This is a genomic window from Rubrilithobacter danxiaensis, assembly GCF_047272945.1.
Lineage (GTDB): Bacteria > Bacteroidota > Bacteroidia > Sphingobacteriales > Sphingobacteriaceae > Rubrolithibacter > Rubrolithibacter danxiaensis.
Genome location: NZ_JBKOPS010000010.1, coordinates 56477 through 114147, shown reverse-complemented (window position 1 = coordinate 114147; position 57671 = coordinate 56477). Strand labels below are relative to the sequence as shown.

General features: G+C 38.9%; 53 protein-coding genes and 3 tRNA genes (2 of these 56 running past the window's edge). 34 read left to right on the top strand and 22 right to left on the bottom strand.

Annotated elements, in window-relative coordinates; all coding sequences use genetic code 11:
* The 4 genes from accC to ACLCDL_RS13865 form a co-directional block, all read left to right on the top strand.
* Positions 1–324, top strand: partial view of an acetyl-CoA carboxylase biotin carboxylase subunit gene (gene accC / locus ACLCDL_RS13880; protein WP_423148943.1) — the 3' end only. It extends 1026 nt beyond the left edge of the window; only the last 324 of its 1350 coding nucleotides appear in the window; the start codon falls outside the window, past its left edge; it ends in the stop codon at positions 322–324.
* A 74-nt stretch (positions 325–398) separates the two neighbouring features.
* A complete protein-coding gene (tatC, locus tag ACLCDL_RS13875; RefSeq protein WP_423148942.1) occupies positions 399–1280 on the top strand; it encodes a twin-arginine translocase subunit TatC in 882 nt (293 codons plus the stop codon).
* A gap of 35 nt (positions 1281–1315) precedes the next feature.
* Positions 1316–1750, top strand: a complete 435-nt coding sequence (gene rpiB, locus ACLCDL_RS13870) for a ribose 5-phosphate isomerase B (RefSeq protein WP_423148941.1) — start codon at positions 1316–1318, stop codon at positions 1748–1750.
* A 9-nt stretch (positions 1751–1759) separates the two neighbouring features.
* Entirely contained in the window at positions 1760–3340 is a 1581-nt protein-coding gene (locus ACLCDL_RS13865) for a M28 family peptidase (protein ID WP_423148940.1), read from the top strand.
* 147 nt (positions 3341–3487) lie between these two features.
* Here ACLCDL_RS13865 and ACLCDL_RS13860 read toward each other — a convergent pair whose 3' ends face one another.
* Positions 3488–3964, bottom strand: a complete 477-nt coding sequence (locus ACLCDL_RS13860; RefSeq protein WP_423148939.1) for a hypothetical protein — start codon at positions 3962–3964, stop codon at positions 3488–3490.
* Positions 3965–4138: 174 nt separating this feature from the next.
* Between ACLCDL_RS13860 and ACLCDL_RS13855 the strand changes: the two genes are divergently transcribed.
* Together ACLCDL_RS13855 and ACLCDL_RS13850 are read left to right on the top strand one after the other, a co-directional pair.
* On the top strand, positions 4139–4609 hold the full coding sequence (locus ACLCDL_RS13855) for an FKBP-type peptidyl-prolyl cis-trans isomerase (RefSeq protein ID WP_423148938.1): 471 nt from the start codon (positions 4139–4141) through the stop codon (positions 4607–4609).
* Positions 4610–4622: 13 nt separating this feature from the next.
* Positions 4623–5534, top strand: a complete 912-nt coding sequence (locus ACLCDL_RS13850; protein ID WP_423148937.1) for an FKBP-type peptidyl-prolyl cis-trans isomerase — start codon at positions 4623–4625, stop codon at positions 5532–5534.
* A gap of 49 nt (positions 5535–5583) precedes the next feature.
* Here ACLCDL_RS13850 and ACLCDL_RS13845 read toward each other — a convergent pair whose 3' ends face one another.
* Both ACLCDL_RS13845 and ACLCDL_RS13840 read right to left on the bottom strand, forming a co-directional pair.
* Positions 5584–6897 (bottom strand): cryptochrome/photolyase family protein, encoded by a 1314-nt coding sequence (locus ACLCDL_RS13845; protein WP_423148936.1) that lies wholly within the window; start codon positions 6895–6897, stop codon positions 5584–5586.
* A complete protein-coding gene (locus ACLCDL_RS13840) occupies positions 6875–7801 on the bottom strand; it encodes a TIGR01777 family oxidoreductase (protein WP_423148934.1) in 927 nt (308 codons plus the stop codon). The genes ACLCDL_RS13845 and ACLCDL_RS13840 overlap by 23 nt, the downstream gene beginning before the upstream one ends.
* A gap of 36 nt (positions 7802–7837) precedes the next feature.
* Between ACLCDL_RS13840 and ACLCDL_RS13835 the strand changes: the two genes are divergently transcribed.
* Positions 7838–8164 carry a (2Fe-2S) ferredoxin domain-containing protein gene (locus ACLCDL_RS13835; RefSeq protein ID WP_423148933.1) on the top strand — a complete coding sequence of 109 codons (327 nt, stop codon included), beginning with the start codon at positions 7838–7840 and terminating at the stop codon, positions 8162–8164.
* On the opposite strand, the gene ACLCDL_RS13830 is transcribed toward ACLCDL_RS13835, so the two are convergent.
* Positions 8154–8582, bottom strand: coding sequence for a CBS domain-containing protein (locus tag ACLCDL_RS13830; RefSeq protein ID WP_423148932.1), 429 nt, complete (start codon positions 8580–8582; stop codon positions 8154–8156). The two genes, ACLCDL_RS13835 and ACLCDL_RS13830, sit on opposite strands and share 11 nt — an antisense overlap.
* A 189-nt stretch (positions 8583–8771) precedes the next feature.
* Here ACLCDL_RS13830 and ACLCDL_RS13825 point away from each other — a divergent pair, with 189 nt between their 5' ends.
* From ACLCDL_RS13825 to odhB, 3 genes are all read left to right on the top strand, one after another.
* The gene (locus ACLCDL_RS13825) at positions 8772–10190 is read left to right on the top strand and encodes a DASH family cryptochrome (protein ID WP_423148931.1); all 1419 of its coding nucleotides are present in this window, start codon (positions 8772–8774) and stop codon (positions 10188–10190) included.
* 160 nt (positions 10191–10350) lie between these two features.
* Entirely contained in the window at positions 10351–13143 is a 2793-nt protein-coding gene (locus ACLCDL_RS13820; protein WP_423148929.1) for a 2-oxoglutarate dehydrogenase E1 component, read from the top strand.
* 17 nt (positions 13144–13160) lie between these two features.
* Entirely contained in the window at positions 13161–14705 is a 1545-nt protein-coding gene (odhB, locus tag ACLCDL_RS13815) for a 2-oxoglutarate dehydrogenase complex dihydrolipoyllysine-residue succinyltransferase (RefSeq protein WP_423148928.1), read from the top strand.
* Between the two features lie 75 nt (positions 14706–14780).
* On the opposite strand, the gene ACLCDL_RS13810 is transcribed toward odhB, so the two are convergent.
* Complete coding sequence (locus ACLCDL_RS13810) at positions 14781–15512, bottom strand: head GIN domain-containing protein (RefSeq protein ID WP_423148927.1); 732 nt, start codon at positions 15510–15512, stop codon at positions 14781–14783.
* Positions 15513–15573: 61 nt separating this feature from the next.
* Positions 15574–17220, bottom strand: coding sequence for a M1 family metallopeptidase (locus tag ACLCDL_RS13805; protein ID WP_423148926.1), 1647 nt, complete (start codon positions 17218–17220; stop codon positions 15574–15576).
* A 96-nt stretch (positions 17221–17316) separates the two neighbouring features.
* Here ACLCDL_RS13805 and lpdA point away from each other — a divergent pair, with 96 nt between their 5' ends.
* Complete coding sequence (gene lpdA / locus ACLCDL_RS13800) at positions 17317–18717, top strand: dihydrolipoyl dehydrogenase (RefSeq protein WP_423148925.1); 1401 nt, start codon at positions 17317–17319, stop codon at positions 18715–18717.
* A gap of 88 nt (positions 18718–18805) precedes the next feature.
* On the opposite strand, the gene ACLCDL_RS13795 is transcribed toward lpdA, so the two are convergent.
* Both ACLCDL_RS13795 and ACLCDL_RS13790 read right to left on the bottom strand, forming a co-directional pair.
* Entirely contained in the window at positions 18806–19099 is a 294-nt protein-coding gene (locus tag ACLCDL_RS13795; RefSeq protein ID WP_423148924.1) for a chaperone modulator CbpM, read from the bottom strand.
* A 3-nt stretch (positions 19100–19102) separates the two neighbouring features.
* Positions 19103–19999 (bottom strand): DnaJ C-terminal domain-containing protein, encoded by an 897-nt coding sequence (locus tag ACLCDL_RS13790; RefSeq protein ID WP_423148922.1) that lies wholly within the window; start codon positions 19997–19999, stop codon positions 19103–19105.
* Positions 20000–20174: 175 nt separating this feature from the next.
* Between ACLCDL_RS13790 and murB the strand changes: the two genes are divergently transcribed.
* Both murB and ACLCDL_RS13780 read left to right on the top strand, forming a co-directional pair.
* Complete coding sequence (gene murB / locus ACLCDL_RS13785; protein ID WP_423148921.1) at positions 20175–21191, top strand: UDP-N-acetylmuramate dehydrogenase; 1017 nt, start codon at positions 20175–20177, stop codon at positions 21189–21191.
* 177 nt (positions 21192–21368) lie between these two features.
* Entirely contained in the window at positions 21369–21908 is a 540-nt protein-coding gene (locus ACLCDL_RS13780) for a sigma-70 family RNA polymerase sigma factor (RefSeq protein WP_423148972.1), read from the top strand.
* 210 nt (positions 21909–22118) lie between these two features.
* Here ACLCDL_RS13780 and ACLCDL_RS13775 read toward each other — a convergent pair whose 3' ends face one another.
* The gene (locus ACLCDL_RS13775; RefSeq protein WP_423148920.1) at positions 22119–23603 is read right to left on the bottom strand and encodes a phytoene desaturase family protein; all 1485 of its coding nucleotides are present in this window, start codon (positions 23601–23603) and stop codon (positions 22119–22121) included.
* A 74-nt stretch (positions 23604–23677) separates the two neighbouring features.
* Between ACLCDL_RS13775 and ACLCDL_RS13770 the strand changes: the two genes are divergently transcribed.
* From ACLCDL_RS13770 to ACLCDL_RS13755, 4 genes are read left to right on the top strand one after another with little or no spacing between them, the layout of a single operon-like run.
* A complete protein-coding gene (locus ACLCDL_RS13770; RefSeq protein ID WP_423148919.1) occupies positions 23678–24514 on the top strand; it encodes a phytoene/squalene synthase family protein in 837 nt (278 codons plus the stop codon).
* Positions 24511–25032 carry a hypothetical protein gene (locus ACLCDL_RS13765; RefSeq protein ID WP_423148918.1) on the top strand — a complete coding sequence of 174 codons (522 nt, stop codon included), beginning with the start codon at positions 24511–24513 and terminating at the stop codon, positions 25030–25032. Before ACLCDL_RS13770 ends, ACLCDL_RS13765 begins: the two co-directional genes overlap by 4 nt.
* Entirely contained in the window at positions 25032–25715 is a 684-nt protein-coding gene (locus ACLCDL_RS13760) for a lycopene cyclase domain-containing protein (protein ID WP_423148917.1), read from the top strand. The genes ACLCDL_RS13765 and ACLCDL_RS13760 overlap by 1 nt, the downstream gene beginning before the upstream one ends.
* Positions 25715–25948 (top strand): cytochrome b5 domain-containing protein, encoded by a 234-nt coding sequence (locus ACLCDL_RS13755; RefSeq protein ID WP_423148971.1) that lies wholly within the window; start codon positions 25715–25717, stop codon positions 25946–25948. Before ACLCDL_RS13760 ends, ACLCDL_RS13755 begins: the two co-directional genes overlap by 1 nt.
* Positions 25949–25988: 40 nt before the next feature.
* Here the strand turns inward: ACLCDL_RS13755 and ACLCDL_RS13750 are convergent, their stop codons facing one another.
* Positions 25989–26909, bottom strand: coding sequence for a PfkB family carbohydrate kinase (locus tag ACLCDL_RS13750; RefSeq protein ID WP_423148916.1), 921 nt, complete (start codon positions 26907–26909; stop codon positions 25989–25991).
* Between the two features lie 83 nt (positions 26910–26992).
* On the opposite strand from ACLCDL_RS13750, the gene ACLCDL_RS13745 reads away from it, so the two are divergent.
* The 4 genes from ACLCDL_RS13745 to ACLCDL_RS13730 all read left to right on the top strand — a co-directional run bounded on the left by ACLCDL_RS13745 (position 26993) and on the right by ACLCDL_RS13730 (position 28923).
* A tRNA-Asn gene (locus ACLCDL_RS13745) sits at positions 26993–27066 on the top strand.
* Positions 27067–27087: 21 nt separating this feature from the next.
* Positions 27088–27161 (top strand) — tRNA-Asn (locus ACLCDL_RS13740).
* A 38-nt stretch (positions 27162–27199) separates the two neighbouring features.
* Entirely contained in the window at positions 27200–27487 is a 288-nt protein-coding gene (locus ACLCDL_RS13735) for a GIY-YIG nuclease family protein (RefSeq protein ID WP_423148914.1), read from the top strand.
* A gap of 224 nt (positions 27488–27711) precedes the next feature.
* A complete protein-coding gene (locus tag ACLCDL_RS13730; protein WP_423148913.1) occupies positions 27712–28923 on the top strand; it encodes a PAS domain-containing protein in 1212 nt (403 codons plus the stop codon).
* Between the two features lie 2 nt (positions 28924–28925).
* On the opposite strand, the gene ACLCDL_RS13725 is transcribed toward ACLCDL_RS13730, so the two are convergent.
* The 8 genes from ACLCDL_RS13725 to ACLCDL_RS13690 form a co-directional block, all read right to left on the bottom strand.
* A complete protein-coding gene (locus tag ACLCDL_RS13725; RefSeq protein ID WP_423148911.1) occupies positions 28926–29309 on the bottom strand; it encodes a response regulator in 384 nt (127 codons plus the stop codon).
* Positions 29310–29426: 117 nt separating this feature from the next.
* Positions 29427–29621 (bottom strand): hypothetical protein, encoded by a 195-nt coding sequence (locus tag ACLCDL_RS13720; RefSeq protein WP_423148910.1) that lies wholly within the window; start codon positions 29619–29621, stop codon positions 29427–29429.
* Between the two features lie 147 nt (positions 29622–29768).
* Positions 29769–30611 carry a sterol desaturase family protein gene (locus ACLCDL_RS13715; RefSeq protein WP_423148909.1) on the bottom strand — a complete coding sequence of 281 codons (843 nt, stop codon included), beginning with the start codon at positions 30609–30611 and terminating at the stop codon, positions 29769–29771.
* A gap of 5 nt (positions 30612–30616) precedes the next feature.
* Positions 30617–31684: an NAD(P)H-dependent oxidoreductase gene (locus ACLCDL_RS13710; RefSeq protein ID WP_423148908.1), complete on the bottom strand. Its 1068-nt coding sequence runs from the start codon at positions 31682–31684 to the stop codon at positions 30617–30619.
* A 2-nt stretch (positions 31685–31686) separates the two neighbouring features.
* Positions 31687–32385, bottom strand: a complete 699-nt coding sequence (locus ACLCDL_RS13705; protein ID WP_423148907.1) for a TIGR04283 family arsenosugar biosynthesis glycosyltransferase — start codon at positions 32383–32385, stop codon at positions 31687–31689.
* Positions 32382–33368 carry a TIGR04282 family arsenosugar biosynthesis glycosyltransferase gene (locus ACLCDL_RS13700; RefSeq protein ID WP_423148906.1) on the bottom strand — a complete coding sequence of 329 codons (987 nt, stop codon included), beginning with the start codon at positions 33366–33368 and terminating at the stop codon, positions 32382–32384. The genes ACLCDL_RS13705 and ACLCDL_RS13700 overlap by 4 nt, the downstream gene beginning before the upstream one ends.
* A 3-nt stretch (positions 33369–33371) precedes the next feature.
* Entirely contained in the window at positions 33372–34406 is a 1035-nt protein-coding gene (gene arsS / locus ACLCDL_RS13695; RefSeq protein WP_423148905.1) for an arsenosugar biosynthesis radical SAM (seleno)protein ArsS, read from the bottom strand.
* Positions 34406–34738 carry an arsenosugar biosynthesis-associated peroxidase-like protein gene (locus ACLCDL_RS13690; protein WP_423148904.1) on the bottom strand — a complete coding sequence of 111 codons (333 nt, stop codon included), beginning with the start codon at positions 34736–34738 and terminating at the stop codon, positions 34406–34408. The genes arsS and ACLCDL_RS13690 overlap by 1 nt, the downstream gene beginning before the upstream one ends.
* A 195-nt stretch (positions 34739–34933) precedes the next feature.
* Between ACLCDL_RS13690 and ACLCDL_RS13685 the strand changes: the two genes are divergently transcribed.
* Positions 34934–35887, top strand: coding sequence for an acetyl-CoA carboxylase carboxyltransferase subunit alpha (locus ACLCDL_RS13685; protein ID WP_423148903.1), 954 nt, complete (start codon positions 34934–34936; stop codon positions 35885–35887).
* A 65-nt stretch (positions 35888–35952) separates the two neighbouring features.
* Here ACLCDL_RS13685 and ACLCDL_RS13680 read toward each other — a convergent pair whose 3' ends face one another.
* Positions 35953–38976, bottom strand: coding sequence for a glycosyltransferase family 117 protein (locus ACLCDL_RS13680; RefSeq protein WP_423148902.1), 3024 nt, complete (start codon positions 38974–38976; stop codon positions 35953–35955).
* 198 nt (positions 38977–39174) lie between these two features.
* Here ACLCDL_RS13680 and ACLCDL_RS13675 point away from each other — a divergent pair.
* The 3 genes from ACLCDL_RS13675 (at position 39175) to ACLCDL_RS13665 (ending at position 40938) form a co-directional block, all read left to right on the top strand.
* Positions 39175–39245, top strand: a tRNA-Gln gene (locus tag ACLCDL_RS13675).
* Between the two features lie 66 nt (positions 39246–39311).
* Positions 39312–40259 (top strand): ribose-phosphate pyrophosphokinase, encoded by a 948-nt coding sequence (locus ACLCDL_RS13670; protein WP_423148901.1) that lies wholly within the window; start codon positions 39312–39314, stop codon positions 40257–40259.
* 97 nt (positions 40260–40356) lie between these two features.
* Positions 40357–40938, top strand: a complete 582-nt coding sequence (locus tag ACLCDL_RS13665; RefSeq protein WP_423148900.1) for a 50S ribosomal protein L25/general stress protein Ctc — start codon at positions 40357–40359, stop codon at positions 40936–40938.
* Between the two features lie 55 nt (positions 40939–40993).
* Here the strand turns inward: ACLCDL_RS13665 and ACLCDL_RS13660 are convergent, their stop codons facing one another.
* Positions 40994–41758 carry a TlpA family protein disulfide reductase gene (locus ACLCDL_RS13660; RefSeq protein WP_423148899.1) on the bottom strand — a complete coding sequence of 255 codons (765 nt, stop codon included), beginning with the start codon at positions 41756–41758 and terminating at the stop codon, positions 40994–40996.
* A 16-nt stretch (positions 41759–41774) separates the two neighbouring features.
* Positions 41775–42143 (bottom strand): hypothetical protein, encoded by a 369-nt coding sequence (locus ACLCDL_RS13655; protein WP_423148898.1) that lies wholly within the window; start codon positions 42141–42143, stop codon positions 41775–41777.
* 74 nt (positions 42144–42217) lie between these two features.
* Here ACLCDL_RS13655 and pth point away from each other — a divergent pair, with 74 nt between their 5' ends.
* The 8 genes from pth (at position 42218) to ACLCDL_RS13615 (ending at position 54994) form a co-directional block, all read left to right on the top strand.
* Positions 42218–42778, top strand: coding sequence for an aminoacyl-tRNA hydrolase (gene pth, locus ACLCDL_RS13650; protein WP_423148897.1), 561 nt, complete (start codon positions 42218–42220; stop codon positions 42776–42778).
* A gap of 139 nt (positions 42779–42917) precedes the next feature.
* On the top strand, positions 42918–45356 hold the full coding sequence (locus ACLCDL_RS13645) for an outer membrane beta-barrel protein (RefSeq protein ID WP_423148896.1): 2439 nt from the start codon (positions 42918–42920) through the stop codon (positions 45354–45356).
* Between the two features lie 5 nt (positions 45357–45361).
* The gene (locus ACLCDL_RS13640) at positions 45362–45706 is read left to right on the top strand and encodes an ArsC family reductase (protein WP_423148894.1); all 345 of its coding nucleotides are present in this window, start codon (positions 45362–45364) and stop codon (positions 45704–45706) included.
* Between the two features lie 91 nt (positions 45707–45797).
* Positions 45798–47786, top strand: a complete 1989-nt coding sequence (locus ACLCDL_RS13635; RefSeq protein WP_423148893.1) for a M1 family metallopeptidase — start codon at positions 45798–45800, stop codon at positions 47784–47786.
* Between the two features lie 245 nt (positions 47787–48031).
* Positions 48032–48601 carry an RNA polymerase sigma factor gene (locus ACLCDL_RS13630; RefSeq protein ID WP_423148892.1) on the top strand — a complete coding sequence of 190 codons (570 nt, stop codon included), beginning with the start codon at positions 48032–48034 and terminating at the stop codon, positions 48599–48601.
* Positions 48602–48724: 123 nt separating this feature from the next.
* On the top strand, positions 48725–49831 hold the full coding sequence (locus ACLCDL_RS13625) for a FecR family protein (protein ID WP_423148891.1): 1107 nt from the start codon (positions 48725–48727) through the stop codon (positions 49829–49831).
* 185 nt (positions 49832–50016) lie between these two features.
* The gene (locus tag ACLCDL_RS13620; protein WP_423148890.1) at positions 50017–53283 is read left to right on the top strand and encodes a SusC/RagA family TonB-linked outer membrane protein; all 3267 of its coding nucleotides are present in this window, start codon (positions 50017–50019) and stop codon (positions 53281–53283) included.
* A gap of 22 nt (positions 53284–53305) precedes the next feature.
* Complete coding sequence (locus ACLCDL_RS13615) at positions 53306–54994, top strand: RagB/SusD family nutrient uptake outer membrane protein (RefSeq protein WP_423148889.1); 1689 nt, start codon at positions 53306–53308, stop codon at positions 54992–54994.
* Between the two features lie 57 nt (positions 54995–55051).
* Here the strand turns inward: ACLCDL_RS13615 and ACLCDL_RS13610 are convergent, their stop codons facing one another.
* Complete coding sequence (locus ACLCDL_RS13610; protein ID WP_423148888.1) at positions 55052–57514, bottom strand: helix-turn-helix domain-containing protein; 2463 nt, start codon at positions 57512–57514, stop codon at positions 55052–55054.
* A gap of 127 nt (positions 57515–57641) precedes the next feature.
* Here ACLCDL_RS13610 and ACLCDL_RS13605 point away from each other — a divergent pair, with 127 nt between their 5' ends.
* Positions 57642–57671: the 5' end (the start) of a Uma2 family endonuclease gene (locus ACLCDL_RS13605; RefSeq protein WP_423148887.1), read on the top strand. 591 nt of this gene lie beyond the right edge of the window; 30 of the gene's 621 nt are visible here — the first part of the coding sequence; its start codon is at positions 57642–57644; its stop codon lies beyond the right edge, outside the window.

Below are 57671 nucleotides of genomic sequence, written 5' to 3'. Positions count from 1 at the left end.
TTTAATGGTTTCAGGCCTGCACCCGGCAGAATTACGCATTTTCATTCACCAGGTGGCCACGGCGTGCGGGTGGATACACATGTGTATGCAGGTTACCAGATCCCCCCGAATTACGATTCCATGATTGCAAAACTTATATGTACCGCTCAAACCAGGGAAGAAGCAATTTCAACAATGGAGCGTGCTTTAAGCGAGTTTGTTATTGAAGGGGTAAAAACTACCATACCGTTTCATATCCGGTTGATGAAGGATCCGAATTTCAGAGCAGGAAATTTTACAACGAAGTTTATGGAAAGTTTTGATTTAAATGAATATAAAGCGTAATTCAAAATCCGGTAAAAATTAAAATACGTATACCATTCTGATGTACAGAATGGTATTTTTGTTTTCTTGTAAAAATGAGTGATAGTAAAAGAAAAAATCTTTTCCAGACTATAAAGGATAAAGGGAAAAATTACGAATCTGAGATGTCTTTTTTTGATCATCTCGAAGTTTTAAGATGGCATTTGATAAGAGCATCTATTGCTGTTGTTATTTTTACCAGCCTTGCTTTTGCCTATTACGACGAGCTTTTTGATGGTATTATCATGGGGCCCAAAAAAGCCAGTTTCTGGACGTACAGAATGATGTGCATTATCGGTGAGAAGTTCCATCTTGGTCCTGACTTCTGCATTTCAAAAGATATTCCTTTCAATATTATTAATACCGAAATGGCAGGGCAATTTACTTTGCAGCTAAACTCTTCATTAATTATCGGAATTGTGCTCGGAGGCCCGTATCTTTTATATGAAGTATGGCGATTTGTAAAACCCGGGCTTAATGAAAAAGAAAAAACTTCGGCCAGTGGTTTTGTTTTTTATGCAACTCTCCTTTTTATTTTAGGGGTATTATTTGGCTATTACATTATTGCACCGCTTTCTATTAATTTCCTAGCTAATTATAAAATAAGCAGCATCATTGATAATCAGATCACAATTGATTCATACCTGTCTTCAGTTGCTACGTTAACTTTAGGATCAGGAATTGTATTCGAACTTCCTATTTTGATTTTTATTTTATCGAAGATGGGAATTATGACGCCCAAGTTTATGCGTTCGTCTCGCAGGTATGCTGCGGTAATTATTCTGGTAATTGCAGCAATAGTTACTCCAACACCGGACATGCTGACAATGCTCACTGTAAGTTTCCCGTTGTTTCTTCTTTATGAAATAAGTATAATTATTTCGGCACGGGTTGAAAGGAAGCGGAAAAAGGCAGAAATTGCTTTTTACAAGGAGTAAATAATAAATACAATATATAATAGTTTGAATTTACAATGGCAGATAAATTAAAAATAGCGATTGGAGGTGATCATGCAGGGTTTGGGTACAAACAACAACTTACCGACTTTCTGCAAGATTATGAGGTTAAAGATTATGGCACCTACAGTTCAGACTCTGTAGACTATCCTGATTTTGCACATCCTGTGGCCAGTGCAGTTGAAAGCGGTGAAGCTGACCTTGGAATATTAATTTGCGGAAGTGCAAATGGGGTGGCAATTACAGCTAACAAACACCAGGGAATACGTGCGGCTATCTGCTGGCAGGAAGAACTTGCAGAATTAGCCCGTTCTCATAACAATGCAAATGTTCTATGTATTCCGGCAAGATTTATTTCAATTGAATTGGCAAAAGCCATTACCTCAAAATTTTTAAATACAACCTTTGAAGGCGGACGCCATGCAACAAGGGTTAATAAAATATCCTGTTAAATATTCATTATGCGTAAAATTTCATTATTAACGATAGGAATAGGCCTGTCATTACAGGTTCTTGGTCAGAATCCTGTTGCAGAAAAATATGCTAAGTTCATTGATACTGTTGATGCAAGAAAACACTTGTCCATACTGGCTTCAGATGAATTTGAAGGGAGAGAAACCGGAACTCCCGGAGCTGAAAAGGCAGCTAATTATATTGCGGGAGAATTTAAGAAACTCGGGCTGAAAGCACCCGTTAACGGAAGTTACTTTCAGCAGGTGCCTCTTATAGAAACTAAATTTGAGGTCTCTTCCTTCCTGGTTAACAGCCAAGCTTTTGAGAACGGAAAGGATTTTTATTTTTCGGGTACTCCGCAATCTCAAACTATAAAAACGAATGAACTTGTTTTTATTGGGTATGGGATTAGCAGCGAAAACTACGATGATTTGAAAGGTACTGATGTCACCGGAAAAATAGTATTGCTGATCAATAAAGGCGAGCCGGTTAAAGATGGAGTATCAGCAGTAACTAAGTCGAGTGAAACGTCGGACTGGAGCAGGAGCAAGGCCAAACGTATTCAATCACTGCTTTCAAAAAACCCAGCTGCAATTCTTGCTGTAAGTCCAGATGTAGACCCTTTACTTAAAAAGTATCCGGGTTATTTTACTGAAGGACGTTTATCCTTAAAAAAGGAATCTTCTGAAACAGAGAAAGCGAAAACTCCCATTATAAATATTACTCCTGAGGTTGCAGACAAGCTGCTGCAAAGCACAGGAAAAAGCTATGAATCTCTTAAAGCAGCTATTGACAACAGCGGAAAACCGGCCACTCAGGTTGTTAAAGCCGACTTCAGCACTTCTTTTGGCTTACAAAATCGCGATGTTACAGCCGTAAACGTATTGGGTTATCTAGAAGGAAAGGATTTGAAGAACGAACTTGTTGTTGTTTCAGCACATTATGATCACATCGGGTTAACCAACGAAGGTACGGATAAAGTAAATAACGGTGCTGATGATGATGGTTCAGGTACAACCGGCATACTTGAAATTGCAAGAGCATTTTCTAAGGCTAAAGCCGAAGGAAAAGGTCCGCGACGCAGTATTTTATTTTTAGGAAATGTAGGGGAAGAAAAAGGACTTTTAGGCTCGGAATGGTATTCAGAGCACCCGGTATTCCCTTTGGAAAATACAATTACCAATTTGAATATTGATATGATTGGAAGGGTAGATTCCGTTCACCAGTCTAATCCGAACTATTGCTATCTCATCGGTTCTGATAAACTAAGTACAGATCTTCATAAAATAAGTGAAAAGGCAAATGCTACTTACACTAAGCTCGATTTGGATTATAAGTATAATGACCCGAATGATCCGGAGCGGATTTACTACCGTTCAGATCATTATAATTTTGCAAAACATAATATTCCTATTATTTTTTACTTTAACGGAGTTCATGAGGATTACCATAAACCAAGCGATGAAATAAGTAAAATAAGATTTGATTTGCTTGTAAAAAGGGCAAGACTGGTATTTTATACCTGCTGGGATTTGGTAAACAGGGATAAACGGCCTGTGGTTGACAAGAAAACTGATATGGCAGAATAAAATAAAAAGAGCGGATTTTCATCCGCTCTTTTTATTTTATAGTTATGTGATTGATAAAGCTGTTGGCCTCAATGGACTTTTTTAAATAGTCCTGACCATAGTATATTTTAATAATACGTAAGAGATTATAATACCCCCCGGCAGATATTAAAAAGTAAAACGAATGGAGAGGCCTATCCCGTTAGCGTCAAATTCTGTATTGGGTGTCACTTCAATAGCTGGTTTCCAGTCTAAGGCAAGGTTAATTGGCGCACCGTCAAATTTATAATCAAGGCCCAGTACACCGTCCACACTTACCAGGAAATCACTCTCATTGGTAGGTTTATATTCCACACTTCCAAGGGTGCCGCCACCACCGTAATACCAACGTAAGCCGGGTGCATTGTTTATCGGGTTATGTATTTCATATAAGCCTGTAAAGCGGAAGTAAGAATAGTCTTTTTTAGATTGAAAGTTAAGTATAAAATCCAGAGCAGCGTTATCGCTGGTAAATGTTTTAAATGTTATGCCGTTTGCTGCTCCTAATCGGCCCCCTAATGCATATTTATAGGTTTGAGCTTTTAATTCAAGCGAAGTTGAGATCAGCAGAAAGACTGCGAAAAAGGCAAATGTTAATTTTTTCATGATTTGATTATTAGTTTTATACTAATGCCCAAAAGATACAAAGCATTAATAAGATTGTTTGATTTACGACGACAAAATTATTTCTTTATGGAAAATAAAAAATGATTATTTGTTAAATTATGTTAAGACTTAGTTTTTGAGATTTAAAAGGATAAATTTGCGGTGATTATGAAAATGATGAAGAAATTACTGCCAATGGTGCTGGTGCTGTTTACGATTATATCCTGTAAAGAAAATTCGAATGATTCGTATGATTTTGCCAAGCAAGCACAGATTGATGATAAGCTGATAACAGAATTTCTTACAAAAAATAATCTTACAGCTCAAAAACATCAAAGTGGCTTGTATTATATTGTTTCTAATCCGGGAACCGGAAATGTTCAATATGCTGCAAATACCACTGTTACTGTTAAATATGCACTGCGGTTATTGAACGGAACTACAATTCCCCAAACTACCGAACCGATTTCATTTCAACTTGGAGGAGTAATCGCCGGATGGCAATACGGCGTTCCTTTAATACAAAAGGGAGGCAAAATTCGCCTGATTATTCCTTCCGGTCTTGCCTATGGCCCGCGGGCCCAGAACGGGATTCCGGCTAATTCCGTTTTAGATTTTGATATTGAACTACTTGACGTAAAATAATTATAACATACACATGAAATTTTTTCTTCTTAAAGCTGTATTGTTTGTTGCTTTTATTCCTTTACTATTTTCTGCCTGCGAAAAAGAATACACAGGTATCGAACAGGTAGACGAACAGAACATTCAGGAATATATTAAAAAAAATAGTCTCGGCGAATTTAAAACCGACTCTTCCGGCATTTATTATAAAATTATTGCTCCCGGAAATGGCGATACGGTACATAATACAGATAAAGTGTACTTTACATATACTATCAAAACGTTTAACGGTGAGTACAATTCGTCTGATGAGTATATTAATCGTTACGCCGGTTACCTGGGCTATGTAAGTCCTCAAACTAATCTTCCCGAAGCTTTCAGATTTGCAATAGGCAATTTTCTGAAACAGGAAGGCGGAACTATCCGGGTTATTATTCCCTCTCGGCTTGCATTCGGCAGAAATGAAACAAAAATAAACGGAAGTACTATTCCTTCTAATTCATCTCTTGATTGTACGGTAACGTTATTGAAAAAAAATAATCTGCAACAATACGAAGATTCTTTAATAACTCAGTACATGCAAAAAAACAGTCTTACAGGTTACACCAAAACTGCCTCCGGCTTATATTATAAAATTGCAGATATAGGAACCGGCAGCCCCATAACAATAGATTCAACAGTAAGTGCTGCATATACCGGAAGACTGTTAAACGGAACAGTTTTTGAAACCGTAACAGAATCTTCTCCGGGAACATTCGATTTAAATGATCCGGGCTTAAGAAAAGGTTGGAAAGAAACAATTCCTTTAATAAAAGGGGGAGGAAGTATCCGGATTATTTTCCCTTCAAGCTTAGGCTATGGTCTGGCAGGATACGGTACATCAATTCCTCCGTTTTCACCTTTAGATTTCGATATCAAGGTAACGGATGTGAAACAGAACGACTAATAAGTAACAACATAGCTTAATAAAAAAGTAAAGAAGGCATAGGCCTTCTTTACTTTTTTACAGCCGATGCAAAAACTTTCAGTGCTCGCTCACGGGCAAACTGATGATCAACAATAGGAGCGGGATAGCTGAAAGGATCATCATATTCCGGAATCCATCTTTTGATGTACTTTAGGTCGGGATCAAATTTCTTCGTTTGTAAAGACGGATTGAAAATACGAAAATAGGGGACAGCATCATTGCCGCAACCTGCAGCCCATTGCCAGCCTCCTACGTTACTGGCCTGTTCATAGTCAATCAGTTTTCTTGCAAAATAAGCTTCACCCCATCGCCAGTCAATTAATAAATGCTTTGTAAGGAAACTGGCTGTGATCATACGAACGCGATTGTGCATCCAGCCTGTTTTATTTAACTGGCGCATTCCTGCATCAACAATCGGATAGCCAGTTAAACCCTCGCACCATGAAGAAAATTCAGCTTCATTATTTCTCCAATGGATCGAATCATATTCAGATTTAAAGGATCGGACGCAAATAAAGGGAAAATGCCACAGCGTCATCATATAAAATTCTCTCCATATCAGTTCATTTAACCAGGTTTTATTTTCTGCCTCTGTTGCTTTTTGTACAACCTGCCTGATGCTCATTGTTCCAAAGCGAAGGTGCACACTTATTTTAGACGTTCCTTCTATTGCAGGGAAATCTCTCTTTTGCTCATACTGCCCTATAATTCCTATGTATTCTTTATCAGGAAATGATAATTGTGATTTTCTAAATCCTAAATCTTCCAGATGGGGGAATATAAAAGGGTTTGTCTTAAAGAGGTTGTTTAATAATTTTTCAGAAGGATAGCTCTTTAAGTACTGCGGTTGAAGCGTATTGTACCATTTTCTTTGGTAAGGAGAATAAACAGTATATGGAGCTTGGTTTTCCTTTAGAATTTCGTTTTTCTCAAAGATTACCTGATCCTTAAAAGTATTAAATTTGATGTTTTTTTTCGCAAGCAAAGCCCTGATCTTCTCGTCCCGTTCAGTAGCGTATGGTTCGTAGTCATGGTTTGTGAAAACCTCGTTAATGCTAAATTCTTCAGTCAGTTCTGTCCAGGCTTTTTCGGGAGTGCCATGTTTTATTAATAAGGAGCTCTTGCAAGCTTTTAACTCTTTGTTAATATCCGCCAAAGCCTGATGAATGAATGTAACCCTGCTGTCGTCTGCATCTTCGAGTTTGCCCAGAATGATTTTATCGAAAATAAAAACAAGTAAAACAGGCAGGTCGCTTTTTAAGGCATGAAAGAGGCCTGCATTATCTGCCAGCCTTAGATCTCTTCTCAGCCAGAAAATATTAATGTGTTTTTTTATTTCCATAGATGCTTGCAAGGGCTTCTTCAATAGTAGGGAAATTAAACTGAAACCCGGCCGATTGAATTTTAGATGCGGAGGTTTTGGTACTGTCTAATACTACCGAACTCATTTCACCTAAAACTAATTTCAATATAAAGGAAGGAGTACGGGGTAGCCAGATTCTTTTATTCAACTCACGAGCTATTGCATATGTTAGTTCCGTTTGTGTTACAGGATTTGGTGCTGTCATGTTAAAAGATCCTTCTACGCTTTCATTCTCAATCGCAAATAAAAACATTCTGGTTACATCCTGCAGGTGAATCCAGGAAACCCACTGCTTTCCGGACCCTAAAACAGTGCCAACGCCAAGTTTTATAGGTTTTGCAATTTGAGGTAAGGCTCCTCCTTCTGTGCTGAGGACCATTCCGGTTCGCAATTTAACAGTCTTAATACCTAATGAAACGCCTTCATCAACAGCCTGTTCCCATGCTACACACGTTTTGCTTAAAAATCCTGTTCCTGGTGGGGTGCTTTCTGTTAAAAGCAGGTCTCCGCGATCTCCATAGTAACCTACGGCAGAAGAAGAAATTATTTTCTTTACCTGATGCCCGGGTGATTGCCTGAGTAAAGAATAGATCAGGCGGATAGATTCTGTCCGGCTGTTAATAATATTCTGCTTTCGTTGGCTGGTCCATCGCTTTCCTGCAATTCCTTCACCTGCCAAGTGAATAATAATATCTGTCTCTTTTATGCAGTCAGAATCAATTTTTTTATTCCTTACATCCCATCCGAATGTTTTTATTAAAGGATTTTTATGAGATTTGAAGCGGGTAAGGTGATGTATTCGGTAACCTTTAAGGGCCAGTAACCTGGTTAAGGAATTCCCTATAAGTCCGCTTGCACCGGTAATAAGAATAGTTTTACTCACTTTTTTGTAACTGATATTACTAATTTTGGTTTTACTATGCTATATACGAAACATATTTTTATCTGTACCAATCAGCGCCCGGCAGGCAGCAGGATAAGCTGTGGTGAAGAACATGGTCTTGCACTTGTTGCAGCCTTTAAGAAACTTATTAAAGATAAAGGTCTCAATACAGAGATCCGGGCGCAGCGTACAGGATGTATGGAAACCTGCGAGTTAGGACCAAGCGTTGTTGTTTACCCCGAAGGTGTATTTTATGGAAACGTTCAGCTTAGTGACGTGGAAGAAATAGTGAACGAACATTTGGAAAACAACCGGGTAGTAAACAGGCTTGTTATGGATTTCTCTAAACTGCCTAACCGCTAATATAATTTTGAAGATGTTCTATGATAGACTTTTGATCTTCAATTACAGATTTAACAACATCTCCAATAGAAATCATTCCTGATACTTTTTCATTTTCTACTACTGGTAAATGCCGGATATGGTTTTCAGTCATCAGTTGCATACAATATTCAATAGAATCATTCATACTTACGGTAATGAGGTTGGATGTCATGACCTCGTCAATCGGTGTGTCTTTTGATGATTTTCCCTGCAGAATGATCTTGCGGGCATAATCACGTTCACTGAATATTCCTAATAATTTCTTAAAATCCATCACGAGTAGTGCACTGATGTTTTTTTCCATCATGATTTCAAGGGCATGATAAACGGAAGTGTCGGTAGTAACTGAAAAAAGCTGAGCCGGTTTTTGTGAGAGGATGTGCGATACGGTTTTCATAGATAAGTTTTGGTATAAATGAAGTTAGTTATTTTATACGGATTATCAAAACAATAGGGTAATTATCAGGAAGAATAGTATTGGATATCTGCCTGTATCTGTCCCGTTTATGTAAAAACTGGGCCTGGGCGCTGGCAAAGGCTGGTTAATTAGTTATTTTTCATTACTTTGCAAGGTAAAAATTAGAATATGACTGACCGGACCATTCTTGTATGGTTTCGAAATGATCTTCGGGTTCGTGATAATGAAATCCTGTTGGAAGCCTCCCGAAAAGCAAATAAAATACTTCCTTTTTATTGTTTCGATCCGAGGAGTTTTGAGGTTTCTCCTTATGGTACTTTAAAAACAGGGCCACTGCGGGCACAGTTTCTTATAGAAAGCGTACGGGATTTGAAAAATTCTCTCCAAGAATTGGGCGCCGACCTGATGGTTGCTATTGGAAAACCTGAAGATATTATTCCCTCTGTATGCGAGAAATACCAGGTTGCAGAAGTATATCATCACCGTGAAGTTGCAGCAGAAGAAACAGAAATTTCAGGGCTTGTAGAGAATGCGCTCTGGAAACAAAAAATCAATCTGAAGCATTTTATCGGTCATACGCTTTATCATAAGGAAGACCTTCCTTTTCCTATTAAAGACATTCCGGACGTATTCGCTACTTTTCGGAAAAAGGTTGAACGGGAAAGTGAGGTAAGACCTTCTTTGGAAATGCCTGCAAAAATAAGTCTGCCCGAGGCTTTTGATCCCGGACTGCTGCCAGATTTAAATCAGATGGGCCTACAGGACCCCCAAACGAAAACAGAGTTTAAAGGCGGAGAAACAGAGGGTTTAAAAAGAATGGCCGACTATTTTTGGGAGAAAGATCAGGTGCACTTTTATAAAGCTTCATTAAATAAATTAATGGACACAGGGTGGACATCAAAATTATCCCCCTGGGTTTCGCTGGGCTGCTTATCTACTCGAGAGCTGTTTTGGGAAATTAAGAAATATGAAAAGAAAAATGCCACAAACGGCTCTGTAAGTAAGCTCACATTGGAGTTTTTATGGCGGGATTATTTTCGCTTTATGTTTAAAAAGCATGGAAATAAATTCCTCCAGGGGGCAGAGCTGTCGCCAGAGGACATACTGAAAAGCGAAACAGAAAAGGAATTATGGGAGAAATGGAAAAACGCCCAAACGGGAGTTCCGTTTATTGATGCCTGCCTGAGAGAATTAAATGCTACAGGATATCTTACCAACAGATGCCGCCAGTGTGTTGCTGCCTATCTTATAAACGATTTACAACTGAACTGGGTATTAGGGGCGGTTTGGTTTGAAGAAAAGCTGATTGATTATTCGCCTGCCAGCAATTGGGGTAACTGGGCTTTTATTGCCAGTTTAGGAACTGTCGAGAAGAAGAAATTAGACGCCTTAAAGCAGGCTCAGGAACTTGATCCCAAGGGAGCATATGTACGGAAATGGATTCCCGAACTTGCTGCAATTCCTGATGGAAGGATTCATGAGCCCTGGCGGTTGTCGTCTGCTGAACTGGATGAGTTTAACATTGAATTGAATAAAGATTATTATCCCCGCCTGCTTGCTCTGGAAACCGCTCCTGTAAAGGACTGACACCCTGTAAATACATGTTTGAACTTCAGATTTTTTTAAACTATTTCCCGCTCTGCCTGTCTGAATTTATAAATGTCTGAAAAAGCGTTTTTTTAAGGATATTCCTACAGGAAATATAGCCTTAAACTCTTATTTTTGTCGCACTTGAAATAATATTCTCATGAATAATCTGTCATATATCAATAATGCAAATTCCGAATATATAGACTCCCTTTACCAGGCATACCAGGAAGATCCAGAATCGGTTGAATTTGGCTGGCGCAAATTTTTTGAAGGTTTTGATTTTGGACAAGCTTCTGAAGTTAAGGCTGCAGGCAGCGAAACTCCTGAACATTTCCTTAAAGAAATAAAAGTACTTAATATGATTCACGGCTACCGCGACCGTGGTCACCTTTTTACAAAAACCAATCCGGTACGTGAAAGAAGAAAGTATTATCCGGGAAAAGAACTGGAAACTTTCGGTTTTACAGAAGCTGATTTAGATACCGTATTTAATGCAGGCGTGGAAGTTGGTTTAGGCCCTGCCACGCTTCGCGATATACGTGAATTACTCGAACAAACTTATTGCCAGTCAATAGGAGCAGAGTATAAGTACATCCGCAATCCCGAAAAGGTAAAGTGGTTTGAGCAGCGTATGGAAAAGGAACGCAACAGACCGAACTTTTCTATCGAAACAAAAAAACGCATCCTTAAAAAATTAAACGAGGCGGTAGTCTTCGAAAACTTTCTGGGTACAAAATTTCTGGGGCAGAAAAGATTCTCGTTAGAAGGGGCAGAGAGTGTTATTCCGGCACTTGATTCCATCATTGAAAAAGGGGCCGATCTGGGAATTGAAGAATTTGTAATTGGTATGGCTCACCGCGGGCGTTTAAATGTGCTCGCCAATATTCTTCATAAAACATATAAAGATATTTTTTCAGAGTTTGAAGGCAAAGGATACGATGCCAGCAAACCTTTCGGGGGGGATGTTAAGTATCACTTAGGATTTTCTACCGATGTTGAAACCGCATCGGGTAAAAAAGTGCATTTAAGCTTATGCCCAAATCCATCTCACCTCGAAGCGGTAGATCCGGTGGTAGAAGGAATTACACGGTCAAAAATTGATTTTAAATACAACGGCGATCATAGCCTTATAGCCCCGATACTTATTCACGGCGATGCTTCTATTGCCGGTCAGGGTATTGTGTACGAAGTGCTTCAAATGGCAAAGCTGGATGGCTACCAAACAGGCGGAACTATCCATCTTATAATTAACAATCAGGTTGGATTTACCACTAACTTTAAAGATGCCCGTTCATCCACCTATTGTACCGATTTAGCAAAAGTAACGCTTTCACCAGTGTTCCATGTTAATGGCGACGATGTGGAAGCTTTGGTTTATGCTATTAATCTTGCGGTAGAATATCGTCAGAAATACCATAACGACGTGTTCATAGATGTTTTATGTTACCGTCGTTACGGACATAATGAATCGGACGAACCTAAGTTTACCCAGCCGCTGCTTTACAAAACGATTGAGAAGCATCCTAATCCACGGGAGATATACAATAAAAAACTGATGGAGCAGGGAAGCGTGGATGCAAATATGGCCAAAGAAATGGAAAAGGATTTCCGGGCTTTATTGCAGGATCGTTTAAATGAATCGAAAGAGCAGAAGACGTATTCGGAGCCAAACCCGATGTATTCCGGGGCCTGGCAGGGATTGCGGATGGCAACAGCCGAAGACTTTATAAAGAAATATCCTACTGCTGTATCTGCCGAAACATTTTTATCCATTGCTCAAAAAATAACTTCGCTTCCTGCAGACAAAACTTTCTTCAAGAAAATAGAGAAGCTGTTTGAAGACAGGCGTAAAATGGTGGAAAGTAAAACGTTTGACTGGGCAATGGGAGAGTTGATGGCTTACGGTACTTTACTGGAAGACGGACACCGGGTTCGCATCAGCGGCCAGGATGTTGAAAGAGGAACATTCTCTCACCGGCATGCAGTTGTTAAGCTGGAAGATTCTGAAGAAGAATATATACCGCTTGCACAATTGAATAAGGGCGAAGCAAAATTTGATATTTATAATTCCCACCTTTCTGAATATGGAGTATTGGGTTTTGAATACGGTTATGCACTCGCAAATCCACAGTCTCTAACTGTTTGGGAAGCACAATTCGGCGACTTTGTTAATGGCGCCCAGATTATTGTAGACCAGTTTATTGTTAGTGCTGAAACAAAATGGCAGCGTTCTAACGGAATTGTGGTTTTACTTCCGCATGGATATGAAGGTCAGGGACCCGAACATTCATCTGCCCGTATTGAGCGGTTTATGGAATTGTGTGCCGATTTTAATATCCAGGTAGCTAATTGTACAACTCCTGCCAATTATTTTCACCTTCTGCGCAGGCAATTGGTAAGGGATTTCAGAAAACCGCTTGTGGTGTTTACTCCAAAAAGTTTACTGCGCCATCCGCTTGTACAAAGCAAACTGGAAGAATTTACAGAAGGAACGTTCCAGGAATTAATTGACGATTCTTTTGTTAAACCAGAAAATGTAAAACGGGTATTACTGTGTTCGGGTAAGGTTTATTACGATCTGCTCGAAAAACAACAAGCGGATAACCGGACTGATGTGGCTATTGTTCGGCTTGAACAACTTTACCCTACCCCTTACGAACAGCTAAAGACAATACGCGAGAAATATACAAAGGCTAAAGAATATATCTGGGTTCAGGAAGAACCTGAAAACATGGGCGCCTGGCCTTACTTTGCCCGTAAGCTGCGTAACATCGACCTGGATTTAAAAGTAATTTCAAGAAAGGAAAGCAGCAGTACAGCTACCGGTTATGCCAAGCAGCATGTTGCTCAGCAATTGTATATTGTAGGAAAAGCATTTGAAGACGCAGCAGGTCCGGAAGTTAAAAAGGCAGTTGTAAAAGCAACTAAAAAAGTTGTAAATGTAGATTAACCCTTATTTAAAAACATATGAGTTTAGAGATCAAAGTTCCGCCTGTTGGCGAATCAATTTCGGAAGTTACCTTATCACGATGGATAAAAAAAGATGGTGAGAGTGTGCAAATGGATGAAGTGATTGCTGAGCTGGAATCAGATAAAGCTACGTTTGAATTAACGGCAGAAAAAGCAGGAACTTTAAAAACTCTCGCCAGCGAAGGCGATACACTTGAAATTGGTGCAGTAGTTTGTACTATTGAAGAGGAAAGTGTTGATACTTCTGTTCCAAAAGAAGAACGTGCTGATGCAGCTACCGAAGTATTGATTGAAAAACCGACTTCAGCAGATTCTAAAACATCCATTGAGATTAAAGTTCCGGCTGTTGGCGAGTCTATTTCTGAAGTAACCCTATCAAAATGGTTGAAGCAGGATGGTGATTATGTTGAGATGGATGAAGTGCTTGCTGAATTGGAATCGGATAAAGCTACATTTGAATTAACAGCAGAGAAAGCAGGAACTTTGAAAAGGGTAGCAAAAGAGGGAGATGTTATTGAAATAGGGGGAGTAGTTTGCACAATTGCAACAGACAAATCTGCAGCACAGGAAAAACCAAAAGCAGCAGAGCCGGCTCCCGCAAGTGCTGCACCAGCAACAACTGAAAAACAAACATCATACGCTTCCGGAACTCCGTCGCCGGCAGCGGCAAAAATCCTTTCAGAAAAAGGGATTGATGCTTCGGCAATGAATGGATCCGGAGTAGGTGGAAGAATAACAAAAGAAGATGCGCTGAAAGTACAGCCAGGAAAACAACAGCCTGCAGTTTCACAACCTGCTAAAGCATCATCAGCACCCGTGCCGGCAACTCAGCAAGCAGGAGATAGAAACGAGCGCCGTGAAAAGATGAGTTCTCTTCGTAAAACTATTGCGAAACGTTTGGTTACGGTTAAAAATGAAACAGCAATGCTTACCACTTTTAACGAGGTGGATATGCAGCCTATCATGGATATTCGTGCGAAATACAAAGATAAGTTTAAGGAAAAACACGGAGTAGGTTTAGGGTTCATGTCATTCTTTACTAAAGCGGTATGCGAAGCGTTGAAAGAATTCCCTGCAGTGAACGCCCGTATTGATGGTGAAGAAGTTGTTTACAACAATTTTGTAGATGTTAGTATCGCGGTTTCAGCGCCTAAAGGCCTTGTTGTACCAATAATTCGTAACGCAGAGTCTAAAACGCTTTCAGAAATTGAAAAAGCGGTTGTAGACCTGGCTGTAAAGGCACGCGAAAATAAGCTGACTATTGAGGAAATGACAGGTGGAACTTTCACTATTACCAATGGCGGGGTGTTTGGCTCCATGTTATCTACACCGATAATCAATGCTCCACAATCTGCTATTCTCGGTATGCATAATATAGTTGAGCGTCCTGTAGCCGTAAACGGCCAGGTAGTTATCCGCCCGATTATGTATGTTGCCCTTTCATATGACCATCGTATTATTGATGGCCGCGAATCAGTAGGGTTTTTAGTGCGGGTTAAGCAGCTGCTTGAAGATCCGACAAGGTTATTGCTTGGAGTTTAATTAACAGATATAAGGTGAGAGCCTTAAACAGAAAAGGACACGATTTCGTGTCCTTTTCTGTTTGTACTATTTCTTTTAAATCCTTGTAATACTTCCTGATCCGCTTTTTTGCATATTAACTTTTGCATTGCCTGAATAGGAAATATTTCCCGAACCGCTTACCGCAGCGTTAAGTGTATCATCCGCTTGTATAGAGATATGACCTGATCCGCTTACCTTTGCATCGGCAGAATCTGTATTAAAGTTTTTCCCATTAAAGTGACCCGATCCGCTTACAACTACCTCGCTTTGTTTTGCACTGCCAGATGCAATAATTTTGCCTGATCCGCTTACAACTGCCTTTAATCTTGTCGCGGCCAAATCTGCACTAATATTACCTGATCCGCTTACCGTTGCAGAAAAATCATCCGCTTTAAGTTTATCTTCAACATTTATATTACCCGAACCGCTTACCACCAGGTTGTTTAATTTCTTTGCAGTGATATAAACCTTAATCTTTTTAAAGTTCATATTAATGCGGTTTGTTCCTTTCTTCATACGGATATGTAAAATTCCATCTTCAACGGGAGTTTCTACTCTATCCAATATTTCGCCATCGCCTTCCAGCTTCAGGCTTTCCTTGCTGCCAATTTTTATAAACACATCAAACGCACCAGAGGAGGCTACGCCAGAGAAATTAGCAACTTCGCGGGTTTGTTCGTCAAAAGCATTTAAACTTATTGTATTTAATGCAGTACGTGCTCCGGCAACACTTACAAGCGGTAACAGCAGGAGAATCCAGCCAAAAGATGAAAGTACTTTTTTCATGATTTTATTTTTTAGATACCTATTAGACTACGAGGTGTTGCAAAACGTTGCATTACCCTTGTTAAAATTTTGTTTTAATATAAAAATTAATGGTATCAACAGCCATGCTCTTTGCTTTAATGCTTTTCCATTCAGTTGCAGGATTAATGTATTCCCATTCTTTTTTATTTGATAATTTAACTTTAACGGGCATATTTAAACCTGTAACAGACGCTTTCCAACGATAGCTTAGCAAGCCTTTTTTCGAATTCTTAATTTCCAGTACCGGTATTTCTGTATATCTTAAATACTGATCGAAAATTTTTGTCAGGTTTTTACCGGATTTTAAATTCATGTAATTAATTACTTCTTCAGTTGTAGTTGTTTTAAGGCCCAGATCTTTATTTAATCCTCTTAAAATTTCACGCCATTTTTCGTCGTTATCAATAACAGAACGGATAGTTTGCAGCATATTAGCCCCCTTGTAATACATGTCGCCTGATCCTTCCTTGTTTACATTGTATGGCCCGATGATAGGGATGTCATTTTCTATGTTTTCTCTAACACCGGCAATATAGCGTGCCCCTGCATCCTTACCTTCTGTACACTTTACAAAAAGTCCTTCAGAATACATGGTAAAGGCTTCGTGTATCCACATATCGGCAATGTCTTTTGATGTGATATTATTTCCGAACCATTCGTGTCCCGACTCATGGACAATGATATAATCCCATTTTAATCCTAAACCTGTTCCAGATAAATCTCTTCCGCGATATCCGTTTTTATATCCGTTTCCATAAGCAACTGCACTCTGATGCTCCATGCCAAGGTAAGGTGATTCTACCAGCTTATACCCGTCGTTATAAAACGGATAAGGGCCAAACCAGTATTCAAAGCATTTAAGCATCGGTTTAACATTTTCTCCGAACTGCTTTTTTGCTTTTGGAAGATTTTCTTTTAGAACAAAGTAATTCAGGCTCAGCTTGCCTTTTTCTCCTGCAAATTCATCGTTGAAATGTGCATAGTCCGCAATGTTCAATGTAACATCGTAGTTATTGATAGGATTTGATACAAACCAATTATACTTAATGTACTGATTATCCAATTTCTCTATAGAACGTAAACGACCGTTGCTTACATCCATAAGGCCGTTAGGAACCGCAATGCTGATAAGCATACTATCGGGCTCGTCGGACTGGTGATCTTTTGTAGGCCACCAGGAACTGGCCCCTAATCCCTGGCAGGCAACTCCAACCCATGGCTTTCCCGCTTTATCTTTGGTAAACACAAATCCACCGTCCCAGGGTGCATTGTTAGCAACAACAGGATTTCCGGAATAATAAACTGTAAAATTTGTTTTTTCATCTTTCTTTATAACTCTTGGAAAGCCGATAAAAACTGCATTGTATTCCCTTTTAAAGGAAAGTTCTTTATCCTCGAAAGTAATCTTTTCAATCTTCAGATTGTCGAACAGGTCTATTTGTAACTTATCAAATTCCTGCGTGGCCGTAATTTTAAATAAGTTTTTTCCTGCAATAAATTTTTGATCAATATTTACTTTAACATCAAGGTGGTAGAAATTTACATCATAACAGGATCTTAGGGTGCTAAGCATTCCTCTCAACGTATCGGCACGTGTAAAACTACTCTTTTGGTTAAGCGGCTGGCTAAAAATAGAGAGGGGTAACAAGAAAAACAGCAGCAGGTAAAACAATTTACGGATATTCATTATTGAAATTTATTTCGCAAACTAAAGATGCGGATTAAATTTTAACGTTTATGAATTCATAATCCTTAAATTAGCCGAAATTTAAAAGATCCTTTCATGCAATACGATGTAACAGTAATCGGCAGCGGTCCGGGCGGATATGTAGCTGCTATACGCTGTGCCCAGTTAGGCCTAAAAACAGCAATTATCGAAAAATACAGCACTTTTGGCGGAACTTGTTTAAATGTTGGCTGTATTCCTTCCAAGGCCTTGCTTGATTCATCGGAGCATTTTTACAATGCTGCACATACTTTTGGAACTCATGGAATTGATTTGAAAGATCTGAAAGTTAATATCGGGCAAATGATGGCCAGAAAGAATACGGTTGTACAGGAAAATACTGCCGGAATCGCTTTTCTGATGAAGAAGAACAAGATTACAACTTATAACGGAGTAGGTTCATTTGTTGATAAAAACACTATTAAAATTACAAAAGAAGGTGGCGAAGAAACAATAACCACCAAAAATGTAATTATTGCAACAGGATCAAAACCTACAGCGCTTCCTTTTCTTCCAATTGATAAAAAGCGTATTATTACTTCTACCGAAGCGCTTGATCTCACCGAAATACCCAAGCATTTAATAGTTATTGGCGGAGGTGTTATTGGGCTGGAACTTGGCTCTGTATATGCCCGCCTGGGGGCGAAAGTTACAGTAGTGGAATTTATGGATTCCATTATTGCTACTATGGATAAGTCTTTGGGAAAGGAACTGCAAAAATCTTTAAAGAAGCTTGGATTTGAATTTTTGCTGAGCCATAAAGTTACAGGCGCCCAGGTAAAAGGCAAAACTGTTACGGTTACGGCAGATAATCCGAAAGGAGAGAAAATAACGCTTGAAGGAGATTATTGTATTGTTGCCGTTGGCCGTACAGCTTATACTGAAGGATTGGGCCTGGAAAAAATAGGAATCAAGTTAGAAGACCGGGGCAAAAAAATTCCGGTAAACGATCATCTGGAAACCCCGGTAAAGGGCGTTTATGCTATCGGTGATGTAATTAAAGGAGCAATGCTTGCCCATAAGGCCGAAGAAGAAGGGGTTTTTGTTGCGGAAACTATAGCCGGACAAAAACCTCATATCAATTACAATCTTATTCCCGGTGTTGTTTATACCTGGCCTGAAGTTGCCAGTGTTGGCTTTACCGAAGAACAATTAAAAGAACAGGGAACAAAATATAAATCGGGATCCTTTCCATTTAAAGCGAGCGGCCGTGCACGTGCAAGTATGGATACCGAAGGGTTTGTTAAGGTGCTTGCAGCAGCTGATACGGATGAAATACTGGGTGTACACATGATTGGCCCACGGGCGGCAGATATGATTGCCGAAGCAGTTGTCGCTATGGAGTTCCGTGCTTCAGCAGAAGATATCGGAAGGATAAGCCATGCTCACCCAACTTATACTGAAGCAATGAAGGAAGCTGCTTTAGCCGCAACCGAGAACAGGCCCATACATATTTAGGAGTTGAAAGTAAAAGTTAAAGTAAAAACCTCCTTGCTGATGAGCTGGGAGGTTTTTTATTTATGGAAGGCTATGGTATAACCAAAAATTAATCTTCGTAAAGCCTTAACCTGTTTTTAACCGATGTAAGTTCACCCTGTAAATCCGAAATCCTTCCCAGTAAATGTGCAATAGCTTCAATTCCCTGAACGTTAATATCCAGGTCATAATGCATCCTTACAAATTTTTCGAGCTGCTGGAGCTGATCGTTCGGGATATAGGTAATTTCTTTTATCGTAGTTATTTCAATAAGCTCTGCTTCGTATAAAGAGCGGATAAAAGAAAATTCTACTTTATGAAAAGTACAAAATTCCTCAGCAGCTATTAGGTCGTTCGTTTCCATCGATCAGGTTTTAGATAGTTCTGTAAATAGTTCCTTTTGTCTTTCTGTAAGATTGGTTGGTATTTTTACTGTGTAGGTAATAAACAGATCGCCATACTCGTCTTCTTTTTTATATACCGGAAAACCTTTTCCTTTCAGCTTTATTTTAGTCCCGTTTTGTGTACCGGGAGCAACTTTTACTTTAACTTTTCCCGAAAGGGTATCTATTGTAATTTCTCCACCTAAAATAGCGGTGTACAAATTCAACTCTTCGGTTGCATATAAATTAACGCCTTCCCGTTTAAATTTAGGATGTGATGACAGTGAGAACGTAATATACAGGTCTCCATTGGGCCCGTCATTAATTCCAGGGCCGCCATGCCCTTTAATTTTTATGGTTTGTCCGTTTTCAATACCTGCAGGAATGGTAATTCGCAAACTTTTCCCGTTTACTGTTAATGTTTGCTGATGAGTTTTAAGTGCGTCTAAAAAATCCAGCTGTAATTCGGCATTGTAATCCTGTCCTCTGAACCTGGTTTGCTGTGATCTGCCCGAACCTCCGAACATTGATTCGAAAAAGTCGGAAAATCCGCCATAATCACCTTCAAAACCTTGTCCGAAACCACCTCCGGAGTTCTGTCTGCCCGAATATGATTGTTGCCCCTGCGCTTGCCCGGCATTTTGAAATTCGTCAGCGTGTTTCCAATTTTCGCCGTATTGGTCGTATTTTTTTCGTTTTTCGGGGTCGCTTAATACTTCATTTGCTTCATTGAGCTCCTGGAATTTTCGCTGTGCTTCTTTGTCATTCGGATTCAGGTCGGGATGGAGTTTCCGTGCAAGTTTTCTGTAAGCACTTTTTATATCTTTTTCCGAAGCTGATTTATCTACCCCTAATATTTTGTAATAATCAATAAAGGCCATAAACGATGAGTGTAATCGTTTATATAATGCCTTAAAGGATACATTGGTTTTATTCAGATAAAAATTGCCACTTACAACAATAGCATGAAAGAGAATGTTCCGATTCGCTAATTCCTCCGCGAATTAAAAAAAGAAAATAAAAATGCGAAATTCGCCTTAACAAGTCATTTTTATCATGCCTCAGATTTTAGAAAATTTCTCATTAAGATCCCTTAATACTTTTGGAGTTGAAGCTCATGCACGCTGGTTTACTGAAATTAATTCAGAGGACGATTTAAAGGAACTGTTTTCTGATGAAAAATGGCGGTCGGTAAAGCGGCTTGTTTTAGGCGGAGGAAGTAATATGCTTTTTACGCAGGATTTTGATGGCCTTGTTATTAAAATAAGTATAAACGGAATAAAAAGTGAAGTAGCGGAAAAGGATGTTTTCGTAACCGCAGGAGCAGGGGTTGTATGGAACGAATTGGTTAAGTATTGTGTGGAAAGGGATTTTGCCGGTCTTGAAAATTTAAGTTTAATACCCGGATCGGTAGGTGCATCGCCGGTTCAGAATATAGGTGCTTACGGAGTTGAATTGAAAGATGTTTTGTATTCATGCCGGGCTTTTGAAATTGAAACAGGAGAAATTCGTGTGTTTAATAATGCAGATTGTAAATTTGATTACCGTGAAAGTGTTTTTAAAAACGAGCTGAAAGGGAAGTTTATAATTACAGAAGCTTCGTTTAAACTTTCAAAAGAAGTCCATTTAAATACCTCGTATGGTGCTATTCAGCAAGAACTGGAAAAACGCGGTATCCAAAATCCCTCAATAAAAGATATTTCTGATGTTGTTTCTCATATCCGTGTAAGTAAACTTCCCGATCCTTCAACTATAGGTAATGCCGGAAGCTTTTTTAAGAATCCGATTATACAGGTTGAGAAATTCAGACAGTTACAGTCTGCTTTTCCGGACATAGTACACTACTGTATAACAAATAGTACAATTAAACTGGCGGCTGGATGGATGATTGAACAATGCAACTGGAAAGGAAAAAAAATTGGAAATACAGGTACCTGGAAGAATCAGGCTTTAGTTTTAGTTAACCACAAAAACGCTTCAGGGGAAGAAATTTTCCAGCTTTCTGAAGAAATAATAAGGGATGTGCAAGAAAAATTCGGTGTCCGCTTAGAGCGGGAGGTGAACATTATCTGACCCTAAGAACCGTTAATTTTTTGTTAATTCTTAATAGCATTTATTAACTCTTTTTCCTTTTGTTACTGTTTAGCATGGTTGTTGTATAATTTGATGTGAAGTTGATCAAATAAAATTTTTGAAAACTTTAAAAAGTTGGAGAATAAATAAAATACATCACCTTAAAACCTAAACATGATGACAAAGATTGAATTCAACACAATGGTTATGCGTCAGGCAAGTTCTTTGAAAATGTATGCCCTGCATTTTACTCATGATGCAGATGATGCAAACGATTTAGTACAAGATACTCTTTTAAAAGCGATCACCTATTATAATAAATTTAAAGAAGGCACTAATCTTAAAGGATGGTTATATACCATAATGAAAAATACGTTCATTAATAACTATCGCCGCTTTATAAAAATCAGTTCATTCGTTACTAAATCAGACGAAATATCCTCTGCTAACCTGGTATTCAGTTCAACAAAAAATCACGGTGAATCCAAGTTTGTGATGGACGATATTAAAACAGCGCTTACTAAACTTCCTGAAGAGTATTATGTTCCTTTCAGCATGTATTTTGAAGGATTCAAATATCACGAGATAGCCGATCATCTGGAAATTCCTATTGGTACTGTGAAAACCCGTATTCACGTTGCCCGTAAGCTTTTAAAGAAAAGCTTAAAGCCTTACGATAACGGAATCAGAAAGCCTGTTTACGCAGAGCTAGACTAAATAGCCCCTTTTCTAAACTCATCATACCAGAGCGTCAGGTGCCAGCCTGCCGCTCTTTTTTTATTCTTTTTACATCGGTTTTTCCTACATCCTTTTTTATCCGCTTTTATTCAGAAGGAGCTGCTAACTGAATAAGTTTTGAAAAAGCGATCGGGAAAATTGCTTTATTGTTTTCATTTTCAAATATGTATTTAGATATAATAAAAATACTTACAAGTTATTCTGCAAAAATCTGGTTGCTTCTTTCGCTGTTACCTGTCCGGATATCAAAGCTGGTGGAACGCCTGGCCCTGGTACTGTAAGCTGGCCGGTAAAAAATAAGTTTTTAACTTTTTTAGACTGTATTTTGGGTTTCAGAAAAGCCGTTTGTGTTAAGGTATTTGCAAGGCCATACGCATTTCCTTTAAACGAGTGGTAATCATTGCTAAAGTCTTTTAGTGCGTAACTTCTTTTTACCACAACATTGTTTCGGATTTTCTCTCCTGTGATCTTTTCAAAGCGATCCAACAATATATCATAATAACGTTCTCTGTTCTCTTCCGTATCCGGTAATCCGGGAGCTACGGGCATTAAGAAAAATAAATTTTCGCAGCCGGAGGGTGCTACTGTTTTGTCGGTTTTAGAAGTACAGCAAACGTAGAAAAGAGGGTTAGAGGGCCATTCAGGATTTTGGTAAATCTCTTTAGCGTGCTGATCAAAATCACGGTCGAAGAAAAGATTGTGGTGCTGTATATTTTCTACTTTTTTATTTATCCCGATATAAAACAATAAGCAGGAAGGCGAAAGCACCCTGCTTTCCCAATACCTGGCAGAATAGTTTTGATAGCGTTCTTCAAGCAGCTTTTTGTCGGTGTGCTGGTAATCGGCATTCGAAATTACAATATCGGCAGGATAAAAATTATCTTTTGTATGTACTCCTGTTGCTTTGCCTTCTGATACTTCAATTTGTTGAACTTCGCTGTTTAAACAGATTTGGACTCCCTGCTCTTCAGCGAGAGAAACCAGCGCTTTTACAATTTCATTCATTCCCCCCTGGGGATACCATGTTCCCAAAACCAGATCAGCATAATTCATCAGGCTGTATAGTGCGGGTGTTTTTTGCGGAGTAGCTCCTAAAAACAGAACAGGAAATTCCAGTATTTTTATAATCCGCTCATTAGTAAAAAAACGACGTACATGGCCGCTCATGCTGTTGAATAACTGAATTCTGAAACATTCCTTTAATAAGCTAAGGTCAAAATATTCCGTTACAGAAAGCGAAGGGCGGAATACAAAGTCCTTCATGCCTTTCTGATACTTGTAAGCTGCCTGGTGTAAGAATTTAGTCAATTGAAGAGAACTGCCGGATTCAAGCTGTTCAAAAATATTTTTTAATTCCGCCACATTGGCCGGAACATCAATATAATCGTCGTCTTTAAAATAAACCCGGTATCCCGGATCAAGCCTTTTTAGCGTGTAGTAATCACTTAGTTTCTTATCGAACAAGGAAAAATAGGATTCAAATGTATCGGGCATCCAGTACCAGCTGGGGCCCATGTCAAATTTAAAACCATCTTTAAGCCATACAGCTGCCCTGCCACCCGGCTGATCGTTTTTCTCATAGATTGTTACTTCATGTCCTTCCTTAGCCAGCATTGAGGCGGCAGAAAGTCCTGCAAAGCCAGATCCGATGACGGCTATTTTTGCTTTCTTCATTTGAGTAAAGATAATTAAACGTTAATTTGGGGCTGGTTAAAACTAAAAATTAATCCCTGCCGTATTTAAAACATATGATGGACCTTTACAACGAAACCTGTTTTGAATGCAGCAAGGTGATTACCGGAAAGTACAGTTCTTCTTTTAGTCTTGGTATAAAGGCTTTTGATAAAAAATACCATGCTCCAATATACGCTATTTATGGTTTTGTACGATATGCCGATGAAATAGTGGATACTTTTCACAGTTTCAACAAAAAAGAACTGTTAAGAGATTTTAGGATCAGAACCTTCCAGGCGATTGATGAGAAGATTAGTTTGAATCCTGTATTGCATTCATTTCAGCTTGTAGTGAATACATATAATATTGATAAAGCCCTAATAGGAGGTTTTTTAGATTCTATGGAGATGGACCTGGATCAGAAAGCCTTATCGGAAGAAAGCTATAAACAATATATCCATGGATCGGCAGAGGTTGTAGGTTTGATGTGTCTGAAAGTTTTTTGCCACCAGAAAGAGCATTTATATCAAAGCCTTTGCGAACAAGCCAGAAAGCTGGGCTCTGCTTTTCAAAAAGTAAATTTTTTACGGGATGTGAAAGCAGATTTTGAAGAAAGAGGAAGGGTATATTTTCCGGGAATTGATTTCCATACGTTTAGTAACGAAGATAAATTAAAAATTGAGCAGGAAATTGAGCAGGATTTCGAGGATGCATTGGCAGGTATCCGTAACTTACCGGCAGGAGTAAGAAAGGGTGTTTATATCGCTTATATGTATTATAAAGAGCTCTTCAGGAAGATCCAAAACATCTCTGCCGAAAATATCGTTAAAGAAAGGATACGGATTTCAGATAAACGGAAAGTTTTTTTATTTGCTTTAGCTTTAGTACAAAATCGTTTTAAGGGAATATGATTCGATTACTTTTTATTTTCTTTTTTCTTTTTTGCATTACGCTTACCTGTAAACCGCAAAATATAGATAATATCCGGAGGGAATATTATGCTGCGTTGCAGGATTCAAAATCTGCTGATAAGTTATACACCAAACTTAAAAGTAGCAAAGACCTGCCACCCGAATTACTCGCCTATTTTGGTTGCGCCCAGGCATTAAAGGCCCGTTATAGCTGGAATCCATACAATAAGCTGTTATATCTGAAAGACGCGAAAGAAACGCTGGAAGATGCCGTAGAAAAAAAACCGGAAAGTTTAGAGATTAGGTTCTTACGATTTAGCCTGGAACATTATATTCCTTCTTTCTTAGGAATGAGTGAAAATTTAAGTGCAGATAAAAAGAAGATCATTCAATTGATACAATCCAAACAGGTGGGCACTGTTAATGAAGATTTGCTGAAAAACCTGATAGCATTTATGAAAAGTTCTAAACGTTGTACTTCAGAAGAATTGGCAATATTATCAAAGGGCACGAGCTGATGAAGAGCAATTACCTGTACTTACTTATTAATTTTTTCACTATTCTTTTCCCTCTTCTTCTTTCGTTCGATAAAAAAGTTCAGTTTTTTAAATCCTGGCGATACGTTTTTCCTTCACTTTTTCTTTCGGGATTATTGTTCCTGCTTTGGGATTGTCTTTTTACCATAACCGGGGTATGGAGTTTTAATGAAAACTATATACTTGGAATAGCATTCTTTGACCTTCCGCTTGAGGAAATTCTCTTTTTTATAACGGTTCCATTTGCCTGCATCTTTATATACGAGTGCCTTAACTTTTATATAAAGAAAGACTTTTTACAACCGGTGTCTCATTCAATAAGTTGGTTTCTGATTGCTTTGTCGATCGTTCTACTAATTTTTTACTTTGACAGAATATACACATTGGTAACCTTTATGCTGCTGCCTGTTCTTGTTGGTTTTGCCGAGTTACGGAAAGTCAAATTCCTGGGGCGATTTTATCTTGCCTTCATCGTTTCCTTACTGCCATTTTATATTGTAAACGGGGTTTTAACGTCGCTGCCGATAGTGCTTTATAATAACTCCGAAAATATGGCGATACGGATTGGAACAATACCTTTCGAAGATCATTTTTATTCTCTTTCTCTCATTTTATTAAATATTCTTTTTTTTGAGCATTTTAAGAAGAAAGGAAAAACTATTTGATAGCCTTACCGTCATACTCAAAATCGCAGCTGGCACTCAGGAACGGACAGGATAAACCTGAGATATGGGTTGCCTTTGAGGGAAATATCTATGATGTAAGTAAAAGCCGGCTCTGGAATAACGGCAAACACTACGAGCATTGGGCGGGGCAGGATTTAACGGATGAATTAAAGGATGCTCCTCATACTGCAAAAGTTTTCGACAAATTCCAGATTGTAGGATTGTTGAAGTAACAGTTTACTTAACACCAAGCAAGCTGTTACTTCTGCTGGTTTATTGTTCAATAACGAAACTGCTCAGTTTAATAAATTCATTCACGCGGCTGGTAATTTCTTCAGAACTTAAGTTTGTGATCCGTTCTGTTCCAAACTTTTCTACACAAAATGAAGCCAATGCCGAACCGAAAATAATAGCGTTTTTCATGTTGTTGAAATTAATAGTTCCCACTTTAGCGAGGTAGCCGATGAAACCTCCTGCAAACGTATCGCCTGCGCCCGTTGGGTCAAATACTTCAGCTAAGGGAAGGGCTGGAGCAGAAAAAATTAAATCACCGTGAAACAGGAGGGCGCCGTGTTCTCCTTTTTTTATAATGAGGTATTTGGGGCCCATTTCAAGGATCTTTTTTGCAGCTTTTACTAAAGAGTATTCGCCTGATAACTGGCGGGCCTCCGAATCATTGATTGTAAGTACATCAACAAGTTTTATTGTTTCCAGCAGATCGTTCAAAGCCACGTCCATCCAGAAGTTCATAGTGTCAAGCACAATGAGCTTAGGCCTTTTCTTTAAACGCTCGATGGTAGTTTTTTGTATTTGGGGGGTAAGGTTTCCTAAAAGCAGGTAGTCGCAGCCCTGATAAGAATCCGGAATAATTGGATCAAAGTCAGCCAAAACATTAAGTTCTGTTACCAATGTGTCGCGGCTGTTCATATCGTTGTGATATTTTCCTGCCCAGAAGAACGACTTTTGTCCGGCTTTAACCTGAAGTCCCTCTACATCTATTCCGTGAGTTTTAAACTCATTTATATCTTCATTTTTGAAGTCATCACCAACTACCGCAACTATTTTCACTTTATCATAGAAGTAAGAAGCTGCTAAACTTGCATAGGTAGCAGCACCGCCAACTATTTTATCTGTCTTCCCAAACGGTGTTTCTATGGCATCAAAAGCCACCGTTCCAATAACAATTAAACTCATTTTATAATCTTAAAAAAATGTCAGACAAATATTGTATAAATAATTTAAAATCCCGAATATTGCAGTCCCAAAGCCGGAAATACTCCTGAGTAGCTCAGCCGGTTAGAGCATCTGACTGTTAATCAGAGGGTCGCTGGTTCGAGCCCAGCCTCAGGAGCAAATAAAAATATAACCAGAATCCTGAATAGCTCAGCTGGTTAGAGCATCTGACTGTTAATCAGAGGGTCGCTGGTTCGAGCCCAGCTTCAGGAGCCGAGCCTTCAGCTATGTAGCTGAGGGTTTTTTATTTAATGACTTATTGGGTTTACATACTTTATTCATCCTCAGCTAATAAATACTATATAGGGCAAACCGAAAATCTGTCCGAGCGTATAGAACAGCATAACAACGGTTTCTTTTCTAACTCATCTACAAAGTATGGCATTCCCTGGATTTTGAACTATGTAATTGAATGCAGTTGCAGAAAACAGGCTTTGGCAATAGAGCGGCATATTAAAAAGATGAAATCAAGGAAATACCTAAATGATTTGAAAATATATCCTGAAATAAGTGTTCGATTGAAGAAAATGTATAGTTAAGGTCGCTGTCCCGATAATTATCGGGACGAGCCCAGCTTCAGGAGCCGAGCCTTCAGCTGTAAGCTGGAGGTTTTTTTATTTTGATTGATCTACTCAATTTTCAATTCCCTTTTCTAAAGTTTCCACAGTACAATAAATACTATTTTAACTTTTAGCATAACTTATTTCGATAAAATGAGTATAAGTACTTTGCACTTGATATAGAGGTTCAATAAGATTTAGTTATGCAGCATATCACCTACAATACATTTTACGAAGCAATAGTTGAAAATAGCACTGATCTTCATGCTGTCTTAGATACTTCCGGTAGATATGTATATGTTGGAAACTCAGTTTTTGCAATGCTCGGATATACTCCTGATGAGCTGATCGGGACCAGTGCTTTTGATTATATACATCCGGATGATGTTGGCAGCGCAATTTTTACATTAAATCAAAGTAATTACCAGAAGTTGTTGCACGCTCCTTTACTACGGATGAGAGGTAAGAACGGTACTTATAAGTGGATAGAAGCTTTGGTTTCAAATATGTTGGATGATCCCAGAGTTAATGGTATTGTAATAAATTCGAGAGATATAACCGACCTTATTGAAGCTAATAACCAACGGCGGATAAATCATTCCTATTATTATTCCTTGTTTCTGAATCATCCTGATGCGTTATTTGTCTTAACTCCCAATGCTGTTCTGAAAAAGAGCAATCATAATTTTTTTAAGATAACTGGTTTTCATGATAAGGAGATACGACAGCATTCACTGATGGAATTAATTCACCCGACTTTTAGGGAAGATTGTAAAGCAGGTTTTGAGCAGGCTGTAAACGGACTGGCAAACAGTACGGAAGTTAAATTATTAACTAAAGACAAAAGGGAGGTTTATGTTTGCCTTACATTTATTCCAATAATTATTGAAGAGGGCATTAAAGAGATTCAATGTACTGCTAAAGATGTTACAGCAAAATACCTGTACCATCTTGAACTGAAGAAGTTGAGCCTGGTAGCCAGTAAAACTACAAATGGGGTAATAATGGCGGATGCGGAAGGCATCATTGAATTTGTGAATCAAAGCTATTGTAATTTAACTGGATACTCGCCAGATGAGATGAAAGGTGGTAAACTCGGCCACTTATTAACCGGAAGAAAATTTTCTGACAGTGAGGATACACACATAACAGCCTACCTTGAAAACAACAAACCTGAACCAATTGAAATTTTAGAATATAAAAAGAACGGGCAGGAGATATGGTTTTTAGCAGAAGTATCGGCGGTGAGAAATGAAAAAGGTGAGATTGCTTGTTATATAGCCATATTAATTGATATAACAGAGAAGAAAAAGAACGAAATTGAGTTGCTGCTGCTTACAAAAGATCTGTATAAACAAAACCAGGAGTTTAAAAGGAACACCCCAAAGTCTGTTGGTAAAAATAACGGCAGTTAATTTTACTCTATAACATCCTTTTTCAAAGGTTTGATGTGTTTTTCTACTTTTTCCATCAGCGAAGTCAGGTCGAAAGGTTTTTGTAATATATCATCGCAGCAGTAAACTTCTTTTACGCTTTCTAAATGAGAGTAAGCAGAAATAATAATAACAGGTAAATCCTGGGTTTCAGGATTTTTTTTAATCATATTACAGATCTCTCCTCCATTTTTTCCAAATAGCCTGAAATCCAAAAGAAGCAGATCTGGCTTATATTCTTCAATTATTTCTAAAATAGCGTCGCTGCGGGAAATGATATTAGCTGTATAACCGTAATATGTTAAAACTTCATTTAACATATCCAGTACATCCAGGTCATCATCTAATATTAAAATTCGTCTTAACATCGTGCGGAAAAGTGAAAAATAGGTAATTAACGCTTACAATAAATAAGCGATTACCAAAATAAGAAAATAATAGGAAGAAGAATGAAATCCTTTTGTAAAAATTTGATAGAGAAGGAATCAGACAGAGAAATATAACATGACAACGTTATCGTAAGATTCGTTAGAAATAAACGATTGTAATTTTGATGAATAGTGCGGTGATTCTAATTGAATTTTAGTTCCTTCTTCAATTGGTTCTATTGCTGTAATCTGCGATTTATTTAAAGTTACCGGCCCCTCTGGTGTACTTATTCTTATTAATTCCGTTGCCATGACGACTTAAACTTTGTCCGTGTATTATATTGAATTAAGAAGGAAACTGCCAGGAAGCCCTTATGTTTCTGCTAATTACATTTTGTAAAGCAAAATACACGGATGTGAAATAAAACTGTAAATATTTCTCACGTGCGAATTTTGTTTTCACTGATTATGTCTTTCCGGAGTTTCACCATGAGGCAATTGCCATGCAGGCGTTTTTTTTAATGGCATGGTAATCAGTTTAGTAACGTTAAGCTCATTCGGGTCGCGGAAATAAGGTACTCCTATTATCAACTCTTCCTGGGGAATGTTAAGTTTTAAGGAATTTGAAATGCGATCCCAAAAGGAGAAAATAACTGAAAAATTACTGTCTGTTTCTTTTTTAACAATGGAGTGATGAATTCCATGCATTCGGGGAGTAACAATAAAAAGATTTAAAGCCTTTTCTGTTTTAAGGGGCAGCTTCCAGTTGCTGTGGTGGAAATTTGTTGCCGCTTCAAATATTATTTCATAAACAAGTACTAATTCGGGCGTTGCCCCGATAAGTAAGGTAGCTGCCCCTCTGAATACAACCGAAGTTATCAGTTCACCAAAATGGAACCGGGTGGCGGTTGTTAAATCCAGGTCCAGATCTGAATGGTGAACTTGATGAAAGCGCCATAAAAAAGGGATTTTATGATTTATAACATGCCATACGTAATTTGTATAATCCAACAGGAGAAATCCAATTGCAAATTCTACCCATACCGGAAGTTCAAGTAAATGATTCAATCCAATTTTCCAATCCTGGTTTTTACTGGCAATCCATACCACTACCGGTATAAAAAGCAGCCGCAGGAACAGGAAGGAAATGAAGGCAATTGCTACATTAATTCTTATTCTTTTCCAGCGAGATTGTATTCTTTTTCGTAATTCATATTTACTTTCCAGGATAAAAAGGAAAATAAATAAGGTGATCAGAATCGGAGAGCCAACATCGTCAAGCAGAGGGTGTGAAAAATTCATTTTTATTATTCTCTTAGTTTTTTTCCTTCGCCTTCTTTGGGTTTTAAGGTAATATCATCATTAAGGTTGAATTTCTGCTGCTTATAAGGCGAAGAATTTTTTGGCGGTATACCTGTCATCAACCTGAAATAACGCCAGCCCAATTTTAGTTCTTTCCAGAAATGGCCGGGAGGCTGATAGCCGAATGCTCTGTATTTTCCCGGTTGTACTTTTCCTTTAGAACGGATGAAAGCGGCAAAATCAATTGTCCAGGAATCAAATTCTTTAAGAAAGTTTTCGTCCTGCAACAAGTCTTCTGCCTGATTGTCGCTGTATTTTTTATCTTTTCCCGTTAAAGCATACTTCCATAAATGATCCGGGACTTCAATCCCTCCGTAGCGACACTGCCATACCAGCGACTGGTAAGCTAAACGTTCGTTTTCATACGGCTCCTTTTCGGGATCAAAGTATGCTTTATGCGACAAAATTTTGGGCCTTCCGGTTTTATCAAGTTCATCTCCTCCAAGGTCTCCGTAACAGAAGAACCCCGCTGTTCTTCCTTCCAGATGATTTAGGCTCATTTTCTTCCACTCTTCAGTATGTTCAAGCTGCATTGCCTTTTCCGGATTTTTATGATCTATTGATTTTTCATCAGGATTTCCGCCATTCATGCACACCAGCCTGTCAAACAACAATTTTAAATTGCTTGTTGGTCCGTACCAGTTGATAGGGCCAATAATTGCCCATGCATCTGCCATGTCTAACCGTGCATATAAATCAAAATCCCACATCAGATCCGGTTCGTTTTTGTCATTTTTTTTATAACAGTTGCAAGGCCATACGCATAAGGCCATTGAAGTAGAGACACAGGCATTACAACTTTGAATCTTCGGCCTTCCAAAAACATTACCCAGGTCTTCATAATCGATTTCCCATTCCTGAGGCAAATTAGCAGCCATCCTCAACAGCAGCATTCTTGATTTTGAATCTACACCGGGGCAATTGTATTGACGCCGCTGTGAGCCGGAAATTATCAGGATACGAAACGGACGTTCTTCCGGAGGTAATTTCGCGTTTTCATCATTTGGTTTCATAGTTAAAGTTTATTCTGATGAATAAGATGCCGGTATGTCTTTAACAGGCTTTGCTGGCTGTATCCTAATTTATACATTAAATAAATTAAAGTAAAAATTGCCTGCATTTTGAAAAAGCCATTATCCAGATATTTGCGTGCAGAAGTTATTACCTGTTTCTTCATTACTATAAACTTGCTGTATTGCCGGATACGGGAAATAATTTCCTGATCTTCCATTACGATCAGGCTTTCATCAAATCCTCCGGCTTTTTCAAAAACACGCTTGCTTACAAAAAGGCTTTGGTCGCCAAATCTTACCGCATTAATATTGAAACGTGTAAACCAGCAATTTGCTTTTAAAAACCAATGATCGTAATCAAAAGCCAAACGATAACAGCCACTTTCAAATCCTTTATGTACAGCGAAAATAATATCTTGAGTGAAGTTTTGGGGAGGGATAGAATCCGCATGCAAAAAGTAAAGGATATCGCTTACTGCAGCTTTTGCTCCTGCATTCAGTTGAGGGGCTCTCCCTTTTTCAGGACTTGCAATTACTTTTGCTCCTGCCTGTTCTGCTTCATTTACGGTATTGTCGGTACTTCCTCCGTCAACAACAATGATTTCCCGAATTAGCGAACGATCCGCTGCTCCAAATATCCGGCGGATGGTACTTTTGATTTCAGCTTCTTCATTAAATGCGGGAATAATAACGCTGATCATACATCTGTAAATTCAAGAATTCTTATCCGTGCGGAAACAAGCGACTTAAGTTGGTCTAAGCTTTTGCAGCTATTTATTTCTGAAGCGCTTATAAGCTGTTTGGGTAATTCTTTAGAGAGATAAAAAACAGCGGGAAGATCAGCAGGTACTTCATACATTTCTTCAAACTCGTCTTTATGCAGAAAGCGAAAGCGAGCTCCGGTGCTTTCAATAAATTCTTTCCATTCTTTCTTAATTCCAAAATTATGGTAAGTAAGAGCGCAGAGATTGCAGTCATAAGTTGAAGGGCTTATCAGTTTATGAACAAAATCTGTAACCGAGCTGAAAAGGTCGCTGTCGGCATTATAAACAAAAATCAGAGTGAGATTCTTGACGTTCATGTTATGGGGTGAATGTTGTAAAGTTGCTAATAGATCTTTTTCGGTATCAATATCAGAAAGTGTTTGAAGCGTTGTATAAGTTATATCATTATTAATACATTCCTGTACCGTTTCATTAAAAACATATTGAGTGCTCCAGTTTTTGTTTTTAAAGAGCTTTTCAAATGGTTTTTTTAATCCGATTAAATAATATCCTCCATCTGTGGCAGGTCCAATTACTGCTTCATTGTTCTCCAGCAATTTATAAGCGTGAATTATGATGGAAGTTTCCAGTTCGAGGCAATCGCTGCCGATAATCAATACGTTAGTATAGCTTCTCGCAAACGCGTAATGCATTGCATTTAGCATTCGCTCCCCTAGGTCTGTTCCCTTCTGAATCTGAAAATCAAATCCCGATGGCCGTTTTTCGGCAGCTGGAATAAAATCAGAATAGAAAATTATTTTATTGCACTGGATACTGGTTGTTATTTCAAAGGTGTGTGAGACTAATTTTTTATATACATCCAATGCAAGGTCGTTACCAGCTGTTGCAGCCAGCCGTGTTTTTACTTTCCCATAAATGGAGTTTTTTACAAAGATCAGTAACGCATTGCCTGAGTTCATTTGTTATACAGTTGCTCCTCCGCAGCTTGAACCCGCTCCTGCGGTGCAGCCGTAGCAGTGCTGGTTAAGAACAATGGATCTTTTGTTAAGGAGATCAAGATTGAATGAACTTATATGACGGGAGCTTACTTGATCTACTTGGAGGTTAAGCATCTGGTTGAAATCGCAATCATATAAATATCCGTCCCAACTTACAGAAATTGTATTACGGCACATAACTCCTTCTGCAGCCAGTGGATTAAAAGCATTAATTAGCTTCTCCATGTAAGCATCATAATTTCCACTGGAAACTAAAAATTCAAGGAAGCGGCTGATGGGAATATTGGTGATGGTAAATAAGTTATTAAAACTGACGGCATAATCCTTTAACAACGCCTTTTTAAATTGAACTTCAAGGTCGTGCTGCGATCCGGGCAGAAAGGCTCCTGACGGATTGTAAACAAGGTTCAGCAGAAGGCCTGATCCGTCTATGCCATAGCCAACGGCATTCAGTAACTGTAATGCTTTTATAGATTGCTCAAAAACTCCGGCCCCACGCTGGCGGTCAGTTCTGTCTGCATTGTAAAAGGGCAATGAACTGACTACTTCCACATCGTGTTGTTTATAGAATTCGGGCAGATCGTGGTATTTCTTGTTTGCAAGTATAATAGTAAGATTGCATCGCACCATTACTTTTTTGCCCAAGCCAGCACATTCTGCAACGAACCAGCGAAAGTCAGGATGCATTTCGGGTGCTCCTCCGGTAATATCTACTGTGTGAATACCTGCATTTTTGATTATATCCAGGCATTGCTCCATTGTTTCTCTGCTCATTCGCTCCTTACGATCCGGTCCTGCATCTACATGGCAATGCTTACAGGTTTGATTGCATTGCTTGCCTACGTTTACCTGAAAAATTTCAATCCCGGTAGGCTTAAGGGGATATAAACCGGCATTTTCCATACTACTTTTAAAGGATTTTCTTTCTCCCGAAGAAAGCACATCCAGCTGAGCAGCAGGAGACGATAAAGGATGTTGTAAAACAGCCAGACTTTTCATCACATAGATAGTTCTTTTACCTTATTCATCATTTGTACGCCGTGTACAAGTGAGGCTCCACCTCTGATAGCAGCAGTAACGTGTACAGCTTCCATCATTTGCTGTTCAGTACATCCTTTTTCCATCGTATCTACGGTATAAGCATCAATACAATAAGGGCACTGAACGGCGTGGGAAACAGCTAATGCGATAAGCGATTTTTCCCTGGCTGTAAGTGCGCCTTCTTTAAAAACATCACCGTAATAGCTGAAAAACTTGTCTGCCAGCTCTTGCTGAAATTCACCGATTTGCGAAAATTTTTTTAAATCTTCAGGATTGTAGTACGTTGACATGAATATTAATTTAGGGTTGTTTGATTTTTATCTTTAGTAAATAAATAAATAGAAAACGTTAATTTCTCTAGATAATTATATGGATAACATACGGGTTTTATAGGTGTTTAGATGTAGTATCAATGATATTAATATGCTTTGTGTTTTAATTTCGCCTCTTAATTAGCTAATTTAGCCCCCTGTAAAAATTTCTTGATGAAAACTTCATTCGAATTTGAGAAGCCGATTGCTGATCTGCAGCAGCAAATAGATAAAGTTAAACAAGTTGCAGAAAAAACAAAGGTAAATATGTCTGCAACACTAAACGAATTGGAGGAAAAACTGGAGACAGCCAAGAAAGAGATCTATTCTAATCTGACCGGCTGGCAAAAAGTACAAATATCCCGTCATCCGGAAAGGCCCTATACACTGCAGTATATTGAATCCATGTGTACTGATTTTATTGAAATGCACGGCGATAGAACTGTAAAAGACGATAAAGCGATTGTGGGTGGTTTCGCCTCTCTTGAAGGCCAGACAGTAATGCTGATTGGCCATCAGAAGGGAGTAAATACGAAAATGCGCCAATACCGGAATTTCGGTATGGCTAATCCGGAAGGATACCGCAAAGCACTTCGTTTGATGAAACTGGCAGAAAAATTTAACAAACCGGTTATCACGTTAATTGATACTCCGGGAGCGTATCCGGGTTTAGAAGCAGAGGAACGTGGGCAGGGAGAAGCAATTGCAAGGAACCTGCTGGAAATGGCACAGCTAAAAGTTCCGGTTATTTGTATCATTATCGGTGAAGGAGCCTCGGGTGGAGCTTTGGGTATTGGCATTGGTGATAAAGTGTACATGCTGGAACATTCCTGGTATTCCGTAATTTCTCCCGAAAACTGTTCCGCTATTTTATGGCGTACCTGGGATTTTAAAGAACGGGCCGCAGATAGTTTAAAACTTACTGCTGAAGATATGCTGAAAAATAAACTGATTGATGGCATAATTCCCGAACCGCTTGGAGGCGCACACAACGATCCGAAGGAAATGGCGCAAGTATTAAAAGAGCAGCTGATAAAAGATCTCGAAACGTTGTGTCAAAAAAATATAGATGAACTGGTGGATGAACGTATAGAGAAGTTTTGTTCTATGGGAGTGGTTGAAGAGTAAAAACGAATTTATCAGTCATAAAAAAAACCTCGCTAAGAGGTTTTTTTTATGACTGTATTTTTTATCTACTGCTGCAATGCTCCAAACCTCGACTGCAAGCCCTGAAGCTTATTTTTTATATTGGTAGCAACAGCTGTTTGTTTATTTTCTTCTGCCGTTTTTGCCAGCTCATTTAAAACGGTCATTCCCAACTGTATTTCATTCGAATTAATATTCTCAACACTTTGTATTATATCTCCCATGTACGTAAGTTCAGCGGCAATAAAACCGGCAGTTTGTGTAGCCAGGTTATTTGCTTTTGCTGCTTCGCCTAGCTTATATAACTGGTCAACTGTATAGTAACGGTATAAAACGGAATAAAACGAATAGTTTTTATCAGGAACCACTTCAATTGATTTCAGAAGTGCTTTTCTGGCCTTCTCTTTATCACCCTTTAAGGCAAGCTCTTCTGACAGCTGATTGAAACTTTTCAGGATAATGCTGATCATCCGGGTAGATTCCGGGTCAAGATAAGAGGCATTCTTCATATTGCCCCATCTGAACTTGTTCATCATATTGTTATACATCACATCTGCATTCAGCTTTTGTTCCTGATCAGTTGAATCTGCAGGATTTGTTTTAAGCGGAAGTAAGCGGTATGCGAAACCCTCATTGTATAAATATTTATCCAGGCCGATAAAGTTGCTGTTAGGAACGGTTACAGCAAAATAAATAGGCCGCTGCCAGTTGTTGTGAGCAAGAATGTCAATCATAGCCAGTTCAGTTTTAGAAACATAATTCTTGTTATATTTCCATTCCATAACCGGCGTAATGCTGTCTTTTAACGTAGGTGCTACTGTGTTAGTACTGATAACCTGCTCTGGGTCAACTGTAAGTTTAAAGTTTTTGGTTGGTAAGAAGTTTTCTTTACTTCCATCCTGCATAGTTACTTTATCGTTGTCATTATCGGACGTTAGGATATCAAATATGCTTTTTAACTCAACAGAACCATTCAACTGGTAATCAGAATACCGCAGAACATCACGGACGCCCTGAACAAACTTTGCATTTGGCATGGTGATAGGAAGTGCAGCCCCCTGGTTGGTTTTTTCTTTCATCTGGCGGATATACCAATCGGTACCCAAAAGGCTTGTATTAACGATACGAACGTCAGGTCTTATACCTTCTACTTCCTGAACATACCACAATGGGTAGGTATCGTTATCACCGTAGGTAAACAGAATGGCATTCGGAGCGCATGATTCCAGGTAATCAATAGCAAAGTCTCTTGCTGTGTATTTTTCAGATCGGTCATGATCGTTCCATCCTTCTTTCGCCATGATTACCGGAGCAGCTAAAAGGCCAATTACCGTTGCAATTGCTCCTGCGCCAAGAGGGTTCACTTTGTTTTTAAGCCATTCTGCAATTCCTGCTACCCCTAGGCCAATCCATATTGTAAACGCGTAAAAAGAACCTGCATATGCATAGTCACGTTCTCTGGGCTGGAGCGGTGTCTGGTTCAAATAGATAACGATGGCAACACCGGTAAAGAAGAATAATAAACCTACAACTCCTGCATCTTTCTGGTTACGTTTAAAATGCCAGAAAGCACCAATTAAGCCAAGAATTAAGGGTAAAAAGTAAAAACGGTTATAAGCATTATTTTCGGTTATGCTCGGTGGAAGATGTTCCTGAGATCCCAGACGCATCGCATCCAAAGGCTTTATACCGCTGATCCAGTTTCCTGATGTATAGTTTCCATGCCCCTGATCATCATTTTGACGCCCTGCAAAATCCCATAAAAAGTAGCGGGCATACATAAATCCAAACTGGTAGCTGAATCCAAATCCAAGATTTTGCGCAAAGGTAGGCGATTCGCTTTGCCCCATATTCATCCAGTCGCGATAAAAACCTACATGCTGCGGATCATCGCTGTACATTCTCGGCAACAGCGTATTACGGTCGTACACCTGTTCGAATTTTTTGCCGGCCACTTCGTATTTATTTTCTCCTTTACGGTAAATATTGCCACCTTCTTTATAGTCTATGGGCTGAGAATCAAAATACTGCCCGTATAAAAGCGGGCGGTCGCCGTATTGCTCACGGTTGAGGTAACTTAACAAGGCAAATACGTTATCAGGATCGCTGTTGTTTAAAACAGGATCAGCTTTTGCCCGTATCACAATCATCGAAAATGAACTGTATCCAAGTAAAATAAATACAAGCGAGATGAGTGAAAGATTTAAAACAGGCTTTGCTTTTTTAATGGAATAAATAATTCCATAAACAAGTCCGCCTATTATTAGCAGAGCGAAAAATAAAACGCCCGTTCCGAAGCCTAATCCCAGTGTATTAACAAAGAACAAGTCGAAATAAGCGGCAAATTTTACGAGATACTGTATAACTCCATACTGTATAACTGCAAGTATCACTATTCCCGTCAGCAATGCAAGAAGGGTGCCTTTGGTAGTTATATTCTGATTCCTTCTGAAATAATAAACTATCGCGATAGCAGGAATAACAAGCAGGTTGAGGAGGTGAACTCCTATAGAAAGCCCCATGATATAGGCGATAAAGATCAGCCATTTGTCAGCTCCGGGTTCATCGGCATGATGGTCCCATTTCAGGATGGCCCAGAATACAATGGCTGTACAAAGAGAAGACATGGCATATACTTCCGATTCAACGGCAGAAAACCAGAAAGTGTCAGAAAAAGTATAAGCTAAAGCACCAACAACACCCGAACCAATGATGATCATCAGTTTTGCTTTTGTTAATTCTTCGCCCTGTTTCCATACAATTTTTCGTGCAAGGGCGGTAATGGTCCAGAATAGAAAGAGAATGGTGGCTGCACTGGATAATGCAGAGCCCATATTCATCCAGTAAGCAATTTTGGTTTGATCTCCGGCGGCAAGCAACGAGAAAACTTTTTGTATCATCAAGAATAACGGAGCACCCGGCTGGTGCACAATCTGTAATTTATAAGCAGCAGCTATAAATTCACCGCAATCCCAAAAACTTGCAGAGGGCTCTAAAGTTAAAATATAAGTTACCGCGGCAACAATAAAACATAGCCATCCAAAAAGATTGTTTGTTTTAGTATAATTCATTGTCTATTGATCAATCCAAAAATGAATGCCGAAAATAGTGATAAGTATTAAATATTGCAGGTTAAGAAGTGTTAAAATTTACAGGGTGATATTAAAAGCAGCAGAATGTTTTTAAAAAAATAAAATTCTTTTGCAGGTTTTACTTTATCACTCTATATTTGCACTCCGTTTGAGAGGCATTTGTTCTTGAATTGGAATTGCCCGATAGTATAAAGGTAGTACAACTGATTTTGGTTCAGTTTGTCTAGGTTCGAATCCTGGTCGGGCAACAAATAAAAGGTATCGGATTGTGAAAGCACAATCCGAATTTTTTTTCGCCCTTTTAGAAAAATAAGATGCCACTGCAGTTTAATCCTGTTAAATTATTTGCCGGTTCAGGCAGTACCGCTTTAGCGGCTAAAATAGCTCAGGCTTATGGGAAGGAATTAGGAGATGTAATGTTATCGCGCTTCAGCGATGGCGAATTTCAGCCTTCATTTAACGAGTCAATCCGCGGGTCGGATGTGTTTTTAATACAATCTACCAACCAGCCTTTCGACAATTTAATTGAGTTATTACTGCTTACCGATGCTGCTAAGCGTGCCTCGGCTCATTATATCACGGTTGTTATTCCATATTTCGGAATGGCACGTCAGGATAGAAAAGATAAACCACGGGTAGCAATTGGTGCAAAACTGATGGCAAACCTGATTACTGCTGCAGGAGCACACCGTATAATGACGATGGATCTGCACGCGGCACAAATACAGGGATTTTTTGATATTCCAGTAGATCATCTGGATGCATCAGTAATTTTTGTACCTTATATCCGCAGCCTCAACCTCGAAAATCTGGTTATTGCTTCTCCGGATATGGGAGGTTCTTACCGGGCCCGTACTTTCGCCAAATTTTTTAATGCCGAAGTGGTGATTTGCGATAAGCGGAGAAAGCGTGCCAATGAAATAGAATCAATGTCTATCATTGGAGATGTTACCGGAAAAGATATTGTATTGATTGATGATATTTGCGATACAGCCGGTACGTTGTCTAAAGCAGCTGCCTTAATTATGGAAAACGGGGCTACCAGTGTCAGAGCGGTTTGTACACATCCTGTTCTGTCCGGTAAGGCGTACGAAACGATTGAAAACTCTGTATTGGCAGAATTAATAGTTACAGATACTATTCCGTTAAAGCACGAAAGCCCAAAGATCCGGGTTCTTTCTACCGCCGAATTGTTTGCAAAGGCAATTACCAATGTAAACGAATATGGTTCTATCAGTAATTTATTTCAAATAGAAGAATAGATAGCGTGGAATAAAAAGCCGGAAATTCAAAAAGGCTTTTTCAATACAAGCTTTACAATAACATTTTTAATTTTAACAATTTTTAATTTTTAATAACATGAAAACAATCGCTATTAGCGGTTCTCCAAGAGAGAGCGTAGGGAAACGCGATGCAAAACAGCTGCGTTACGAAGGTAAAGTACCTGCTGTATTGTATGGTGGACAAGGACAAACTCACTTTGCTATTGAAGCCAGTGAATTAAAAGGATTATTATACAGCCCGGAAGTTTCATTTGTAGAAGTAAATGTTGCCGGTGTTAAAACAACTGCCATCGTAAAGGATGCTCAGTTTCACCCCCTTACAGAACAGGTTTTACACGTGGATTTTTTCCAGTTAGACGAAAATAAACCGTTAACTATGGAAATTCCCGTTAAATTAACCGGAACTTCTCCAGGTGTTAAAATGGGTGGAAAGCTGGTTCAGAAATTACGTAAATTACGTGTTAAAGCGCTTCCAAAAGATATGCCTCAATATGTTGAGATCAGCATCGAGCCTCTTGAGGTTGGTAAATCAGTTCGCGTTCGCGATTTGAAATTTGATCAGTTCGCTATCACAAACGTAGCTGAAGATACCATTGTATCTGTTACAACTTCCCGTGCCCTCAGACAGGCTGAGCAGGAAGCTGCAAAAGGTAAATAATAGTACTTTACAGAAAAATAAGAAGGCAGTGCATAGTGTGTTTGTACTGCCTTTTTTATTTTAACGCTGTATAATTCTTTTTCACAAAATCATTGAAATAAATTTCTACTGAAGATAGCGGAACATCCCTATCCACTATCTTTAAATCCGGCCCTATTAAAATGTAATAGGGTAATTTGTTGTTATTAAATGTTTCAATATTGGCAGAGTATGCCCCTTTAAAATCGCAAACATGTAACCAGTTAAGTTTATTTTCTGAGATCGATTTTGTCCATTTTTCTTTTGTCTTATCCAGCGATATCCCAACTATTTCAAATCCTTTATTATGCAGCTCGTCATACAGGCTATGCGATTGAAAAAAATCATTGGTACTTGGTTTGTTCCAGCTTGCCCAAAATACAACAAGTGTGAGTTTGTTTTTAAGCAGATTCTTATCAAACGGCTTACCTTCGGGTGTTTCACCAAATACCTTTGGTATGTCTGATCCCGTATAGGATGAAAGAATATGTTCTATCTGCTGCTTAGTTTCAGTTGCATAAGGTGTTCTTTTTACCTTTTCCGATAAGTTATTATAAACTTTAAGAAAATGTTTCGGGTTGGTTTCGATTGCCAGTTGGCTTAAGAAGTAAGCGGATACCTTTGAATCAGGATGCGTAGAAATGAACATTTCTTTAATAGCGGCCTTTTTAGTATTCAGGACCTGTTCGGCTTTCCTTACTTTGTTTATCACTTCCTTTCCAGTCTGTGTCCTTTCAGCAGTTGCCAGCCATTTATCAAATGCTGATTTGGCCGCTACGTATTCATCAGTAGCCTTTCTCATTTCATTTTCTGAAAATTTATAATAAAGGTTTAAGTCTTTTTGGAGCGCAGATGAAGAACTGATAAGGATACCTCCCGGGATCTGAATCAAAGATTACAGCATATTTTCCTTTCTCCAGATACACGGGTGTTGAATTTGTATTGTCACTGCCCGAAATTTTAAGGCGGATGTCGTAGAATCCGGGATCTATGTTTTTTATAAAAGAAAAACTTCCGTTTTCCTTAATATTTTCGCCTGTAATTATGCTGTCTCCCTTAGCAATTAGTACCACACCCTCTTTTATCCCATTTGCTTTTCCTGTAATTTCTACTTTTTCTCTTGAAGAACAGGAAAGCAGAAGACTTAGTAGCAGTAAATATGGATGCGGTGTATATAGGTTTTTCATGGGCAATAGGTAAGGAACTGCTTATAATAATTATCTTCTTGCTAAGATAATTATTATACTTTTATTTTGCCTCCATGAAATACCTCGTAGTTGCTTTAGGAAATATCGGTCCGGAGTACGCAGATACCCGGCATAATATTGGTTTTATGATAGCCGATGAAATGGCTAAGCAAGCAGGGGTAAAGTTTTCAAACATGCGTTTAGCGTGGTATACCGAGTTGAGCCATAAAGTAAAAAAGATATTTTTGATAAAACCCACCACCTATATGAACCTGAGCGGGAAAGCGGTTAATTACTGGATGCATGAACTTAAAATTCCGGTAGAAAATATTCTTGTCCTTGTAGATGACCTGGCTTTACCTTTCGGAACAATCCGTTTAAAACCTAAAGGCGGCAATGCCGGGCACAACGGATTAAAAAGCATTGAATCACTGGTTGGAGGACAAAATTATCCGCGTTTGCGATTTGGTATCGGTGATAATTTTCCAAAAGGGCGACAGGTTGATTATGTACTGAGCAGTTTTGATGAAGATGAACAGCCGGCACTGCCAGAATTGATTGAGCGCTCCATCGAAATGATACAAAGCTTTGTATCGGTTGGTGCAGAATTAACCATGACCCGCTTCAATAAATAGATTCCCCAAAAGGCCTATTGTAAAAATTTTATGGAAAAGGGATTATTTAACATCTCTTAACAGAGTTTAACACAATATTTGAAATTTAATTTCTACTATTGTCAACTAATTATTTAGTTGATATTAAAGAAGCCCGACCATGAAACCACATCCCCTACTGATCCTAGTTGCTTTCCTGTTTTTTTCTGTCACTTTAAATGCGCAAAACGTTGATTTTTCTATAAAAGGAACGGTTGTCGATTCACTTACGAAAAGGCCCCTGGATTATATAACAGTAAGCCTGAAAAACGAAGCCGGGCAGGCTGTAAAAACTGCACTTACAAAAGACGACGGTTCATTCAGTTTTTCTAAATTAAGTAAGGGAAAATATTCGTTAACCGTAATAGCGGTGGGTTATAAAGCAAAAATAGTAAATGCCAGCCTCACTGAAGCAAAGAATGCTGTTGATCTTGGTTCTGTTTTAATTTCTTCACAAAATAAGCAATTGAATGAAGTGGTTGTAACTGCCGACAGGCCATTGATAAAGCAGGAAGTTGACAGAATAGCATACGATGTTCAGGCAGATCCGGAAAGCAAAGTTCAAAATGCACTGGATATGATGCGAAAAGTTCCTATGATAACTGTTGACGCGGAGGATAACATTAAATTAAAGGGCAATGGTAACTATAAAATACTTATCAACGGTCGCCCTTCCTCTATGATGGCCCGTGATCCAAAGGAAGTGTTAAAAAGCCTTCCGGCAAATACCATATCAAAAATTGAAGTAATTACAAATCCACCTGCAAAATATGATGCTGAAGGTCTGGCGGGCATAATTAATATAATCACTAATAAAAAGATTGATAATGGATATAATGCCAGTTTAGGAACCCGGTATAATTCAATCTGGGGCCCGGGTGTAAATACCAATGTAACTATTAAGGGTGGTAAAATTGGTTTTTCCGGCTACGGCGGTTCCAGCTGGCAGCAAGCTCCTGCAAGAACTTTCACTAATTCAAGAATTGGGATTATTCCATCTTCCTTTCTGATGCAAAATGGTTCGAATAAAAATACCGGCAATTACAGTTATGCAGGTGGAGAGTTAAGTTATGAGATTGATACATTAAACTTAATTACCGGATCATTTGGCTTAAACAGGTGGAATGGAGATCAATCAAATTCTCAGATTTCAGCTTTGTATGACCAGGAGGGAGGCAGCCTCGAGCAATCTTATCAATTAAATAATAGTGGTGATATGGGCTGGAATGGCTTTGATTTAGGCTTAAATTACCAGTTAGGGTTTAAGCGAAGCAAAGATCAGCTCCTTACGGGAAGTTATAAATACAGTGATTCCAAAGATCAGCAGTTTAGCGAATTGCTTACTTCCCAACAATTTGAATATACGGGCAAAGACTATCAGCAGGAAAATAAGTCAGGTTCAAGAGAGCAGACTTTTCAGTTGGATTATGTACATCCGGTTAAAAAAATAATAGATATTGAAGGCGGACTGAAGGCAATTTTAAGAAATAATTTCAGCGACTTTGAGTACAGAAACAAGAATGCAAGCGGTGATTACATAAAGGATGAGAATGCGTCAAACCAGTTTGACCACAGGCAGGATGTGTATAGTTTTTATAATTCGTATAATCTGAAGCTAAAAAACTGGGGATTACGGGCCGGCTTACGGTTAGAAAGAACTACCATTGATGCAAATTTTGCTACAACAAACTCCGGTCTGGAAAAAAGTTACAATAATTTCATCCCCTCCATTTCTGTACAGCGTAAGTTTAAAAATATGAGTAGCTTAAATCTGGGGTATACACAACGGATACAGCGTCCGGGCATATGGCAGCTAAACCCTTTTATTGACCGGTCAAATCCCAGGTTTATAAATCAGGGAAACAAGGACCTGGATGCGGTGCTTAATCACACGTTTGACCTTGGATTCAGCACTTTCAAAAAGGGATCCATAAATCTTGGCCTGAATTACTCGTTTGCTAACAACACAATAGAATATATATCAGAGCTTAACCCGGTTGATACGGTAACTTATACCACATACAAAAATATTGGTAAAAATAAGCGTGCAGGTATAAACGGAGGGTTAAATATTAATCTCACTAAAAAATTGAGTATGAACCTGAACGGAGACGTTTCTTATGTTTGGCTTGAAGGGTTTCTAAACAGCAAAATGTATAAGAACGACGGCTTGCAGGGCAATGCCTACACCTATTTCGGCTACTCGTTTGATAAAAATTGGCGAGTTAGCGTAAATGCCGGTTATTACAGCGGGTGGCTAACTCTGCAGGGAACTTCCAACCCGTATATTTATTCTTCTGCCAGTATTTCTAAAGAGTTCTTCGATAAAAAAGCCTCACTTAGCATGAGCGTAAGCAATCCTTTCCAGAAATACCGGGAGTATAAAAATGATCAGGTTACCCCCGATTTTATTCAACGGTCGAGGTACCAGAATTTTTACCGCTCATTTAATTTTGGCTTTAATTACCGTTTTGGTAAACTTCAGCAAGGTATTAAGAAAAATAAAAGAGGGATAAATAACGATGATGTTCAGGGAAAAAGCAGCGGCGGCGCTCAATAATAATTATGATAGTTTACGGAATTAAAAATTGCGACACAGTAAAAAAAGCATTGAACTGGCTTAACCAGCACCAGATTCAGTACGAATTTCATGACTTTAAAAAGTTAGGAATTTCAGAGGATAAGTTGAGTGAGTGGGCTCAGAAAACGGGATGGGAAAATTTGATAAACAAACGAGGAACCACCTGGAAGAAACTGGATCTTCAAGTTCAGCAAGGGATAACAACAGATAAAGCGGCATTTACTCTGATGCAGGAAAAAACCAGTGTTATAAAACGGCCCATTATTGAAAGTAATAATGTTCTGCTTTTCGGCTTTGATGAAGAGGCGTTTGAGAAGCAATTACTGTAAAAGTAAAACTGTAACATTTGCTTTACTGTTATTCCCTGTTTAAAAATCTTAACAGGGAAAGTTTTATCTTCCAAAATTTATTAATCATAACATGAAATGGAAATTGTATGCCAGTGTAATGCTGGCTTTAATTATTAGTGAGAGTTCAGCGCAGCAAAATTCATCAGGTACATCAGCCCAGGTAACATCGAGGTATAATTACAATGATGCCTTTGGACCGATGTTTTATACTAAGAATGGGAACGAATACCGTACTGCAAGCGGCCAGCCGGGCCCTAAATACTGGCAGAATAAGGCCGATTATAAACTAGATGTAAAGCTTGATGAGGCAACCAACCGAGTAACCGGATCGGTAATTCTTACTTATACCAATAACAGTCCCGAAGAACTCCCATTCCTGTGGATGCAGCTTGATCAGAACTTATTCAAATCTGATTCACGGGGAAACGCTATTATTCCGTTAAATGGCAGCCGGAACGGAAGTCACGGCCAGTTTTTTGACGCCGGCTATAAAATTGCATCGGTTAAATTATTATCAGGAGATAAAGCGACTGACGTAAAATATGAAATTAATGATACGCGTATGCAGGTATTTCTACCTGCTGCATTAAAATCTTCAGGCGGACAATTAAGGCTGAAAATAGAATATTCCTTTATCGCTCCTGATTATGGATCAGACCGCATGGGTGTATTGCAAACAAAAAATGGAAAGATTTTTTCGATGGCGCAATGGTATCCGCGGGTAGCGGTATTTGACGATGTGTCTGGCTGGAATGTAATTCCTTATCTTGGTCCAAGCGAGTTTTACCTGGAATATGGAAACCTTGATCTGAATATTACGGTTCCATCTAACCATATCGTTGTTTGTTCCGGAGAATTATTAAACCCGCAGGAAGTGTATACAACCGAACAGCAAAAACGCTGGGCTGAAGCTGCAAAAAGTGATAAAACAGTTGCCATCCGGTCTTCGAAAGAAGTGAATGATGCACGTTCAAGGCCTTCAGGAAAAAAAGAGTTAACATGGCACTATAAAATTTCAAATGCACGCGATGCAGCCTGGGCTTCATCTGCTTCTTTTATTGTTGATGCAGCGAAAATAAATCTACCAAGCGGCAAAAAATGCCTGGCAATTTCGGCTTATCCGGTAGAAAGCGCAGGCGATTCTGCATGGGGACGATCTACTGAATATACGAAAGCGTCGATTGAGTTTTATTCAAACAAATTATACGAATTCCCTTATCCAGCTGCCACAAACGTGGCAAGTAATGTTGGCGGTATGGAATATCCGGGTATCGTTTTCTGTGGATGGAAAGCAAAAGGAGATGCTTTGTTTGGCGTAACAGATCATGAATTCGGGCACACCTGGTTTCCTATGATTGTTGGTTCAAACGAGCGCCTGTATGCGTGGATGGATGAAGGTTTTAACACTTTTATTAACAGTCTCTCTACAGAAAATTTTAATAATGGTGAATATCGGGAGAAAAAACCGGATATGCACAAGCAGGCTACGGTGTTAACCAGCCCTTACTTTGAGCCGATATTGAGCAGCCCCGATAACATGAGAGAACAAAGTATTGGTTATCTGGCATACTTTAAACCGGGAACAGGCCTTACTTTACTGAGAGAGCAAATTTTAGGGCCGGAACGTTTTGATCGTGCTCTTCGTACCTATATTGAGCGCTGGGCTTTTAAACATCCAACTCCTGATGATTTTTACAGGACAATTGAAAATGTGGCCGGTGAAAATTTAAACTGGTTCTGGCGGGGATGGTTTATCAATAACTGGCGATTTGATGCCGCAGTACTGGACGTGAAATATGCCGATGAAAACCCTGCAAAAGGAGCTTTAATAACAATTGCCAATTTGGAAAAAATGCCTATGCCAGTTGTTCTTGAAGTGAAAACTGTAAGTGGTAAAACAGATCGTGTGAAATTGCCGGTCGAAATTTGGGAAAGAAATATCACCTGGACTTTTAAATATCCATCAACTGAAAAAATTGAATCGGTAACGTTTGATCCAGACCACGTACTGCCGGATCACAATTCGGAAAATGACGTTTGGAAAGCAAGTAGCAAGTAAACATCATAAAAGGTGCTTAAAAAGTAATATATTATCAGGGATGTAAAAAAGTGTAGAAACGTATTGTTAAAATGCTTTTAATTAACAAATTACAGTTGTTCGTTTACATTTTTTGCAAAGATATACTACATTTCAGGCACCTTTTTCTGTAACAGGATTAAGGTAAATAGAAACTAATGCGGTTATATTTGATGGAATCTGTTTGATTCAATAGATTTGTTTTTTCCAAACAACCGCATTAAGATTTGAGTGAGAATTATCAGGAACTTTGGGCTCGTTTCCGAAACGGGGATCAGCAGGCATACGAGAAGTTAATACACAAGCTTAGCACGCCGCTGTATGGTTACGGGATGCGGATAATTCATGACCATGAATTTGTGAAAGACTGCATTCAGGATGTTTTTTTTGAACTTTGGAACCGCAGAAAAAGGATCAGCCAGACACCATCTGTAAAATCATACCTCTTTAAAGCCATCCGGTTACGGATATTCAGGGAATATAAAAAGTGGGATAAAACAGATTCTTTGGATGATAACTACCACTTCCTGGTAGAATTTAATATAGAAACAAAAATTATAGAAGAACAATTGTCGGAAGAAACCGAATCACGTATTAAAAAAATACTGAACGAACTTCCAAAAAGACAAAAGGAGATTATCTACCTCCGCTTTTATGAAGGTCTGAATAGCGAACAGATCGCTGAAATAATGGGAGTTACTAAACAGTCGGTTTATAATTTATTACGTGACTCCATCCAGCGTTTAAGGAACGAATGGTTCAAAGTAGCTTTCTCAATTCTCTTTGGATTTATTTGAATTTTGTCTCCTGATAATCAGATATTTATTCCTGTTTGAAAAAAAAAGTTCATTTTTTTTCAGTAGAAATCTCCCCTTCAGGTATATACCTATATACAGGTGCATCTATAGCCTGAGCAGCCAATGACCGATTACAACAACTTTGAAGCAGAAGACTTTTTAAGTGACGATTTCTTTTTAGACTGGGTAATAAACAATTCCCGGGAAAAAGATGTTTTTTGGCACTCATGGATCTCTCAGAATCCGGACAAGGCTATAGTTGTGCAGCAGGCAATTGATATTATTCGTTCTGTTCACATTAATCCCGTAGGAGAGCTAAGTCAGGCAGAAATTGATGCAATGGTAGAACGTTTAAGAGAAAGGCAATTTCTAAAAAAAGAAGTAAGGCCTTTGTTTTACCGATCTTCCTGGCTTCGGATAGCTGCGGTTTTATTACTTGCGAGTGTGGCCGGCCTTGTCTATTTTAAAAGAGAGCAAAAGGTGGGCAGCAATGCCAACAAAAGTAACAGCTTAACTCAATCGGATATTTTAATAAAAAAAATTAATTCAGCATCCTATCCAATGCTGGTAAAATTGTCTGATAAATCTTCTGTGGTATTACAGCCGGGAAGCGAAATTATGTATCCAGGCGTGTTTACTGCATCGAAAAGAGAGGTTTTTTTAACAGGGGAAGCTTTATTTGAAGTAAGTAAAGATGCAAAAAGGCCTTTTCTGGTGCATAGCGGCGATATGGTTACCCGCGTATTAGGAACAAGCTTTACTGTAAACGCTAAAAAAGGAGCGAAACAGTTTGAGGTAATAGTTAACACCGGGAAAGTCTCTGTTTATTACGAGAAGCCGGCTTCTGCTTCCGATAATAAAAAAAGACCTTTATCTGAAGTATTATTAACGCCGAATGAGAAAGTTGTTTACCTGCGTACTGAAGAACGTTTGGTTAAAACACACCTGCCGAAACCGCTTGAACTGTCTAAAGAAGTATCAAAGACTTCTTTCAATTTTAATGAAACGCCATTTTCTGACATCGTTAAGGCAATAAGTCGTGCTTATTCCGTTACTATTATATATAACGAAAAGAACTTAGCCAATTGTCCTTTAACAGCTACTCTTGCTGATCAGTCGCTTGATGAAAAGCTGGATTTGATTTGCAGAGCAGTTGAAGCACATTACTCTATTAATAACGGGAAGGTTATAATAGATGGCAAAGGATGTACTACAACTACAACTAACTAACAAAGTATTAAACTAAAACAAAGCGCCTATGCAATTTGAAATTTAAAACTAAACCACTTTAAAAAAGAACCGCCAGTGTTGCAGCACTGACGGATCATTCTTCATCCCCCGATTCAATACAACATTGTTGTAAACAGGGATTTTTTGTCGAATTACTAATCAAATTCAACCATTAAACCAAACTTATGAATAAAAAATCATTTTTACTGACAATTATGAAAATCAGTCTCTTACAATTGTCAATAGCGATCTTTCTTATGGGGAGTGCTGTAGCCCGCGATGGCAGGGCGCAGGTGCTGCTTGAGAAGGTTACCCTAAATGAAACAAACAAGGAGATAAGTGAAGTACTGAATTCTATTGAAAAACTTACCAATGCACGATTTATTTATAGCTCTGCTTTGATACAATCTTCCCGAAAAGTAAGCTTTTCTGTAGAGGGTAAAACACTTCAATACGTACTTGATATGGTGCTTCCACCATTAAATCTATCTTATGAAGTTTCAGATAATACTATTGTATTAAATCGTAATTCGGAAACGCCTTCAGTAACATCGGTTTTGCCCGAATTAAGTACGCTCGATGTACAGGCACCTGTTACAGGTACAGTTACCGATGAACAAGGAGAGCCCTTGCCGGGAGTAAGCGTTAAAGTGAAAGGTAGTAGTATGGCCACCACAACAGACGCAAACGGAAAGTTCTCAATCAATATACCAGATGCAAATGCAACACTGGTGTTTACATACATTGGATTTACTACACAGGAAGTAGCACTTAACGGCCGTACTTCAGTAACTGTACAACTTAAATCAACTGCCACTGCGCTAAATGAAGTGGTTGTAGTTGGATATGGTTCTGTACAAAAACGAGAATTAACCAGTGCGGTAACTACTGTTAACAGTAAAGATTTCCTTCCGGGTGCCGTAAACAGCCCTTTGCAAATGATTGAAGGTAAAGTTGGAGGGGTAACAATTTCTAACCCTGCAGCTGCCGACCCCAATCGTAGTACAGACGTGCAGGTGCGTGGTGCTGCTTCTGTTGAAGCGGGAAATGGTCCGTTAATTGTTATTAACGGAATGCCCGGAGGAGATTTGCGTAACGTCGCTCAGCAGGATATAGAATCTATTACTGTATTGAAAGATGCTTCTGCTGCTGCTATTTATGGTTCTCGCGGAGCAAACGGTGTTATTCTTGTGCAAACCAAAAAAGGCCGTGCAGGTAAAGTAACGGTTACCTACGACAGTTATATTGAAAAAGATGTGGTAGCAGAGAAACCTGATATCCTGTCACCGGAAGAGTTTTTGGCGCATAAACGGGATATTGATTTTGGCGCAAGAACAAACTGGTACGATCAATTGATCCGTAAAGACAATTTCGGGCAAAATCATTATTTATCAGTTGCAGGAGGTAGTGAAAATACTGTCTTCCGTATTTCCGGTAATTTCCGCGATAAATCAGCAATTGATATTGCTTCTGATCGGAGAGAATACGGCTTTAATTCTAATTTCCAGCAGAAAGCACTGGATGGCCTGCTAGAGTTTGGTGGAAATATTTCGTATCGTATTGCAAACGAAGAATTCACCAATTACGGTGCATTCCAACAAGCTGTTAAGCTGAATCCAACCATTGCTATCATGGACCCGAACGATCCGTTAAAATACAACACATTACAGGGCTACGATACTTACAATCCTGTTCAGGATTTACTTGCAAGGGAGAACGGTGCTGATAACACTTATTCAATCGTCGACTTAAACTTTAAACTGAATATTTTAAAGAACTTAAACACCGAGTTGAAGCTTGCACGTCAGGGACACGACCGTTTAGGCCGGGAGTATTATACTTCTGGGTCTGCAGAATCTGTAAATAACGGCAGAACAGGACGAGCAAGGTTACAGGATGAGAAGTGGACTGATTATACACTAGAGTGGCTAGGTAATTATTACACCCATATTAATAAACATGATATTAAATTAATGGGAGGCTATTCTTACCAGGAATTTAATAATAATGGTTTCTGGGCAGAAAACATGAACTTTCCTTCAGATGCCTTTGGTTATGATAATCTGGATGCAGGAAGCTGGAACCGGGAGAGTGGCCGTTTAGGTATGGATTCCTGGAGGAGTAAGGAAAAAACAATCGCTTTCCTTGGCCGTGCAAATTATAGCTACGATGACACCTATTTCTTAACAGCTTCAGCACGTTATGAAGGTAATACAAAGTTTGGTAAAAATAATAAATGGGGATTATTCCCGGCTGTATCTGCAGCATGGCGTATTTCCAGACTACCTGCCATTCAAAATATAAAAGCAATTAACGATTTGAAGCTACGTGTTTCATATGGTGAAACTGGAAGGTCCGGTTTCCCTCGTTATACCTCACTTTCTCGTTATACAGGATATGGTCGTTATTTAAATGATGAAGGAGAGTGGATACAGGTTTACGGTCCTGCAAATAACTTCAATCCCAATCTGCAGTGGGAGAAAGCTATTTCTTACAATATAGGTTTAGATTTCTCTTTATTCAACAATAAGCTAAGCGGTAGTTTAGATGCGTTTAACCGTAAAAGTACCGATCTGCTTTCAAACTATGATGTACCGGTAGGCCCATATGTTCAGGAACAAATATTTGTTAACGTAGGTTCAACAAGTGCCAAAGGTCTTGAACTGAATTTGAACTGGAATGCCGTAGATACGAAAAACTTTACCTACAATACCAGCATTGCAGCTTCTTATACCAAAGCAAAACTCACTTCATGGTCTAACGATGAATTTCAGTCTGGCTTTAGGTATTTACAGGACTTACCGTCTCCAGGAAACCCTGGTCCGGCTTACCGTTTAGAAGACGGAGTTGAACTGGGTAGCTTTTATGGATACAAATATGCCGGAGTTGATGAAAACGGAAAATTCCTGATCTGGAAAAACGGTATCGAAGGTGGTGAAGCAATTGATGCAACAAACGAAGGAAACATTGACAGAGACCGCGTTTATCTTGGACACGGAGCTCCGCATTATGAGTTGGGCTGGGGTAACACCTTAAGATACAAGAATGTAGATCTGTCCCTGTTTTTTAGAGGAAGGTTTGATTATAAGATATTGAACCTGTATCAGATGTATTACGGTTTACAGGCTGAACCTGGAGTTAACTTACTTGAAGATGCATATACTAAGAACGGACATATTACTTCGGGTAAGGTAATTAGTGACTATTACTTAGAGAATGGTGACTATTTAAAACTAGATAATTTAACCTTGGGATGGTCTCCAAAATTGAAGCTAAAACGTATAGATAATTTAAGATTATACGGGACCATCCGGAATGTATTTACACTTACTAACTATAGCGGTTTAGATCCAACTACAGTAGGTGTAACAGGTTTAACCCCGGGGTATGGAGATTTAAATGTATATCCTATTACAAGAACTTTTTCAATAGGAGCACAAATTACTTTTTAATCAAAATTAAATCTTAGTATTTATGACAAAGAAATTTAAAATTATATACCTGCTGCTTTTAACATTTGCAGCAACATCCTGTACGAAACTTGACGAAGAACCCTTTAGTGATTTAACTGCCGAAAATTATTACCAGGATAAGAATACTGTTATTGCAGCAGTAGTACGTCCTTATGAGCATGCACACTGGAATGGATGGGATGGAGACCGTTGGTTAATTTCAGAATTGACTGCAGATAATTTTGTGTGGACTCAAAAGGGAAAACACGGTTATGATGGTGGCGACTGGGTTCGCTTACATGGACATCAGTGGACTCCTGATGATAATCATATCAATGGTGGTTGGGTAGGCCCGTATCAGGGAATTGCACAATGTAATATATTGATCCAGGATATGTCTAAACTGGATTATCCTAAACTTGGATTAACCGAGACTGACAAAGCGCAGAATATCGCTGAGCTAAGAACGCTTAGGGCTTGGTTTTATTTATTTCTGATCGATTATTTCAGAAGTGTTCCTATTGTAGAAACGCCACAGCAGATAGTGGGACAGTCAACACCTCAGGAAGTATTTGCTTACATTGAGAAAGAATTAACCGAATCCTTGCCAGGTTTACCAAAAAATGGTAAGGTTGGCAGATGGGATCAAGGTGGAGCAGCAGCCTTACTGGTTCGTTTATATCTTAATGCGGAAAAATGGACCGGAACTGCAAAATACACTGAGTGTGCCCAGGTTGCTCAGGACATTATCTCGGGTAAATACGGAGCTTATGCTATCGATGCAGACTACCGTGGTCCATTCCGGTCTGGAATCGAAGGATATCGTTCTCCTGAAAATATCTTTGAATTCCCGCATGCAAAAAATATCTATGAATTTAGCTGGATGTATAACGCTACCATGCACTATCAGTCAAGATACTCATTAGACAATGACTGGGGAGCATGGAACGGAATTCACTTAACGCCATCCCGCGATTTGGACGGAAATTTATACGCTTACAAACTCGGAATGCCATACGAAAGGTATTCAAACGATGATAAACGTAAACAGCCTTTCAAAACAACCGGGAAGGGTGTACAATACGATGGCTTCTTCCTGGTAGGCCCCCAATACGAGTTTAACAAAGCTCAAGGATTTGGCTTTGACAGTACCAAAGTTGTAAATGGAACTGAAGAGTACAATGGAAAACCATTAGTGTTTGTAGACCAGGTAGGCCGTTTTTCTGAGAAACCTGCAGGCAGATGGGGAGAGGGGTCACATGTTACAACTGGTGAAGAAAATTCAGGAGTACGTTTACTAAAGTTCCCTTGGCTTCCAATGTCTGAAAATTTATTCATGTTCAACTCTGCACCTGAAATTCGCCTGGCTGAAATCTATTACTCACTTGCAGAATGCAAATATAGGGCAGGGGATAAAGCCGGAGCAGCAGCCTTATTAGATGCTGTACGCAAAAGGAACTTTCCTGAAGATAAATGGGCGACAAACAGTTATGTAACTAATCTTGCCCGTTTAACTGATGATGAGTTTGTGATTGAACTTGGCCGTGAGTTTCTGGGAGAACGTCACAGAAGAACAGACCTGGTGCGTTGGGACAGATTTGGAGAAGAATGGTGGGATAAGCAAAAAGATGGCAAAGACAGATCGGTATTCCCTATTCCGGCCCGTCAGCTAAACGCCAACCCATTATTAAAGCAAAACGGATACGAATAATTTGGTTAGTTAGTTAATAAGTTGAGGCTGCCGGTACGCCGGCAGCCTTTTTTATTGTTACCCGGCAGTAGTAAGTTCCAGATGCTTCATCACTGCTTTTATCTCGCTATATGAAATAGTGTCACCCAGCGCCGTTTTCATTTCGCTTAAAGAAATAGGCCGGTTTTCTGCCATGAATTCTGTGATTTTTTTAACTTTTTCCTTCGATACGATGTCATAAATCTCAACATCGCCGGTCGAAATAAAATGAGCAAGGTGCCCTTCGATGGTTGCAGGAGTCAAATTTCTTTCCGATGCAATTTCCTGAATAGTTCTTCCCGATTTATACAAGTCTAAACTTACTTTTTTAGTATCAGCCTTTACCTTTTCTTCTTTTACATCCAGCTTAATTGGGTGTGTTGTAATATTGTTTTTTTCACAATAAGCAGCAATCATACCAAGGATATCTTTACCGTATTGTCTTATTTTTTGTTTACCGATACCTTTCACAGTTTCAAGTTCATCCAGACTTAACGGCAGGGCCGCCACCAATGCTGCTATTACCTTTGTTGGCAGTACAATATAAACCGGAATATTATTTTCTGCTGCCAGTTGATTACGCCAGTTTTTTATTTGAGTGTAAAGTTCAGGGTGAGTGATTTCTTCTGGAGCAGATACTTTAACAGGAACAGCTGCTTTCAAACTGTTGGAATAATCAATTTCGGCGTTGGTTTTTGTTTTAAGATAGGTTGTCGTATTAAATCCGCCAGTACTGTTTTTTAATGAACAAAGTTTAACAAAAAGCTCTTTTTTAAGGTTCTCCATTGCATCGGTAATGCTTTTTCTAACCGCTTTATTATCAGTTTCAATGCTTATTTTCTGGCTGTTCCCCTGTATTTCGTTTTCAATTTTTCCGATAAAATAAGTGCAGGCTTTTTTTACACGTTCCTGTAGTATCACATTCTCTTCGGGTAAACTTTCTTCTGTTATCAGTCTTTGTAATTCTCGTAAAAAGGTATCTGCCACCTGGTAAATGTCTTTTTCGGCGATTGTTCTTATTTGATTTAAGCGTTCATTTACAGAAGGTGGTAAGAGATTGTCATGCTCTTCTGTTATTTTAGTGCAGTAGAAAAGCCTGCTTTTAAAGGATCTGAAATCGAACAGCTCAAACAGCATTGATTTTTGAAAGGCTATTTTAGACGATGTCAGAAGTGTTTCGCCAGGAGCGTTCTCTTCTGCTTTTCGTGTGTAAGAAGAAACAGTGTCGTCAGTTTTAACGCTGTTTAGAGTAATTGGAGTTCGTAAAACCATCCCTTCAAAGCTTTTGCAACGGCTAAGCGCCACATATACTTGTCCGTGAGCAAAAGAAGAACTCGCATCAATAATCGCTTTCTCAAATGTTAATCCCTGGCTTTTATGAATGGTAATTGCCCATGCCAGTTTAAGCGGATACTGAATAAAAGTTCCAATAACCTTTTCTTCAATTTCTTTTGTTCCTGCATTCAGCTCATATTTTATATTTTGCCATTCAGCTTTGCTTACACAAATTTCTGCTTCGTCAGAAGGGCATTTCACGTAAATAGTTTCAGCATTTATCCGGATAACTTTTCCTATTTTGCCATTGTAAAAAAGCTTATCCCTGGAGCTGTCATTTTTTACAAACATTACCTGTGCGCCCACTTTTAATTCCAGTTCTGTAACGGTAGGATAACTGTATTCAGGAAATTCATCGTTAATAGTTGCTTTAAATGTATGAGGTTGACTTTCTATTCCTTTTAGTTTGGAATAATTGATTTCTCCTGCCGTTGTATTATGTGTGGTTAAGGTGATATAGCCATCCTCATCGTTTGGTATAAAATCAGGGATGTGTCGCTGCTTCAGTCTTATTAAAGTTTCAGCATCAATTTTATTTTCACGGATACAATTCAGCAAATCAATAAAATGAGCATCAGACTGCCGGTAAATGTGTTTCAGTTCAATACTTACAGGGGCAGTTTGCTGCAGTGCCTTGCTGCTGAAAAAATAGAGATTGGGATAAAAATTTTTCAGTATCTGCCATTCTTCGGCCTTTACTACAGGAGAAAGCTGGTGTAAATCTCCGATCATCAGCAGCTGAACACCCCCAAAAGGTTTTGTCCTGTCTTTATAACGGCGCAGCACTTCGTCAATTCCATCCAGCAGATCAGCCCTTACCATACTGATCTCATCAATAACCAGCAGGTCCAGGCTTTGAATAAGATTGATCTTCTCCCGGTTAAACTTTTTATGTCTCTGCGAACTTTCCTGATTCGAACTAGCGCCGAGGCCTTGAGCGATATAAGGCCCGAAAGGCATCTGGAAAAACGAGTGTATAGTAACGCCGCCAGCATTAATTGCTGCAACGCCGGTGGGAGCTACAACGGCTATTCTTTTAAGGGCGTTCTTTTTTAAATTATGAAGGAACGTAGTTTTCCCGGTTCCGGCCTTGCCGGTGAGAAATATATTTTTATTAGTGTATTGGACAAAGTTATAAGCTAAATCTAATTCTTTATTAGAACTCATTGATTATTGGTATTGAGATTATACAATAATACTAATTTGTTTAGTATTATTGCTTTAGCAAAGTTTTAAACTTTCTTGAAGTTGTGAAAAGATAAACGGATGAATATTGGGTATATTTGATAAATCTATGTCAGAATCTGGAAGTTATATTAATAAA

What these genes read in the sequence shown, in the direction of transcription:
- tatC (WP_423148942.1), top strand. Translation starts at nt 399, where the DNA reads ATGAGTGATAGTAAAAGAAAAAATCTTTTCCAGACTATAAAGGATAAA.
- rpiB (WP_423148941.1), top strand. Translation starts at nt 1,316, where the DNA reads ATGGCAGATAAATTAAAAATAGCGATTGGAGGTGATCATGCAGGGTTT.
- ACLCDL_RS13865 (WP_423148940.1), top strand. Translation starts at nt 1,760, where the DNA reads ATGCGTAAAATTTCATTATTAACGATAGGAATAGGCCTGTCATTACAG.
- ACLCDL_RS13860 (WP_423148939.1), bottom strand. Translation starts at nt 3,964, where the DNA reads ATGAAAAAATTAACATTTGCCTTTTTCGCAGTCTTTCTGCTGATCTCA.
- ACLCDL_RS13855 (WP_423148938.1), top strand. Translation starts at nt 4,139, where the DNA reads ATGATGAAGAAATTACTGCCAATGGTGCTGGTGCTGTTTACGATTATA.
- ACLCDL_RS13850 (WP_423148937.1), top strand. Translation starts at nt 4,623, where the DNA reads ATGAAATTTTTTCTTCTTAAAGCTGTATTGTTTGTTGCTTTTATTCCT.
- ACLCDL_RS13845 (WP_423148936.1), bottom strand. Translation starts at nt 6,897, where the DNA reads ATGGAAATAAAAAAACACATTAATATTTTCTGGCTGAGAAGAGATCTA.
- ACLCDL_RS13835 (WP_423148933.1), top strand. Translation starts at nt 7,838, where the DNA reads ATGCTATATACGAAACATATTTTTATCTGTACCAATCAGCGCCCGGCA.
- ACLCDL_RS13830 (WP_423148932.1), bottom strand. Translation starts at nt 8,582, where the DNA reads ATGAAAACCGTATCGCACATCCTCTCACAAAAACCGGCTCAGCTTTTT.
- ACLCDL_RS13825 (WP_423148931.1), top strand. Translation starts at nt 8,772, where the DNA reads ATGACTGACCGGACCATTCTTGTATGGTTTCGAAATGATCTTCGGGTT.
- ACLCDL_RS13820 (WP_423148929.1), top strand. Translation starts at nt 10,351, where the DNA reads ATGAATAATCTGTCATATATCAATAATGCAAATTCCGAATATATAGAC.
- odhB (WP_423148928.1), top strand. Translation starts at nt 13,161, where the DNA reads ATGAGTTTAGAGATCAAAGTTCCGCCTGTTGGCGAATCAATTTCGGAA.
- ACLCDL_RS13810 (WP_423148927.1), bottom strand. Translation starts at nt 15,512, where the DNA reads ATGAAAAAAGTACTTTCATCTTTTGGCTGGATTCTCCTGCTGTTACCG.
- ACLCDL_RS13805 (WP_423148926.1), bottom strand. Translation starts at nt 17,220, where the DNA reads ATGAATATCCGTAAATTGTTTTACCTGCTGCTGTTTTTCTTGTTACCC.
- lpdA (WP_423148925.1), top strand. Translation starts at nt 17,317, where the DNA reads ATGCAATACGATGTAACAGTAATCGGCAGCGGTCCGGGCGGATATGTA.
- ACLCDL_RS13795 (WP_423148924.1), bottom strand. Translation starts at nt 19,099, where the DNA reads ATGGAAACGAACGACCTAATAGCTGCTGAGGAATTTTGTACTTTTCAT.
- ACLCDL_RS13790 (WP_423148922.1), bottom strand. Translation starts at nt 19,999, where the DNA reads ATGGCCTTTATTGATTATTACAAAATATTAGGGGTAGATAAATCAGCT.
- murB (WP_423148921.1), top strand. Translation starts at nt 20,175, where the DNA reads ATGCCTCAGATTTTAGAAAATTTCTCATTAAGATCCCTTAATACTTTT.
- ACLCDL_RS13780 (WP_423148972.1), top strand. Translation starts at nt 21,369, where the DNA reads ATGACAAAGATTGAATTCAACACAATGGTTATGCGTCAGGCAAGTTCT.
- ACLCDL_RS13775 (WP_423148920.1), bottom strand. Translation starts at nt 23,603, where the DNA reads ATGAAGAAAGCAAAAATAGCCGTCATCGGATCTGGCTTTGCAGGACTT.
- ACLCDL_RS13770 (WP_423148919.1), top strand. Translation starts at nt 23,678, where the DNA reads ATGATGGACCTTTACAACGAAACCTGTTTTGAATGCAGCAAGGTGATT.
- ACLCDL_RS13765 (WP_423148918.1), top strand. Translation starts at nt 24,511, where the DNA reads ATGATTCGATTACTTTTTATTTTCTTTTTTCTTTTTTGCATTACGCTT.
- ACLCDL_RS13760 (WP_423148917.1), top strand. Translation starts at nt 25,032, where the DNA reads ATGAAGAGCAATTACCTGTACTTACTTATTAATTTTTTCACTATTCTT.
- ACLCDL_RS13750 (WP_423148916.1), bottom strand. Translation starts at nt 26,909, where the DNA reads ATGAGTTTAATTGTTATTGGAACGGTGGCTTTTGATGCCATAGAAACA.
- ACLCDL_RS13735 (WP_423148914.1), top strand. Translation starts at nt 27,200, where the DNA reads ATGACTTATTGGGTTTACATACTTTATTCATCCTCAGCTAATAAATAC.
- ACLCDL_RS13730 (WP_423148913.1), top strand. Translation starts at nt 27,712, where the DNA reads ATGCAGCATATCACCTACAATACATTTTACGAAGCAATAGTTGAAAAT.
- ACLCDL_RS13725 (WP_423148911.1), bottom strand. Translation starts at nt 29,309, where the DNA reads ATGTTAAGACGAATTTTAATATTAGATGATGACCTGGATGTACTGGAT.
- ACLCDL_RS13720 (WP_423148910.1), bottom strand. Translation starts at nt 29,621, where the DNA reads ATGGCAACGGAATTAATAAGAATAAGTACACCAGAGGGGCCGGTAACT.
- ACLCDL_RS13715 (WP_423148909.1), bottom strand. Translation starts at nt 30,611, where the DNA reads ATGAATTTTTCACACCCTCTGCTTGACGATGTTGGCTCTCCGATTCTG.
- ACLCDL_RS13710 (WP_423148908.1), bottom strand. Translation starts at nt 31,684, where the DNA reads ATGAAACCAAATGATGAAAACGCGAAATTACCTCCGGAAGAACGTCCG.
- ACLCDL_RS13705 (WP_423148907.1), bottom strand. Translation starts at nt 32,385, where the DNA reads ATGATCAGCGTTATTATTCCCGCATTTAATGAAGAAGCTGAAATCAAA.
- ACLCDL_RS13700 (WP_423148906.1), bottom strand. Translation starts at nt 33,368, where the DNA reads ATGAACTCAGGCAATGCGTTACTGATCTTTGTAAAAAACTCCATTTAT.
- arsS (WP_423148905.1), bottom strand. Translation starts at nt 34,406, where the DNA reads ATGAAAAGTCTGGCTGTTTTACAACATCCTTTATCGTCTCCTGCTGCT.
- ACLCDL_RS13690 (WP_423148904.1), bottom strand. Translation starts at nt 34,738, where the DNA reads ATGTCAACGTACTACAATCCTGAAGATTTAAAAAAATTTTCGCAAATC.
- ACLCDL_RS13685 (WP_423148903.1), top strand. Translation starts at nt 34,934, where the DNA reads ATGAAAACTTCATTCGAATTTGAGAAGCCGATTGCTGATCTGCAGCAG.
- ACLCDL_RS13680 (WP_423148902.1), bottom strand. Translation starts at nt 38,976, where the DNA reads ATGAATTATACTAAAACAAACAATCTTTTTGGATGGCTATGTTTTATT.
- ACLCDL_RS13670 (WP_423148901.1), top strand. Translation starts at nt 39,312, where the DNA reads ATGCCACTGCAGTTTAATCCTGTTAAATTATTTGCCGGTTCAGGCAGT.
- ACLCDL_RS13665 (WP_423148900.1), top strand. Translation starts at nt 40,357, where the DNA reads ATGAAAACAATCGCTATTAGCGGTTCTCCAAGAGAGAGCGTAGGGAAA.
- ACLCDL_RS13660 (WP_423148899.1), bottom strand. Translation starts at nt 41,758, where the DNA reads ATGAGAAAGGCTACTGATGAATACGTAGCGGCCAAATCAGCATTTGAT.
- ACLCDL_RS13655 (WP_423148898.1), bottom strand. Translation starts at nt 42,143, where the DNA reads ATGAAAAACCTATATACACCGCATCCATATTTACTGCTACTAAGTCTT.
- pth (WP_423148897.1), top strand. Translation starts at nt 42,218, where the DNA reads ATGAAATACCTCGTAGTTGCTTTAGGAAATATCGGTCCGGAGTACGCA.
- ACLCDL_RS13645 (WP_423148896.1), top strand. Translation starts at nt 42,918, where the DNA reads ATGAAACCACATCCCCTACTGATCCTAGTTGCTTTCCTGTTTTTTTCT.
- ACLCDL_RS13640 (WP_423148894.1), top strand. Translation starts at nt 45,362, where the DNA reads ATGATAGTTTACGGAATTAAAAATTGCGACACAGTAAAAAAAGCATTG.
- ACLCDL_RS13635 (WP_423148893.1), top strand. Translation starts at nt 45,798, where the DNA reads ATGAAATGGAAATTGTATGCCAGTGTAATGCTGGCTTTAATTATTAGT.
- ACLCDL_RS13625 (WP_423148891.1), top strand. Translation starts at nt 48,725, where the DNA reads ATGACCGATTACAACAACTTTGAAGCAGAAGACTTTTTAAGTGACGAT.
- ACLCDL_RS13620 (WP_423148890.1), top strand. Translation starts at nt 50,017, where the DNA reads ATGAATAAAAAATCATTTTTACTGACAATTATGAAAATCAGTCTCTTA.
- ACLCDL_RS13615 (WP_423148889.1), top strand. Translation starts at nt 53,306, where the DNA reads ATGACAAAGAAATTTAAAATTATATACCTGCTGCTTTTAACATTTGCA.
- ACLCDL_RS13610 (WP_423148888.1), bottom strand. Translation starts at nt 57,514, where the DNA reads ATGAGTTCTAATAAAGAATTAGATTTAGCTTATAACTTTGTCCAATAC.